This is a genomic window from Tsuneonella suprasediminis (genome assembly GCF_003605755.1).
In the GTDB taxonomy this organism is placed as follows: domain Bacteria; phylum Pseudomonadota; class Alphaproteobacteria; order Sphingomonadales; family Sphingomonadaceae; genus Tsuneonella; species Tsuneonella suprasediminis.
Window position 1 is genome coordinate 1 of sequence record NZ_RAHJ01000001.1, and the last position, 43,736, is coordinate 43,736.

General features: G+C 61.1%; 44 protein-coding genes, 2 tRNA genes, 1 other RNA gene and 1 pseudogene. 16 read left to right on the forward strand and 32 right to left on the reverse strand.

Annotated elements, in window-relative coordinates; all coding sequences use genetic code 11:
- On the forward strand, positions 1-925 hold a 925-nt coding region (locus D6858_RS00005), incomplete at its 5' end, for a hypothetical protein (protein ID WP_205664830.1).
- 51 nt (positions 926-976) lie between these two features.
- On the opposite strand, the gene D6858_RS00010 is transcribed toward D6858_RS00005, so the two are convergent.
- Together D6858_RS00010 and D6858_RS00015 are read right to left on the reverse strand one after the other, a co-directional pair.
- A complete protein-coding gene (locus tag D6858_RS00010) occupies positions 977-2,164 on the reverse strand; it encodes a tyrosine-type recombinase/integrase (RefSeq protein WP_120105808.1) in 1,188 nt (395 codons plus the stop codon).
- A gap of 196 nt (positions 2,165-2,360) precedes the next feature.
- Positions 2,361-2,446: transfer RNA gene (locus tag D6858_RS00015), tRNA-Tyr, on the reverse strand.
- Between the two features lie 156 nt (positions 2,447-2,602).
- Between D6858_RS00015 and rlmB the strand changes: the two genes are divergently transcribed.
- On the forward strand, positions 2,603-3,394 hold the full coding sequence (rlmB, locus tag D6858_RS00020; protein ID WP_120105810.1) for a 23S rRNA (guanosine(2251)-2'-O)-methyltransferase RlmB: 792 nt from the start codon (positions 2,603-2,605) through the stop codon (positions 3,392-3,394).
- Between the two features lie 95 nt (positions 3,395-3,489).
- Here the strand turns inward: rlmB and D6858_RS00025 are convergent, their stop codons facing one another.
- Together D6858_RS00025 and lon are read right to left on the reverse strand one after the other, a co-directional pair.
- Positions 3,490-3,762, reverse strand: a complete 273-nt coding sequence (locus tag D6858_RS00025; RefSeq protein WP_102154482.1) for an HU family DNA-binding protein — start codon at positions 3,760-3,762, stop codon at positions 3,490-3,492.
- Positions 3,763-3,996: 234 nt separating this feature from the next.
- A complete protein-coding gene (lon, locus tag D6858_RS00030) occupies positions 3,997-6,384 on the reverse strand; it encodes an endopeptidase La (RefSeq protein WP_120105873.1) in 2,388 nt (795 codons plus the stop codon).
- Between the two features lie 192 nt (positions 6,385-6,576).
- Here lon and D6858_RS00035 point away from each other — a divergent pair, with 192 nt between their 5' ends.
- Entirely contained in the window at positions 6,577-7,395 is an 819-nt protein-coding gene (locus D6858_RS00035) for a hypothetical protein (protein WP_133305200.1), read from the forward strand.
- Between the two features lie 105 nt (positions 7,396-7,500).
- Here the strand turns inward: D6858_RS00035 and D6858_RS00040 are convergent, their stop codons facing one another.
- Positions 7,501-7,842 carry a YbaB/EbfC family nucleoid-associated protein gene (locus D6858_RS00040; protein WP_120105814.1) on the reverse strand — a complete coding sequence of 114 codons (342 nt, stop codon included), beginning with the start codon at positions 7,840-7,842 and terminating at the stop codon, positions 7,501-7,503.
- The gene (locus tag D6858_RS00045; protein WP_120105816.1) at positions 7,839-9,665 is read right to left on the reverse strand and encodes a DNA polymerase III subunit gamma/tau; all 1,827 of its coding nucleotides are present in this window, start codon (positions 9,663-9,665) and stop codon (positions 7,839-7,841) included. Before D6858_RS00045 ends, D6858_RS00040 begins: the two co-directional genes overlap by 4 nt.
- Positions 9,666-9,772: 107 nt before the next feature.
- On the opposite strand from D6858_RS00045, the gene D6858_RS00050 reads away from it, so the two are divergent.
- On the forward strand, positions 9,773-10,258 hold the full coding sequence (locus D6858_RS00050; RefSeq protein ID WP_120105818.1) for a DUF4188 domain-containing protein: 486 nt from the start codon (positions 9,773-9,775) through the stop codon (positions 10,256-10,258).
- An 11-nt stretch (positions 10,259-10,269) separates the two neighbouring features.
- On the opposite strand, the gene ffs is transcribed toward D6858_RS00050, so the two are convergent.
- The 9 genes from ffs to D6858_RS00095 form a co-directional block, all read right to left on the reverse strand.
- An RNA gene (ffs, locus tag D6858_RS00055) (signal recognition particle sRNA small type) lies at positions 10,270-10,364 on the reverse strand.
- A 122-nt stretch (positions 10,365-10,486) separates the two neighbouring features.
- Positions 10,487-10,765, reverse strand: a complete 279-nt coding sequence (locus D6858_RS00060) for an ETC complex I subunit (RefSeq protein ID WP_120105820.1) — start codon at positions 10,763-10,765, stop codon at positions 10,487-10,489.
- 101 nt (positions 10,766-10,866) lie between these two features.
- Positions 10,867-13,347 carry an ATP-dependent helicase HrpB gene (gene hrpB, locus D6858_RS00065; protein ID WP_120105822.1) on the reverse strand — a complete coding sequence of 827 codons (2,481 nt, stop codon included), beginning with the start codon at positions 13,345-13,347 and terminating at the stop codon, positions 10,867-10,869.
- 5 nt (positions 13,348-13,352) lie between these two features.
- On the reverse strand, positions 13,353-13,571 hold the full coding sequence (locus tag D6858_RS00070; RefSeq protein ID WP_120105824.1) for a helix-turn-helix transcriptional regulator: 219 nt from the start codon (positions 13,569-13,571) through the stop codon (positions 13,353-13,355).
- 1 nt (position 13,572) lies between these two features.
- On the reverse strand, positions 13,573-13,986 hold the full coding sequence (locus D6858_RS00075; RefSeq protein WP_205664832.1) for a hypothetical protein: 414 nt from the start codon (positions 13,984-13,986) through the stop codon (positions 13,573-13,575).
- A gap of 377 nt (positions 13,987-14,363) precedes the next feature.
- The gene (locus D6858_RS00080; protein ID WP_120105825.1) at positions 14,364-14,930 is read right to left on the reverse strand and encodes a hypothetical protein; all 567 of its coding nucleotides are present in this window, start codon (positions 14,928-14,930) and stop codon (positions 14,364-14,366) included.
- A 174-nt stretch (positions 14,931-15,104) separates the two neighbouring features.
- Entirely contained in the window at positions 15,105-15,371 is a 267-nt protein-coding gene (locus D6858_RS00085; RefSeq protein ID WP_120105827.1) for a Txe/YoeB family addiction module toxin, read from the reverse strand.
- Positions 15,368-15,622 (reverse strand): type II toxin-antitoxin system Phd/YefM family antitoxin, encoded by a 255-nt coding sequence (locus tag D6858_RS00090; protein ID WP_120105829.1) that lies wholly within the window; start codon positions 15,620-15,622, stop codon positions 15,368-15,370. Before D6858_RS00090 ends, D6858_RS00085 begins: the two co-directional genes overlap by 4 nt.
- Before the next feature lie 78 nt (positions 15,623-15,700).
- Complete coding sequence (locus D6858_RS00095) at positions 15,701-16,711, reverse strand: polyprenyl synthetase family protein (protein WP_120105831.1); 1,011 nt, start codon at positions 16,709-16,711, stop codon at positions 15,701-15,703.
- A 67-nt stretch (positions 16,712-16,778) separates the two neighbouring features.
- On the opposite strand from D6858_RS00095, the gene D6858_RS00100 reads away from it, so the two are divergent.
- The gene (locus D6858_RS00100; RefSeq protein WP_120105833.1) at positions 16,779-17,102 is read left to right on the forward strand and encodes a chorismate mutase; all 324 of its coding nucleotides are present in this window, start codon (positions 16,779-16,781) and stop codon (positions 17,100-17,102) included.
- Positions 17,103-17,188: 86 nt separating this feature from the next.
- Here D6858_RS00100 and D6858_RS00105 read toward each other — a convergent pair whose 3' ends face one another.
- Complete coding sequence (locus D6858_RS00105) at positions 17,189-18,010, reverse strand: SEL1-like repeat protein (RefSeq protein WP_133305201.1); 822 nt, start codon at positions 18,008-18,010, stop codon at positions 17,189-17,191.
- Positions 18,011-18,141: 131 nt separating this feature from the next.
- On the opposite strand from D6858_RS00105, the gene D6858_RS00110 reads away from it, so the two are divergent.
- On the forward strand, positions 18,142-18,891 hold the full coding sequence (locus D6858_RS00110) for a hypothetical protein (protein WP_120105837.1): 750 nt from the start codon (positions 18,142-18,144) through the stop codon (positions 18,889-18,891).
- Positions 18,892-19,119: 228 nt separating this feature from the next.
- Here the strand turns inward: D6858_RS00110 and D6858_RS00115 are convergent, their stop codons facing one another.
- The 4 genes from D6858_RS00115 to D6858_RS00130 all read right to left on the reverse strand — a co-directional run bounded on the left by D6858_RS00115 (position 19,120) and on the right by D6858_RS00130 (position 22,476).
- A complete protein-coding gene (locus D6858_RS00115) occupies positions 19,120-20,604 on the reverse strand; it encodes a sensor histidine kinase (protein WP_120105839.1) in 1,485 nt (494 codons plus the stop codon).
- Complete coding sequence (locus D6858_RS00120; RefSeq protein ID WP_102154498.1) at positions 20,537-21,214, reverse strand: response regulator transcription factor; 678 nt, start codon at positions 21,212-21,214, stop codon at positions 20,537-20,539. Before D6858_RS00120 ends, D6858_RS00115 begins: the two co-directional genes overlap by 68 nt.
- A gap of 94 nt (positions 21,215-21,308) precedes the next feature.
- On the reverse strand, positions 21,309-21,614 hold the full coding sequence (locus D6858_RS00125; protein WP_120105841.1) for a PepSY domain-containing protein: 306 nt from the start codon (positions 21,612-21,614) through the stop codon (positions 21,309-21,311).
- 136 nt (positions 21,615-21,750) lie between these two features.
- The gene (locus D6858_RS00130) at positions 21,751-22,476 is read right to left on the reverse strand and encodes an SIMPL domain-containing protein (RefSeq protein WP_120105843.1); all 726 of its coding nucleotides are present in this window, start codon (positions 22,474-22,476) and stop codon (positions 21,751-21,753) included.
- Between the two features lie 99 nt (positions 22,477-22,575).
- Between D6858_RS00130 and D6858_RS00135 the strand changes: the two genes are divergently transcribed.
- A complete protein-coding gene (locus D6858_RS00135) occupies positions 22,576-24,384 on the forward strand; it encodes an ABC-F family ATP-binding cassette domain-containing protein (protein WP_120105845.1) in 1,809 nt (602 codons plus the stop codon).
- A gap of 41 nt (positions 24,385-24,425) precedes the next feature.
- Here the strand turns inward: D6858_RS00135 and D6858_RS00140 are convergent, their stop codons facing one another.
- The gene (locus D6858_RS00140; protein ID WP_120105847.1) at positions 24,426-24,728 is read right to left on the reverse strand and encodes a TM2 domain-containing protein; all 303 of its coding nucleotides are present in this window, start codon (positions 24,726-24,728) and stop codon (positions 24,426-24,428) included.
- Between the two features lie 78 nt (positions 24,729-24,806).
- The gene (locus D6858_RS00145; RefSeq protein WP_120105877.1) at positions 24,807-25,283 is read right to left on the reverse strand and encodes a DUF6456 domain-containing protein; all 477 of its coding nucleotides are present in this window, start codon (positions 25,281-25,283) and stop codon (positions 24,807-24,809) included.
- Between the two features lie 86 nt (positions 25,284-25,369).
- Between D6858_RS00145 and D6858_RS00150 the strand changes: the two genes are divergently transcribed.
- Both D6858_RS00150 and D6858_RS00155 read left to right on the forward strand, forming a co-directional pair.
- Positions 25,370-25,942, forward strand: coding sequence for a helix-turn-helix domain-containing protein (locus tag D6858_RS00150; RefSeq protein ID WP_120105849.1), 573 nt, complete (start codon positions 25,370-25,372; stop codon positions 25,940-25,942).
- A complete protein-coding gene (locus D6858_RS00155; protein ID WP_240623616.1) occupies positions 25,939-27,141 on the forward strand; it encodes a glycosyltransferase in 1,203 nt (400 codons plus the stop codon). Before D6858_RS00150 ends, D6858_RS00155 begins: the two co-directional genes overlap by 4 nt.
- A 303-nt stretch (positions 27,142-27,444) precedes the next feature.
- Here the strand turns inward: D6858_RS00155 and secF are convergent, their stop codons facing one another.
- Genes secF through yajC form a run of 3 tightly spaced genes read right to left on the reverse strand, consistent with a single transcriptional unit; the run spans position 27,445 to position 30,370 of the window.
- A complete protein-coding gene (gene secF / locus D6858_RS00160) occupies positions 27,445-28,428 on the reverse strand; it encodes a protein translocase subunit SecF (RefSeq protein ID WP_120105853.1) in 984 nt (327 codons plus the stop codon).
- A 16-nt stretch (positions 28,429-28,444) separates the two neighbouring features.
- Positions 28,445-30,031, reverse strand: a complete 1,587-nt coding sequence (gene secD, locus D6858_RS00165; RefSeq protein WP_120105855.1) for a protein translocase subunit SecD — start codon at positions 30,029-30,031, stop codon at positions 28,445-28,447.
- An 18-nt stretch (positions 30,032-30,049) separates the two neighbouring features.
- Positions 30,050-30,370, reverse strand: coding sequence for a preprotein translocase subunit YajC (gene yajC, locus D6858_RS00170; RefSeq protein ID WP_102154508.1), 321 nt, complete (start codon positions 30,368-30,370; stop codon positions 30,050-30,052).
- A gap of 218 nt (positions 30,371-30,588) precedes the next feature.
- Between yajC and D6858_RS00175 the strand changes: the two genes are divergently transcribed.
- Positions 30,589-30,665, forward strand: a tRNA-Pro gene (locus D6858_RS00175).
- 187 nt (positions 30,666-30,852) lie between these two features.
- Here D6858_RS00175 and D6858_RS00180 read toward each other — a convergent pair.
- A complete protein-coding gene (locus D6858_RS00180; RefSeq protein ID WP_133305202.1) occupies positions 30,853-31,833 on the reverse strand; it encodes a hypothetical protein in 981 nt (326 codons plus the stop codon).
- Positions 31,834-31,929: 96 nt separating this feature from the next.
- On the opposite strand from D6858_RS00180, the gene D6858_RS16245 reads away from it, so the two are divergent.
- Complete coding sequence (locus D6858_RS16245; protein ID WP_338067253.1) at positions 31,930-32,202, forward strand: TnsA endonuclease N-terminal domain-containing protein; 273 nt, start codon at positions 31,930-31,932, stop codon at positions 32,200-32,202.
- 106 nt (positions 32,203-32,308) lie between these two features.
- On the opposite strand, the gene D6858_RS16275 is transcribed toward D6858_RS16245, so the two are convergent.
- Complete coding sequence (locus D6858_RS16275; protein ID WP_165859579.1) at positions 32,309-32,941, reverse strand: Nmad2 family putative nucleotide modification protein; 633 nt, start codon at positions 32,939-32,941, stop codon at positions 32,309-32,311.
- Positions 32,938-33,756, reverse strand: a pseudogene (locus D6858_RS16280) (Nmad3 family putative nucleotide modification protein). The gene D6858_RS16275 and the pseudogene D6858_RS16280 overlap by 4 nt, the downstream one beginning before the upstream one ends.
- A 149-nt stretch (positions 33,757-33,905) precedes the next feature.
- Here D6858_RS16280 and D6858_RS00195 point away from each other — a divergent pair.
- From D6858_RS00195 to D6858_RS00200, 3 genes are all read left to right on the forward strand, one after another.
- A complete protein-coding gene (locus tag D6858_RS00195; RefSeq protein WP_133305203.1) occupies positions 33,906-34,256 on the forward strand; it encodes a hypothetical protein in 351 nt (116 codons plus the stop codon).
- A gap of 69 nt (positions 34,257-34,325) precedes the next feature.
- The gene (locus D6858_RS16285) at positions 34,326-34,649 is read left to right on the forward strand and encodes a DUF6968 family protein (protein WP_420823813.1); all 324 of its coding nucleotides are present in this window, start codon (positions 34,326-34,328) and stop codon (positions 34,647-34,649) included.
- Between the two features lie 38 nt (positions 34,650-34,687).
- Positions 34,688-35,454 (forward strand): IS5 family transposase gene (locus D6858_RS00200; protein WP_120105863.1). Its coding sequence is split into 2 segments (ribosomal slippage): positions 34,688-35,000 and positions 35,000-35,454, totalling 768 coding nucleotides; the frame shifts between segments, so codons are not numbered across the junction.
- Positions 35,455-35,689: 235 nt separating this feature from the next.
- Here the strand turns inward: D6858_RS00200 and D6858_RS00205 are convergent.
- Genes D6858_RS00205 through D6858_RS00220 form a run of 4 tightly spaced genes read right to left on the reverse strand, consistent with a single transcriptional unit; the run spans position 35,690 to position 41,811 of the window.
- Positions 35,690-36,271, reverse strand: a complete 582-nt coding sequence (locus D6858_RS00205; protein WP_205664834.1) for a GNAT family N-acetyltransferase — start codon at positions 36,269-36,271, stop codon at positions 35,690-35,692.
- The gene (locus tag D6858_RS00210; RefSeq protein ID WP_120105865.1) at positions 36,268-37,641 is read right to left on the reverse strand and encodes an efflux transporter outer membrane subunit; all 1,374 of its coding nucleotides are present in this window, start codon (positions 37,639-37,641) and stop codon (positions 36,268-36,270) included. Before D6858_RS00210 ends, D6858_RS00205 begins: the two co-directional genes overlap by 4 nt.
- Complete coding sequence (locus D6858_RS00215) at positions 37,638-40,724, reverse strand: multidrug efflux RND transporter permease subunit (protein WP_120105867.1); 3,087 nt, start codon at positions 40,722-40,724, stop codon at positions 37,638-37,640. The genes D6858_RS00210 and D6858_RS00215 overlap by 4 nt, the downstream gene beginning before the upstream one ends.
- Before the next feature lie 13 nt (positions 40,725-40,737).
- Positions 40,738-41,811 (reverse strand): efflux RND transporter periplasmic adaptor subunit, encoded by a 1,074-nt coding sequence (locus D6858_RS00220; protein WP_240623617.1) that lies wholly within the window; start codon positions 41,809-41,811, stop codon positions 40,738-40,740.
- A gap of 142 nt (positions 41,812-41,953) precedes the next feature.
- Between D6858_RS00220 and D6858_RS00225 the strand changes: the two genes are divergently transcribed.
- Complete coding sequence (locus D6858_RS00225) at positions 41,954-42,631, forward strand: response regulator (protein ID WP_120105869.1); 678 nt, start codon at positions 41,954-41,956, stop codon at positions 42,629-42,631.
- Positions 42,628-43,683: an ATP-binding protein gene (locus tag D6858_RS00230; protein WP_120105871.1), complete on the forward strand. Its 1,056-nt coding sequence runs from the start codon at positions 42,628-42,630 to the stop codon at positions 43,681-43,683. Before D6858_RS00225 ends, D6858_RS00230 begins: the two co-directional genes overlap by 4 nt.
- Positions 43,684-43,736: the final 53 nt, after the last annotated feature.

Genomic DNA, 43,736 nt, shown 5'->3' on the forward strand with positions numbered 1-43,736 from the left:
CGTAGACCCTTCCTCTCAGGAGTTAGGGCCTCCGACAATCCCGGGGCGGTTCACGGCAGACGAGCGCGGTTTCTCCAGAGCTTTCACATTCAGCGATATGCTGACTGTCAATTTCAATGTGTTTGGCGCCAAACCACCGGTTCGGATTGGCGATCATATTAAGAGCGGTTCTCGTGTATTTACCCCATTGAGGGAAGCGCCTCTGATCCAAAAAGAAAAGCCCATAGGTGGAGCCCAGCCGCTTAAACATGGAAAAGGGCCGATCCCGGCTGCCTTCGCAAAACCGGAGGAATTGAAGCACACAGACCGGAGCGTCCTTTCTCCCATCGAATTGGATTTATGGGACAAAGCTGGCTGGCACGGGACAGCATTTATGGGCTACGATGGAATGCCAGGGCCAATTTTGGCGCTGCACTTTCGAGATGCTGATGCTTCCCGACGTATCTTTGAAGATTGGATATCTCGATGGGGACGCGAAGGCAGCGACGAGAATTTGCGAATCTCGATCGTAACGGGAGTCTCGGTCAAGCACCCCTTTGCATATTCGATGCACATTGGACCGGTCTATCGAACAAGAGATGAGCGAAGCGGAATTACGTTCACAACGTTGTCACGCTATATGCGACTGGACGCTTCTACGCCGGATAATTTGAATGGCTTCCTAGGCGCATATCAGAAGGCAGGAACGTTTGCCTTCGCGCCTGCGGTAGCGGTTCCCGGGAAGCCATTCCCTGTTCCAATGCTTGATTTGATCCAACCAAGGCGTCGATTGGAAGTTCGCCCTGCGTGGACGATAGATGAGAACGATCCCGATATGTCAGTCATACAGGACGATGATGATCCGTTCATCCCCGACGGTCAGACGGACCCGCCGGTGCGGCGAGCAATAGCTAAGATGAGGGAGTTTCGATCCGGCAAGGCCTGACCGGATAGGCCAAAGAGATTAGGCAGCACCCTTCCGTTGGTAACCTATCTTCTATGGGGCCTCAAGCCCGGAGCAGTAGCCTCCCCAAGCCTCCATCAGCTTCACCCGTGCGCCGGGATTTTCCGGCGTGCCGAGATAGGTTGTACGACGATATGCAGCCTGCACCGCATCCGGCGTCTTATGCGCGAGCGCCGCTTCGACAACCGCATTGGGAAAACCTTCGTTCGCCGCCCAGTCGGTAAAGCTGGAGCGGAAACCGTGCACGTGGAAAGGCTCCTGCATATCGCGCATGACTTTGAGCAGGGTCATGTTGGACATCGCCTTGCCGGTCATACCGGGGAAAACCACTTCGGCTCCCTCCATTTGCATTGCCTCCGCCTTCACAAGCACCGCCAAGGCCGCCTCTGACAGCGGCACGATGTGCGCCCTGCTGCGCTTCATGTGTTCGGCTGGGATTGTCCAAAGGCGCTGGTCCAGATCGAATTCGTCCCATTTAGCAAGCCGCACTTCCTGCGAGCGAACGCCAGTCAAGATGAGAAGGTCCAGCGCCAGACGCGAATAGGATGGCTTGCGACGCAGCGCGGTCAGGAATGGTGGAACGGCCACGTATGGCATCGCCTTGCGGTTCGCCGGTTTCTTGATCTGCCTAGGCAGCCCTCGCCCCGCTTTCAGGCTGCTGTTGCCCGATGGAGCCTCCGTAGAGCGCCAGCCTTTGGCGTGGGAGTAATCCAGCACAGCGCAAATCCGATTCCGAACCTGGCGAGCTGTTTCAGGAATTTCCTGCCAGATCGGCGTGAGGATGGAGATGATGTCGGCGGCGGTGATTCCGCCAGTCGTCATGTCGCCCAGTTTCGGGAAGGCGTAGTTCTCCAGACTGGCCAGCCACTGGCGACCATAGACATCGCTTTTCCAGCCTGCCTCATTCTCCGAATGATATTGGGTGGCGGCTTCGCGGAAGGTGACCTTGGCAGCTTCCTCATCCTTGCGCTCGGTCAGCACATCCCGCTTCCCGACCTTTACAGCCTTGCGGAGTTCCGCCGCTTTAGCGCGCGCTTCCGCCAACGTGACCAGCTTCGGACTGCCCAGTCCGATATCCTGACGTTTGCCATCGCGCTGGATTCGCAGGAGCCAATAAGCTCCCCCTCTTTTGTCGACTCTGAGGACCAATCCGTCGCCATCCTGATAGGTGCCCGGATTCGCCAAAGCGGCCTTGACCGCAACCGCCGTGAGTTTGCCCATCGGTTACTCCCACATCTTTGCCGCCATTGTGGGAGAACCCAAGTGTGGGAGGAAGCCACTTTACTCCCACACCTCTCCCACACTACGCTCCGGCTGCAAGCAAACAGAAGCGGTCGAGTGCGGACGATGTAGAGCAGAATACCCTTGGTTTTCCGCGATTTCTAGGGCTTTTCGGGGATATTCTGAGAAAGGGCGGTGGTGGACAGGGCTGGATTCGAACCAGCGTACGCTTGCGCGGGCAGATTTACAGTCTGCTGCCTTTAACCACTCGGCCACCTGTCCACACAGGGCATCGTTTCTGGCGATGAAAAAAGCCCCCGCATCGGGGGCTGCCAGCCGAGAGGCGCCCCAATGGCGAACCCTTGCTTGCCTGTCAATGGGGCGGGTGGCAGGAGGCGCGATAAGTTTCCACATCACGGCATCGTACAAGGAGAAAAAATGGCCAAGGGTGATCGCAAGCGCGCCATGCGTGGACGCGCGGGGCGGATGCAGGGAGGACGTGGATCGGGGCGCGCCGGTGCAGGGCAAGTTCGCCTATGGGGCCGCCACGCTGTTGAAGCTGCGCTGATGAATCCAGAAAGGCAGCATCGCAAGCTGTGGGCCACGAGAGAAGGCATCGAATCTCTCGACGGGGAACTGCCGGCAGACTTCCCGGTTGAATATGCCGATGCCCATGACCTGGCCCGTCTGGTAGCCCGGGATGCACCCCATCAGGGACTGGTGCTTGAATGTGCACCTTTAGAAGACGTGTTTCTGGCCGACGCTATTGCTGAATCCGAAGGCCCTGTGCTGGTTCTCGATCAGGTGACCGATCCACACAATGTCGGCGCGATACTGCGATCGGCGGCTGCTTTCGGTGCAGCGGCAATTGTGACTCAGGATCGTCATGCACCGGGCGAGTCTGGCGTGTTGGCCAAATCGGCCTCGGGTGCATTGGAAGTCGTGCCATGGGTCCGTGTGGTCAATCTTGCGCGGACGCTCGACGAACTGGCAGAAGCAGGCTTCTGGCGGATTGGGCTGGCAGGTGAAGCAGATGCGACCTTAGCAGAGGCTCTGCCAACCGGACGAGTCGCACTGGTGCTGGGTGCAGAAGGCGAAGGGATGCGTCAGAATATCGCCGCCCATTGTGACGCGCTCGCCAGACTGCCAATTTCCGATGCGATGGAAAGCCTGAACGTGTCCAATGCCGCCGCTATCGCCCTTTATGCGGTGGCTGCGCGTTCTATTTAAGCCCCCGCACCAACGGCAAGTCGGCCCGATAAAATAAAAGGCGCAGCACCTCCACCGGAAGTTGCTGCGCCCCTATTCGCAATGGAGACGAACAGTTAGTTGACCGAATCCTTCAAACCCTTACCTGCCTTGAACTTAGGCTGATTGGAGGCCTTGATCGTCATAGGCTCCCCAGTGCGCGGATTGCGCCCGGTCGATGCCTTACGGCGCGCCACAGTGAAAGTGCCAAATCCGACCAGACGAACCTCGTCACCGTTCTTCAGAGCCTTGGTAATGGAATCGAATACCGCTTCGACTGCACTGGCCGCATCGCCTTTCGAAAGACCGGCAGTTTCCGCAACTGTGCCGATCAGATCATTCTTGTTCATCCGCTAAACCCCCAATGAATTTCCTGTCGCAGTACCGTCGACAGATCGACAGCAAAGGAATCGCTCACGCGAAGCCGCGAAGTTGAGAGATTTTTTGTCCGTGAGTCAAAGACAAATGGGCCTTTGATCTATTGTTCGTCTCACTTTACGCCCATCCAGACGATACAGGAATGGAGCAACCTCTGTCCCTCCCACGGATCGCCGGGAGCACATGCTGCGCTCCCCGGTGGGCGTTCAATGGGGGCGGGCAACTTCTCCGGATGATGGCACTGGCTGGCTGGCGAGATCATCCGCCTCACTCCAGTCAATCGATTCGAGTGGAGAAACCAATGCCAGCTCCAGCACCCGATCGACATGAGAAACCGGAATTATCTCCAGCCCGTCTGTGATGGCCTGCGGAATTTCCACCAGATCTTTCACATTCTCCTCGGGGATCAATACAGTTTTGATTCCACCACGAAGCGCCGCGAGAAGCTTTTCCTTCAGCCCACCGATTGCCAGCACCCGTCCACGCAATGTGACCTCCCCAGTCATGGCTACATCTGGCCGCACCGCAACTCCGCTCAGCGTCGAAACGATTGAGGTGACCATGCCGACGCCCGCGCTCGGCCCGTCTTTGGGGACGGCGCCTTCAGGCAAGTGGATGTGGATATTGCGTCGCTGGAATATCGACGGCTTAATGCCATAGGCAGGCGCGCGCGCCTTCACGAAGCTGAACGCAGCGGCGACGCTCTCGTTCATCACTTCGCCCAGTTTGCCGGTGGTTTTGATCTCACCCTTGCCCGGCGTGGTAACGCTCTCAATGGTCAGCAGTTCGCCGCCCACTTCGGTCCACGCCAGACCGGTGACTGCCCCGACCTGCGCCTCTTCTTCGCTCACACCGTGTTTGAACTTACGAACCCCGGCAAATTCACCAAGGTTGTCAGGCGTAACGATGACGCTTTCCGCCTTCTTTTCAAGAATTTTACGGAGGCTTTTACGGGCCAGTCGCGCAATTTCGCGTTCCAGCGTACGCACGCCCGCCTCGCGGGTATAATAACGGATCAGGTCGCGCATTGCGGCTTCCGTCACTGCGAACTCACCCTCTTTCAGGCCGTGTGCGTCGATTTGCTTGGGCAGCAAGTGGCGGGTGGCGATTTCCACCTTCTCATCTTCGGTGTACCCTTCGAGCCGAATGATCTCCATCCGATCGAGCAACGGCTGAGGCAGGTTAAGGCTGTTGGCCGTCGTCACAAACATGATGTCCGACAGGTCCAGATCGAGTTCCAGATAGTGGTCCTGGAATTTGCTGTTCTGTTCCGGGTCGAGCACTTCGAGCAGCGCTGATGCCGGATCACCGCGGAAGTCCTGCCCAAGCTTATCGATTTCGTCGAGCAGGAACAACGGGTTGCTGGCTCCTGCCTTCTTGAGATTGGACACGATCTTGCCCGGCAGCGAGCCGATATAGGTGCGCCTGTGGCCGCGGATTTCGGCTTCGTCGCGCACACCGCCCAGCGACTGTCGGACAAATTCGCGCCCGGTCGCCTTGGCAATCGATTTGCCAAGCGAAGTCTTGCCGACACCCGGCGGGCCGACGAGGCACAGGATCGGCCCCTTCAGCTTATTGGTGCGCGCCTGAACCGCGAGGTATTCGATGATCCGGTCTTTCACCTTTTCCAAGGCATAGTGATCGGCATCGAGCACGGCCTGCGCCTTGCCGATATCCTTGTTGATCCGGCTTTTCTTACCCCACGGCAGACCGAGCAACACGTCGAGATAGTTGCGGATTACGGTCGCTTCCGCGCTCATAGGCTGCATGGTCTTGAGCTTTTTCAGCTCACTGTCTGCTTTCGCGCGGGCTTCCTTGCTCAACTTGGTTTTAGCGATCTTCTCGGTCAGCTCAGCGATTTCGTCACCATCTTCACCGTCGCCGCCACCCAGCTCGCTCTGAATCGCCTTCAGCTGTTCGTTGAGGTAATATTCGCGCTGAGTCTTTTCCATTTGCCGCTTCACACGACCGCGAATTTTGCGCTCCACCTGAAGGACAGACAGTTCGCCTTCCATGAAGGACATCACCATTTCGAGCCGTTTGAGCGGATCGCGTTCGGTCAACACCGCTTGTTTATCCGATACCTTGGCACCGACCGCAGCAGCAATTGTGTCCGCCAGTTCCCCGGCGTCGTCAATCTCCGCCAGTTCCGCACCGGCACCATCGCCGATTTTCTTGTTCAGTTTCGCGTATTCGCCAAATTGTTCGACAACCTGACGCATCATCGCGACGACTTCGCTGCCCGCCGCAGTTTCCGGCTCGGTTATGGCGACGTCTGCCAGATAGTAGCCGCCTTCGCGCTTGATCGATACCAATTCCGCCCGCGCGCCACCTTCGACAAGCACACGAACGGTGCCGTCGGGCATCTTAAGCAATTGCAGAACCTGCGCCACCACCCCGACATCATACAGATCATCCTGAACGGGGTCGTCGCAACTTGGCTCCAGTTGCGGGATAAGGACGATATCCTTGTCACCTTCCATCGCCGCTTCCAGCGCCGCCACCGATTTATCGCGGCCAACGAACAGCGAAACCACTTGTCCGGGAAAGACAACGATGTCGCGAAGAGGAAGAAGTGGGAAAGAATGAGTCATAAAAACAATCCATTTGCGATGTGGATACAGATCGGAACACATCGGTTTCGCAGAATATGGGTGCACCACCGCCCACTCGCAATGCCGTAGCGAACCTTAGCTGTGGACGTCACAGTGTGGCTGCCGACTGCTGCTTGCCATCACACTATTAGGCTATAGTCAAATATAGCATAAATATCGTATGGGAATGATATGGGGCAAAGGCACATCGACATTTCGAGCTTCGTTATCAGGGCGACTGAACTGTCTGCTCTCAACTACTTACCGGCCAGTCATCCACGACCGGACCGGCTCGAATGGGTAAATCAGGGGACGGGACAGCCGCTCAGGCATACGACAATCGATATGCTGCTGCGAACATTGTTCCGCAACGATCCGTCACCCAGCGTCGCCAAACTGCGTGAATCTTCAGTCCTTTGCGTTCATTTCCAATCCGAACGGCTGCGTGACAAATTTGCCCGCCAGTTTGAAAATGCCCGCGAAATAGATCGGGTAAAAAACGAAAAGCTCGTGATCGCGCTGTTCGCTCGCCCCGAACTGGCACGTGACGCGGTTAGCGACCTTGAGGCGCATGGGGTGCCCAACTCCGCAATATCGGTTCTGTGGCGGGCAGACGACTTTATGGGAACCGGTGGGGCAAGATACGAGGGGCATTCGGCACGCAGCGTCGCCGCAGCGACTGTGGCGGGCGGATTGTTCGGTTCAATTCTTGGTGTTACAACTTTGGCCATTCCCGGCGTCGGGCCTGTTGTTATGGCGGGCCCTCTCGCCGTTGCGCTGGTTTCGCAAGTCAGCGCGCTGAGCGGGATTATCGGGGCGACCGGCGGGGCCATCGCGCGTATGCTGTCGGATCAGGATGTCGAAGGGCGAGAGCCTTCGTTCTTCGAAACCGGGATCAATCAGGGCCGCATTTTCGTCGCAGTCGATCCCGATGTGATCGAACTGGATCGCGGTCAGTTGACGGAAATCCTTCAGTCACGTGGCGGGCAAGTCGCCACGAAATCGCATTAAAGCGATCAATGTAGGCAACATCGGACCGGCGCATTGCCGTTGCGTGCCCTCCCGCCTCTCGAAGCAGAGTCCGGACGGCAGGAGGCGCAATTGCTGAGAAAGGGGTTAGCCCATGCCGGGCAGGTTAAAGCCCGGCGGCAGCCCCATACCTGACTGAATTTTCTGCATTTCTTCGTTGGCGACGCGATCCGCCTTGCCGCGCGCATCGTTGAATGCGGCGGTTACCAGATCTTCGAGCATCCCTTTCTCTTCCGGCTTCATCAGGCTGTCGTCGATCGCGACCCCCATGATGCGCCCTTTGGCAGAGCAGCGGATTTTCACCAGCCCGCCACCGGCGGAACCTTCCACTTCGATTGCGTCGAGCTTTGCCTGAGCATCGCCCATTTGCTGCTGGATCGTTTCAGCCGCCTTCTGCGCGGCCTGGATCATTTCTTCCATCGATTTCATGCGGATTTGCTCCAGTTTCTGGTGCCTTGCTCGTCATCATCGAGCATTTCGGCATCGGGAAATGCGGCCAGTGTGGCCTGGACCAGCGGGTGCGCGCGCAGGCGTTCGGCGGCGTCAGCGCGGGCCGCCTCATCACGTTCGACCAATGTCGGCTGCGCGCCAGCGGCCGCTTCGCCATCCACACGCTCGACCTCCCACCGGCTGCCCGTGACATCGAGCAAGGCCTGCCGCAGTTCTGGCGAGAGATCGTCTGTGAATCCCGCGGCCTGAGTGTAGGTCAGCTTGCCCTGCTCTATCGCAATCGGGCGCACCTGCATCCGCACACGCGTACCGAGATGCAAATGGCGCGCTTCGATCTGATCGACCAGCCGCGCCCAATCGTATTGAGCAACCGGCGCGGCGGCTCCTGCATCCTCGGCAGAAACCGATGGTGCAGAGGCACTTAGGCCGTTCGCGGCCAGTTCCTCCAGCTTCTTCACCAGCGAGCCGGGATCGGGCATTTCGCCAGCGTGAAGTGTGCGAAGCAGTGCCATTTGCGCCGCTACCAGCGGATCGGGCGCCGACCGTACCTCTTCGTATCCCTTGAGCAGCAATTGCCACAGGCGGTGGAGCTGGCCCGCAGCCAGCCGCCCTGCCCAGCCCTCGATCGCCGCGCGCTCTTCCGCCGTGGGCGCATCGGCACCGCTGCCGCCAACTTGTTCCACGGTGATGCGGTTGGTCAGATCCATCAGCCCGCGCATCAGCGCAAGTGGTTCAACTCCCAGCGCATATTGCTCGGCCAACGCCGCCATCAGGCCCTTGGCGTCGCCTTCCAGCATACACGCGAACAGGCGTCGCTGCGCGCCTTTGTCGGCCAGACCGAGCATGTCGCGCACGCGCGCTGCGGTGACTTTGCCATCGGTATCGAGATCGGCATGGGCAATCGCCTGATCGAGGATCGACAGCCCGTCGCGCACCGATCCCTCGGCAGCGGAGGCAATCATGTGCAGCGCCTCCGGCTCTGCCTCGACACCTTCCTGGCGGCAGACGCTGGCGAAATGATCCTGTAACAGCTCCGCCGGAATGCGCCGCAAGTCGAACCGCTGGGTGCGGCTGAGGACAGTGACGGGCAGCTTCTCGACTTCGGTTGTCGCGAACAGGAACTTCACATGCGGCGGCGGCTCCTCAAGCGTTTTCAGCAACGCATTGAAGGCATTACGCGACAGCATATGCACTTCGTCGATGATGTAGATCTTGTAGCGCGCCGACACCGCGGCATAGCGCACGGCCTCGATAATTTCTCGCACATCGTCGACGCCGGTGTTGCTGGCAGCGTCCATTTCGATCACGTCGATATGGCGCCCCTCGGCAATGGCCCTGCACGGTTCGCATACGCCGCATGGGTCGATAGTGGGGCCACCAAGTCCATCGGGACCGATACAATTCAATGCCTTGGCAATCAGACGCGCGGTGGAAGTCTTGCCCACCCCGCGCACCCCGGTCATCAGAAAGGCATGTGCCAGCCGGTCGCGTTTGATCGCGTTGGCCAGCGTACGAACCATCGGCTCCTGACCGATTAACTCACTGAAAGTTTGAGGCCGATACTTCCGCGCCAGCACGCGATAGGGCTGCGCGGCGTCGGCCGACGGAGCGGTGGCAGGCGCGGTGGCAGACGCAGGGACTACCGCATCAGCAGGAGCGGGGTCCGCAGCAGGCGGGGGCGCAGAAGTGTCTGCGAACAAGGCATTTTGCCCCGCCGCCTCCAGCTCAGCGGCAGACGGATTCGCCGCTTCGTCGTCGGTCTGCCACGGGAGGCCTTCGGTATCGTCCGGTGAATCACCCATATCCAACTAGGTAGGCGTTCGGGCATCGCTTGTCATGCATGTGCGGTGCATTTGTGTGTTATGATGTGCTGTGCCAGAAAACTGGCCGTCGAAGGGGGGAAAAGGCGATGAAAATCAATGCGGAGCGGCTGACTGCCAGCCATGATGAGGCGGTGACGGTATTCATCATCGGAATGCGGATCAACAGATTGTTTGCATTGAACAAATGGCTGCCCGTCGCGCGTTCGATGGGGCCGATGGTGGCCGAGCTGGCCGCCGATCCCGACAGCGGATTTCTGGGTGCGGAGACGATGCGGCAGGGGTTTCGCACGATATTGCTGGTGCAATACTGGCGCGATTTCAACAGTTTGGAGAGCTACGCCCGCGACCGTGATCGCAACCACTGGCCCGCATGGACCGCGTTCAACAAGGCGGTCGGGTCCGATGGCACGGTCGGCATTTTCCATGAAACATACGCTGTTTCAAAGGGATGCTACGAATCGATTTACAACAATATGCCGACATGGGGCCTCGGCGCGGCAAGCGGGCTGACCCCGGCAACCGGATCGCGCAACGAAGCGCGCAGCCGTATGAAGGCGGCCACAAACAACTGAAACCAATAAGGAAATAAGGAGCCGAGCGACCCGCTGCAATCTACCTGGGCTGCTTCCTTCCGGACCTGACCCGGTGAGCAAACGCGAACGTCCACCCGACTCCCGGCGCGGCATATGGCGGGGATGGGCGCGGTTTTCAAGCCATTCGTGGTGCGCAAAAACAGGTGAAAAAGCGATAACCCGCCAAACCACCCAAAACGCCAATGGTTACTTTAAGTAACGACCAGGTTACTTAAAGTTATCAGCATAAGCCTGAATTTTCAGAGTCTTAGACGGGGTCGCATGGACGCGGGCGGCGATGCCGTATTTTGTGGCGTAGGCCACCGCCTCTTCCTTGCTGGAGAAGCACAATTGCACTTGTGCCTGTGTATCGCCGCTGCCGGTCCAGCCCATCAGCGGGTCGGCCTTGCGCGCTTCGGACTGCTCGAATTCGAGAATCCATTGATCGGTCAATGCCTTGCCAGATTGCATGGCGTTCTTCGGGCGTTGGTAGATGCGTGCAGACATAGGCGATCCTTAGGCCACCTTTTCGCTCTGGAAAAGAGATTCACCACGAAAACACACACAGCCGCATCGATTTTACACTGAACGCGCGCAAAACGACGGATTCACTGCCGATTGAACGCATTTTTGGTTTTGAGGCTCGGCTTTTCGGTCCACGGCTGATCGGGCCAGCGATGTTTGGGATAGCGGCCCTTCATATCTTTCGCGACATCGGCCCAGCTACCGCGCCAGAATCCGGGCAGGTCGCGGGTGGACTGAATCGGGCGGCCCGCCGGGCTGGTCAGCTTGAGCAGCAGCGGGGTGTCGCCCACCATCGGATGAGCCTCCAGCCCGAACAACGCCTGCACCCGCACTTCCACCGCCGGGGCGTCGTCGCCGGTATAATCGATGGCATGGGTGGTGCCGGCGGGCGAGGTGAATTCGCGCGGGGCCACCCGGTCGAGCCGCTGGCGCGCATCCCAGTCGAGCATCCCCAGCAGAGCATCGGCCACCCGCCCTTTCGCCAGATCGAGATCGCGCCGCCCGTCGAGCAGCGGGGCCAGCCACAGCGGCGCGGTTTCGCGCAACGCATCATCGGACAGCGCAGCGACCCCGGCATAGCGGGCGCGGGCGCGCAGCGCGGGCGGGACGATTGCCGACAGGTTTTCCACCGCCCGTTCCACAAGCATATCCACAACCGCCGCCGGATCGGGTTGCGGGTCTGGCCCACTGGCCAGCACGATCGCGCCCAGCCGCCGTTCCAGCCGCGCCTCCACCCGCCCCTCGCCCGCATTCCAGTTGAGCACAGAGCGGCGTTCGATCCGCCGGGCCAGCGCCGTTTCCACCTCTGCCGTGTCGAGCGCGATGGCCGCGGTGATCCGCGCGCCCTTCGCCTGCCCCTGCGCGTCACCGATGGCGAGCCATTCGGCGCGCGCCAGCGGGCTGGCGGGATCGAGCACGAAGCCGCGCCCGCCCGCCGACAGCCAGTGTTCGCCCGATGCATCGCGCCGCCGGGCGACGAAATCGGGCCGCGCCCGCGCCAGATAGATGCCGGGGTTGTCCGCCGCCGCATCGCGCCGATCCGCACCCCCGCCACCACCGGCACCAGCACCAGCACCGGCACCACCGGCACCAACAATCCCCGCCGCCTTGCGCGCCCAGCCCTGCGCCAGTTTGCGCGAGGCATCGGCGCGGCCGCTGCGGTCGGCGTTCCAGCGCGAGAGGCGCGCCAGCAGGTCTTCCCCCCGGCCGCCCAGCCCGCGTTCCTGCAACAGCAGCGCGATTTTCGCCGCGTCGCCGCCGTGGCCATCCTGCGCGCCCATCAGCACCATCGCTGCCTCCACCGGGGCCATTGGCATCGCAGACAGTTGTTGCCCGAATGCGGTCAGCCGCCCGCCATCGTCAATCGCGCCCAGCCCCGCCAGCGCCCCGCGCGCCGCCGCCAGCGAAGCATCGGGCGGAGTATCGAGCCACGGCAACGAAGCCGGATCGGCGGTGCCCCATCTGGCCAGCGCCAGCACCAGCGGCGCCAGATCGGCAGTGAGCATTTCGGGCGGATCGAACGCGGGCCTGCCGGGATGCGCCGCCTCTTCCCACAGACGGTAGGCAACGCCCGGCCCCTGCCGCGCGGCGCGGCCCGCGCGCTGCGCCGCGGCGGCCTGACTGGCGCGGTGCGTAACAAGGTGTGTCGTCCCCGCCGCCCGGTCGAATTCGGCGCGGCGGGAAAGCCCACAATCGACCACCACCGAAACCCCGTCCAGCGTCAGCGAGGTTTCGGCAATCGCCGTCGCCAGCACGATCCGCCGACGCCCGTCGGGATCGCGCCGGATCGCCGCGCGCTGCTGCGCCGGGTGTACCTGCCCGTGCAGCGGCAGGATCAGCGCATCAGGCAAGCGGGCATCCAGCCGTTCGCGCACCCGCTCTATCTCCCCCACACCGGGCAGGAAGGCCAGCACATCGCCGGTTTCGGCGCGCCATGCCGCCACCACCGCATCGGCCATCGCATCGTCCACCCGCACATCGGGGCGCGAGCCGAGCCATTCGATCCGCAAGGGGTGCGCCTTGCCCGCGCTTTCCACCACCGGCGCATCGGCACCGAGCAACCCGGCAAACCGTGCCCCATCGATCGTGGCAGACATCACCAGCACCCGCAGATCTTCGCGCAGCACCGCCTGACTTTCCAGCGCCAGCGCCAGCCCCAGATCGCCATCCAGATGCCGTTCGTGCGCTTCATCGAACAGCACCGCGGACACGCCGTTCAGCTCCGGGTCTTCGACCAGCCGGTTGACGAGGATCGCCTCCGTCACCACCAGAACGCGGGTGCGGGCCGATGTCTTGCTGTCCAGCCGGGTGAGGTAGCCGACGGTTTCGCCCGCCTGTTCGCCCAGCAATTCGGCCATCCGTTCCGCCGCCGCGCGCGCGGCCACCCGGCGCGGGCTGGTCAGGATAATCTGCCCGCTGCACCATTCCTCGCCCAGCAAAGCCGGGGCGACCGCCGTGGTCTTGCCCGCACCCGGCGGCGCGATCAGCACCGCCCCGCTGTGCCCGCGCAAGGCGGACAACACATCGGGCAATACATCGTGGATCGGCAGGCGCGGGGCAGCCATCGCGATCAGTCCCCTTCCCAGCCGAACACGTCTTCCAGCCCGACGCCGAAGTGGCGCGCGATGCGAAAACTGGTTTCGAGGCTGGGCGAATAGCGGCTCTGTTCGATGGCGATGATCGTCTGGCGGGTAACGCCGACAATGTCCCCCAGCGCGGCCTGGCTCAGCCCGCCGTGCTCTTCGCGCAACTGGCGCACGCGGTTGGTGATCGGGGGGCGTTTCGACATATCAGACCGTGCGGCGCAGCAGGTAGACTTGCCCCGCGTAATCGGCAAGCTGCGCCGCGATCAGCGCGAACATGGCATGATGGAACAACATATTGCCGTTGGGCATCCACAGGTAAGCCCCGCCCGCCAGCACCACGCCCACGGCCAGCACAGTGCCCGACCAGCGCCCCGCCCGATCCGCCACCAGCCGCTCCCGCTCATCCGCAGCCGAATTCGCTTCGCGCGGGGCGGCCATCGCCAGCATCACCTGCACCACCACGGATGCGACCACCACCACCAGCACATAAGGCACCAGCGCCACCGCAACCGGCGCCCCCGGATCGGCCGAGACCGTGTTGAAATAAAGCAGCCCCGACAACAGCATAACCGCCATCATGGCCCACGCAGACTTTTCCCGGAACGACATCGACGCCATCGCGAATCTCCTGAACGATGTAAGATATTTTTTACACTGATGGCGAGGAGATGGGGTGATGTCAAATATTTTGGACATTATCCCCTTGGGACAGGTAATCGCGAGACTGCGACAGGACTGCGGAGCGAATGTGAAACTCATTTCCTAATTGGTCGCCCCGGCTCGGAGGCCGGGTTACGAGAAGCAATGCTGTTCCATCACCTGATTATGCCAACGAAAGAAATGTCCGTGTCGGGGGCGGCACGAGGAATTTCGCTTTTGGCATAGCGAAGCTGAAGTTTTCCGACCGGTTTTGACGGTGGTGAACGCTACCGGCAGGGGACGAACTGGGGTGGGAAGTGGACATTCTTTTCCGCACCCCGTCTAGAGCAAGCCCCCTAATTCCGGAGGCCGGAGAGCAAGCCTTCGAACTCAGGATCGTATTTGAGAGCTAGCTGGCGAAACGCCGCAGCTAATTGACGCAACTCCGTCTTGCCTGCGCAACTATGTTGTGCAGCCTTAGACTTCCGCCCCGCCATGCCGATCGCCAGCTCGAGGCTTGCCCCGTCGGTGCAGATCACGTTCTCAGAACCGTAAAAAGATAACTGGCCAAGGTGGCGCAGATCCGCTTCGGTGAGGCGCCTGACGAGATCTTCGGCATCGTCATCCGACAGGGCTATTTCACGACGCCTCGTCACAACTTCGCCACCAGACTTCCATCGATATCGATAGCCCGCTATCCGCATCATCCACACACCGCCCGTGCGATAGACCATCACCTGCTGCGAGGCAGGAGGTGGGGACATGCTCGCTCGGACTGTAGCCGAATAGGCGGGGCCCCCCTCTGAGAGCTCACCGCACACGTCTTCCAAATGATAGTCCCGGCCAGGATCAACTGCAGGGCAGGCGATATCCGCAGAGTTCGCACTCGTAATCAATAACCCTGCCACCATCGTAATGAGCACGGATTAGTCTCCCTAGGTGGTCGCTACGTGAGGATATTTGAACACGATAACTCAACGTCCGCAATAGGGTCGCTTGCAGCCAGGCCGCTTTCCGGGCCGGAATGCCGGTGAACAGACATTCATCGAAACCGGCGACTGTGTCCACACGACCTGACCACTTAAAGGCCCACCGCCTCAATAATGATACCGGCACTGTACGATTTCGAGCGATTGGGCCACGCCCTCGCCCACCACGCGGTACACCAGCCGGTCTTCCTGTGTGATCCGGCGTGACCACCAGCCGTTCAGCGGGCCTTTCAGGGGTTCGGGCTTGCCCGTCCCCGTGAACGGGGTCCGTTTGCATTCCTTGATGAGCGCGTTCACCCGTTTGAGGGTCTTGCGGTCGGTGCCCTGCCAATACAGGTAATCGTCCCACGCATTATCGGACCAGACGAGCTTCACGGTTCGAGAATATCGCGCTCCGCACCGCCGGCATTGTCCATCTGGTCAATCGATTCCCGCAACCGTTGCGCGTTGGCGCGGCTGGACAGGAGGTGCATGGTTTCTTCCATCGCGTTCCAGTCGTCCAGCGATACCATCACCACCGATGCCGCCTTGCGGCGCGTCACGATCACTTGCGTGCGATCGTTGACGACCTCGTCCATCACATCCTTGAGGTTGGCGCGGGCTTCCGAATAAGTAATCACGTCCATCGCCGCCTCCTGATGACTGGATCAACTTGTACAGCTTTCTGTACATAAGCGGTTATGAACGATCTGTGAAGCCCCCGCTCAATACCCCCGCGCGACGGCGAATTGCGCGGCTTCGGACATGGCGGCGCGGGCGCGGTTTTCGGGGAAGATCGACAGCGCATCGATGGCGCGCTGCGCGAAATGGCGGGCGCGCTGGCGGGTGTCGGCCACGGCATCGTATTTCGCGATGAGGGCCACCGCTTCTTCCAATGCGTCGTCACCGTCGCGATGACCGCTGATCGCCGCTTTCCAGAACTTGCGTTCGGCATCGGTGCCGCGGGCATAGGCGAGGATCACCGGCAGCGTCATCTTGCCTTCGCGGAAATCGTCGCCGCGATCCTTGCCCATCGTCGCGGCATCGGAATCGTAATCGATGGCGTCGTCCACCAGTTGGAATGCGATGCCCAGATTGCGCCCGTAATCGTCGAGCGCCTGTTCCTTCACATCGTCACATTCGGCCACCACCGCGGCGATGCGGCTGGCGGCGGCGAACAGCGCGGCGGTCTTCGCGCCGATAATCGCCAGATAGCGTTCCTCGCTCGTTTCGATCTGCCGCTGCGCGGTGAGCTGGTCCACCTCGCCTTCGGCAATGATCGCGCTGGCGCCGGAGAGGATTTTCAGCACTTTCAGGCTGCCGTCTTCCACCATCAGTTCGAACGAGCGGCTGAACAGGAAATCGCCCACCAGCACAGTGGCCGGATTGCCGAAGATGATGTTGGCCGCCGCCTTCCCCCGCCGCAGATCGCTGCCGTCGACGACATCGTCGTGCAGCAGAGTGGCGGTGTGGATGAATTCGACCGACGCAGCCAGCTTGTGATGGCGATTGCCCTGATATCCGACCAGCTCCGCCCCGGCGAGGGTCAGCATCGGGCGCAGACGCTTGCCCCCGCCCGAAATCAGATGCCCGGCCAATGCGGGGATCAGCGGAATCTTGCTCTGCATCCGGTCGAGGATGACGGCATTGACCGCGTTCATGCCCGGCGCGGTCAAAGCCAGCATAGGGTCCAGAGTGGCGTCGTGACGCGGTAGTGGAACGATCTCGGCGCTCATGCCGCCCCCATGCGGTGCACAGGCCCGCTTGGCAAGCGCGGAATCGCCGCTATCGTGCGCGACGACTATGACCGATGTAACTTCACAACCGACGCCCGCCGCCCCTGCCGCCCCCGATGCGACTCTGGCCGCGTACCGCAAATCGATCGACAATTTCGATGCCGCGCTGATTCATATTCTGGCAGAACGGTTTCGCATCACGCAGGCGGTGGGCGCTTACAAGGCGCAACACGCCCTGCCCCCCGCCGATCCGGGCCGGGAAGAGGCACAGATCGCCCGTCTGCGCGCCCTGGCCGAAGATGCCCAGCTCGACCCCGAATTCAGCGAAAAATTCCTCCGCTTCATCATCGACGAAGTGATTCGCCACCACGAACGCGCGCGCGAGGGGTGATAGATGGGTTTGGCCAGTGGCGGCCGACTGCCCGCCTCTCTGGCAGCAAAAATAACTAGCCGCCGTTCAACCCGGCAGCTTCCCGGTTATTCGACATAGTCCGCTGCGAGACGGAACATACGCACGACACTCAGGCGAAACGACTGGCGCGCATCATATTCTTTGACAGAAGCAAGGCGGGGCATGTCTTCGCACCTTGCCCGGAATTGCACCGTTTTTGCATCCTCGGCGCAGCGTTCCAGCCAGTTTGCCGATTGCTTCACCGCCCGCTGATGTATCGCCTGCGCCCGATTGCACTGCGCTGGCATATTATCGCTGCACCCCATCGCAAAGGCGAGATAGGCGATATAGTCAGGGCGCCAGTCCTCCTCGGGCACCCCCGCTGCATCCGCATCGGGAACATTGTTGCCGAGCAGTTCGCATCCGTTCCCATCGATAAACGGCTCGCCGCGCGGAAAGCATGCTTTCGCGAAATAGCTGAATGCCCGATCGGGCCGGGGAGCCACCGAAAGGCCATTCTGATAGATGATGCCAAGATATTTACAGGCATATGGGGCAATGCCGACATCTGTCGATTCACACACCCGCTCCATCTTCTGCTTCGATTTGCCGTAATCGCGCAGCTTCGCATTCAGAAAATAGATTTTGCCCGCTTCATAGCAGCCGCCTACCTGAAAGCCCGCGGCGCAAGACGCATCATATGCAGCAAGGGCGGCCTCAGCATTTTCACCTTTTTCCGCCTTCACACCAGCTCGCCAGCAGCTGTCGACATTCGCGTCCTTCGTGCAGGGAGAGAGAGGCGGCACGGCCTTCAGCGCTTTCCCGCTTTTCGCCGGTTGAGCAACAGCGGGCCCCGAAACCACCGCCACACCCATCACCATAACCAAGGCCACCCAAATCGACCGCATGCCATTCTCCCAGTTGCGATGAGTGCACAGATATCCGCGCGCTTTCACAGGGCAACCCCGGCGGCCGGCGCCCACGCCAGGTTGCCCATATACGCGTTGAACGGCGCAAACACGCCCGTATACAAGACGCGATGCCGATTTCCATTTCAAGATGTATCGCCGGGGTATGCAAAGCGGCTGCGCTCTGTCTGATCCAGCCCGCTTGCGCCCAAAGTGCCGCTGAGCCTGCACCGGCCGTGACCGTCGATCCGGTCGTGGGGGAATATTCCTCTGTGCAAATGGAGCTGGTGGCGGGCATCCGCCTCAACCCTGACGGTACTTTCGAATATGGTCTGACTGTCGGATCGCTGGATGAACGGGCGCAGGGCCGCTGGAAGCGTGTCGGCAGCCGGATCGAACTGGTCAGCGATCCCCGGCCAGTGGCACCAACCATTAGCGCCAACAGAATCGATAATGCTCCCGGCCAGCCCTTTGCGCTTCGGCTTGTTGCGCCCAATGACATCGATATTCCTGGCATCGATCTGCGGATCGATTTTGACACCGGGGCGCCGTTGAAGTCCTATCTCGTAGGAGGCCCCTGGACACTGCCAGCAAACGAAAAACGGCGTCCACGATTTATCACTTTCAGCAAGAGAGCCTATCGGATCGCTTCGGGCCCATTGCCGCTGCGTGCAGAGGCCGGAACGGTCACGGTCTTTCTTCTGACGCCGAATGATCTCGGTGTTATCGACCTGACCGGCGCGTATCTTGAGCCCGATGGGAACAGTCTGGTGCTCACGCGACCGGACGGAACGATCATATTCGAACGCGCCAATCCGGCATCAGATACACGCACAACTCCCGATGGAGAGCAGGATCCCCAGAAGGAACCGTTGCGTTGACCGAGGAACCGCCTGCTCCCGGTTATTCATCTGGCGCGGGCAGCGACTGAGAGTTCTTCGCACGATTGTCGGCTCCGCGATCAAACCCGATCAACGGCATTGAAAACCGCATGGTTCCGATGGTGAAAATCAAACGGCTCTATCACTGGGCCGACTGTATTTCAGGCGATACAAGCCTGAAATGAAAAAGCGGCTTTCAGGAGCTGGCCCACAACCGGGAACTGCCCCTCACGCCGCGCGGGGCAGCGACAGTTGCACCAGCAGACCGCCCAGATCGGCGCTTTCGCCCAGTGTGACTTTACCGCCGTAAATCGCCACTACGTCGCGCACAATGGCAAGGCCCAACCCGGTGCCCGGTTTATCGGTGTCGAGCCGCGCGCCGCGGTCGAATATGCGCGAGCGGTCGGCTTCGGGAATACCCGCGCCATCGTCTTCCACCCAGATGGTGCACAGCTTCTTGTCGGCCGGTTCGGCATCGACTGTCACGAACACGCTGCCGCCGCCGTATTTCGCGGCATTTTCCACCAGATTGCCCAGCAGTTCGTCCAGATCCTGCCGCTCGATCGCCACTGTCGCCGCGCGGTTGCCCGCCAGATCGAAGCGGACATCGGGATATAGCCGCTCCACCGCGCGCTGCACCGCCGCCGCGCTTTCGCATACCGGGGTATGCGCGTGGCCCACCGCGCGCCGCCCCACCGCGCGCGCGCGGGCAAGGTGGTGATCGACATGGCGGCGCATCGTGCCGGATTCGCGGATCACGGTATCCGCCAGATCGGGCGCCTTGGCGGTGGCGGCATTGTTGATGACCGTGAGCGGAGTTTTCAGCGCATGAGCCAGATTGCCCGCATGGGTGCGCGCTTCCTCTGCCTGTTTTTCCGAATGGGCGAGCAGGGCGTTGAGTTCATCCACCAGCGGTTGCACTTCCAGCGGCAGCGGGTCTGTCACGCGGTTGGCGCCGGTGGTTCGCATATGCTGGATCGCCAGCCGCACCCGGCGCAGCGGGCTGAGGCCGTACCAGATCTGCATCGTCGCCATCATGAACAGGCCAAGGCCGAGGATCACGAAGCTCCAGATCAGGATAGATCGGATCTTGGCCAGTTGCGCGTCCACTTCGCCCCGGCTGGCGGCAACGGCAAACCACCACTTTGTCTTGCTGCCCGGCAGCACCACCGATCGTTCGGCAATCCGCAGCGGTTCATCCGCGAACTGGTCCGAATTGTAGATGTGAATATCGGTGTCGGTGTAACTGGTATCGACCTTCAGCGTGCGATCCCACAGGCTGCGGCTGGGATATGCTTCATGCCCCTCGCCGCTGATCTGCCAGTACAGGCCGCTGTTCGGTTCCATAAACCGCTGATCGCCCAGCGGGCGGCTGAAATAGACTTCGCCGGTATTGTCGATTTCAGTCGATGCCATCATCGCGGTCAGCAGATAATCGAGCTGATCGTCGAAATTTTTCTCGACCATGTCGGTCAGTGTGCGATCGAGCGCGAAGCCGCCGCCCAGCAGCAGGATCGTGATCCACCCTGCCGCGATCAGCATCATCCGGCGCGCCAGACTGCCGGTATGGCGTTTGTACACGCCAGTGGCCGCCGGTTCGCTGACCGCCGCGTCTGCCGTTACGCTGTCCGCCGGTGGCGGAGCGTCAGGCGCGCGGCTGGTCTGCGGGATCGTCGAGGCTGTAGCCGAGTCCACGGATTGTCGTGATGACATCTGCACCCAGTTTCTTGCGGATGCGGGTAACGAAAACCTCGATCGTATTCGAATCGCGGTCGAAATCCTGATCGTAGATATGTTCGATCAGTTCGGTGCGGCTCACCACCTTGCCCTTGTGATGCATGAGGTAGCTGAGCAGCTTGTATTCCTGCGCGGTCAGCTTGACCGGCTCTCCCGCCAGCGTGACCCGGCCAGAACGAGTATCGAGCCGGACCTGCCCGGCGGTCAGTTCCGAACTGGTGTTGCCGCTGGCCCGGCGGATCAGGGCGCGCAGGCGGGCGATCAGCTCTTCGGTCTGGAACGGCTTGGCCAGATAATCGTCGGCCCCGGCATCGAGCCCGGCGACCTTGTCCGACCATGAATCGCGCGCGGTCAGCACCAGCACCGGAAAATCGCGCCCTTCCTTGCGCCACATGCCCAGCACTGTCAGCCCGTCGATCTCCGGCAGGCCCAGGTCGAGCACGACCGCATCGTAATCCTCCGTCGAACCGAGGAAGTGGCCATCTTCCCCATCGGTCGACAAGTCCACGGCATAACCGTTTTGTTCGAGGGTCGATTTAAGCTGCTGGCCGAGTGTCGGTTCGTCCTCGACGATCAGGATACGCATATCTGGCTTGTCCCCGGTAAAATCATGCCACGGATGTGGGCTATCGATATCAACGCGTCAACTCGATGGGGTTTCCCACTGCCCACTATCCTATTCACCGCGAACGGTTCAGCACCCGCCCCGTGCGGGCATCGACATCGACGAACACCACATGGCCATCCCTGATGAACTTCAGGCGATAGGCCAGCGCTGTCGAATCGTAAGCAAACCCGAGATATTCGTATCCGCGCATCTGCGGCAGGATACGCGCCTCGATATCGCGCGAACGCATAATATTGCCGGCCCGCATTTCCTTGCGCGCGGCCCCCTGCTCGGTTCGCTGGGCAACGGCGGGCGCACTGGTTGCCACAAGGGCAAGCGAGGCGACCGCGGTGAGACAGGCAGATACGATCCGTTTCATGGTGCTTCACTGCCTGTCACAGAGCCATTGAACAAGGTGTGAATATCGCCGCACCGTACGGTTCAGGCTCAGGATTCACGCATTTGCATATATGTCGGGTCAGGCAAACCATCGCGCGCCTGACCCGATCATATTGTTAGCGTGTCATTTCAAAGCTGGCCGTCACCGTTACCGATGTGCCAACCAAACCCGGCTCTACCGGTGTGGGGGCCGCCGATGCATCCTGGGCAACCGCCATTTCTTTCATCATCGGCATCGGGCGGTTGTTCATCACCGCTTCGCCTACCTGCAACAGGCGCACGCCCGAATATCCGGCCCACTTGGCATATTCCTGCGCGCGTTCCTGCAATTCAGCGAATGCAGCCTTGCGCGCCTGCGCCTTGGCAGCGGCATCGTCTTCAATCGAGAAGTCAGGTCCGCTGATATCGTTGGCCCCGGCCGCGACCAGCGCATCGAGCACCGGCCCGGCGCGCTTCACATCGCGCAGCGTCACATTGACGCGGTTCGACGCACGATAGCCCTTGAACACCTGCTGGCGTTTGACCTGATCGTAATCGTAATCAGCATTCAGGCTGATCCCGGCAGTCTGGATATCCTTGGCATCGATCCCCAGCGACTTGATCCGTTTGACGACTGCATCCATCGCCGTGGCGTTCGCCTGCATCGCCGCGACTGCGGTCGGCGCGGTGCTGTTCACCCCGGCACCGATGGCGACAATATCGGGCGCCGACTTGACCGATTTGGTCACCGAAAGATCGACCACCGGCCCTTGTGCCTGCACCTGTACGTCGGCGGCGCTGGCCTGCGAAGCGACGGAAACGGCGCCCAATGCCATTACGGCGGGAAGCAACATGCGATTCATCGATAATTCTCCTTTTCCCTCTCTGTCCTGCACATTTGGCATTACGCGCCAGTGAACCGGCTTGTTCCGCTCCCTCTGCACAGCTAGTGCGCGCAGCTTATGGCATTACCTCCGATCTTGAGCTGGGAAGGGCTTGGCCTGCAGCAAGGCGGCCGCTGGTTGTTCGGCGGGCCCGATACCGGCGGGATCGACGTACATATCGGCCCGCGTGACCGGCTGGCGCTGATCGGGCGCAATGGTGCGGGCAAGACCACGCTGTTCCGCCTGATCGACAACCGGATCGAGGCCGACCGCGGCATCCGCAAGGTTAAACCCGGCACCCGCGTAGTGATGCTGGAGCAGGAACCGGACTTTACCGGCTGCGACACACTGATGGATTTCGCGCTGCGCGGCGAACACCCGCCAGCGCAGTATGAGGTGGAGGCAATCGCCGGGCAACTCGGCATCGATATGACCACTGCCGCAGCCGGGGCCAGCGGGGGCGAGAAACGCCGCGCTGCCATCGCCCGTGCACTGGCGCAGGAACCGGACGTTCTGCTGATGGACGAACCGACCAACCACCTCGACCTGGCGGCAATCGACTGGCTGGAAGACTGGCTGAGCCGGTACAAGGGCGCGTTCATGGTCATCAGCCACGACCGTACATTCCTGAAGCGCCTGACCACCGCGACTCTGTGGCTCGACCGCGGATCGATGCGGCGCAAGGATGTCGGCTTCGGTGGGTACGAGGCTTGGGAAGAACAGGTCTATGCCGAAGAGGCGCGCGCTGCCGAACGGCTCGACGCCCGGCTCAAGCTCGAGGCGCACTGGCTCGAACGTGGGGTGACTGCGCGGCGCAAGCGCAATCAGGGGCGGCTGGAAAAACTGTGGCAGATGCGCGCCGCCCGCGCGGCGATGATCAACCCGCAAGGCACAGCCAAACTACAACTGGCCGCCGGAACCGAATTCAAGAGCAAGTCGGTAATCGTGGCCGATAAGATCGGCAAATCATACGGTGATCGCAAAGTGATCCGCGATTTCTCGCTCCGCATCCAGCGCGGCGACCGGATCGGCGTGGTCGGGTCCAATGGCGCGGGCAAGACTACGCTGCTTAAGCTGCTGACCGGCGAAATCGCGCCCGACAGCGGCACGGTGGAGATTTCCCCCAAGCTGGCCGGGGTGATGATCGATCAGCAACGCAGCCTGATGGAGCCGGATCGGACTGTGCGGCAGGTTCTGGCCGAGGGCGGCGACTGGATCGACGTGGGCGACACGCGCAAACACGTGCAGGGCTATCTCAAGGAATTCCTGTTCGATCCGGCAATCGTAGATGCGAAAGTCGGCACGCTATCGGGTGGGGAACGCAGCCGGCTGTTGCTGGCCCGCGAATTCGCCCGCAAATCCAACCTGCTGGTGCTGGACGAGCCGACCAACGACCTCGATCTCGAAACGCTCGATCTGTTGCAGGAAGTGATCGCGGACTACGATGGCACCGTGCTGATTGTCAGCCACGACCGCGACTTTCTGGATCGCACCGTCACCATCACGCTGGGGCTGGATGGCACCGGTTATGTCGATGTCGTCGCCGGGGGATACGAAGACTGGGAAGCCAAGCGGACGCGCAAAATGTCCAAACCGGCGAAAGCATCGGGCGCCCAGCGAAGTGCGGATAGCACCGCGCCCGCGCCACAGAAGGAGAGCAAGAAGCTATCCTACAAGGATCAGCGCGACTACGAGCTACTGCCCGAACGGATCGAAGAGCTTGAGCGCGCTATCGCCCGCGGCGAAGAAATCCTCTCCGACCCGGAGCTGTACGCGAAAGACCCGCAGCGCTTCGCCAATATCTCGCAAGGGCTGGAAGACGCCCGCGCGGAAAAGGATGCAGCCGAAGAACGCTGGCTGATGCTGGCCGAACAGGTCGAGGGATAAGGGCCGGAAGCGGTTCCGGCCTTCCCCCTTAAGGCAGGCGATCAGTCGAACGAGAAGCTATCGGCAATCGCCATGTTCTTTTCGCGCACCATGCCGGGAATCAGGAAGAGATCGACCAGCACCCAAATTCCCAACGGGATCCACGCGAGAAACACCGTCACCCAACCCAGAAACCACAGCACCAGTTGGGCCACTGCGGTGCCAGTCTCGCCCAGATAGAACCGATGCGCGCCAAGCCCGCCAAATACGATGCACAAGAGATAGGCGACCCCCGCCGATTTCTTGTTCGCATCGTAAACCATATGGGCGCGTGCACTCGCCAGCGCAGCCCGTTCATCCGCCATAATCTGCTTCCCCCCTATTCAAAAGTCGCGATCAAGAATGCCAAGCATTTTGTTAAAATCAAGTATTCGCTGACACTTTCAGCCAATCCGATAATATTCGGCCACTCGGTCCAGCGCGATTTTCAGCACCAGTTTGCCGCTGCGCACGGGCCATTGCAGCGCCTTTTCTGCCGCCTGCACGGTTTCCCCGGCGCAAACCACTCGCCACAACACGTCCGCCAGATCGCTGCCAGCATGTGCCAACGCGCCATCGAAGCGTTGCTTTGCCGCCAGTTGTCGTTCGACCGGTGTCAGTTCGCTGCCGCCGCCGCTCTGTTTGATCCGCACCGGATCCCAGCGCATGGTTACGCGCGGGGCCAGTTGCGCGCGTTCGTAATCGGCGCGCAACCGTTCGCCGGCATCGAACAGGCGATCGTTCAGATATCCGTGGGTATAGAGCCAGCCAAGCGGGCTTTCCGCAAGGTTCATCGTCACAGTACGCCGCTTGCCCTTCACTCCGGGTCTGCGAGCGGGGCCCGCACTGGTCAGTTCACGTTCTGCGAGTTCGCGGCGCATGACATTCTCCTTTTGCACTGGGTGAGCCCCTTGCCAAAACGGATTGCTTGTAGGAAAGAGTGAACCGATTTGGTTAGGAGTGCGCAGTGATCAATCGTATCCGTACTATCCGCAGGCAGAAGGGTATGACTCTGGCCGACCTGGCAGAGGCGTGCGTGCCGCCCACCACTCCGCAAACCGTGGGGCGGCTCGAAACCGGCACCCGCAACCTGTCGCTCAAATGGATGGACCGGATCGCGGCTGCACTGGGTGTGGATCCCGAAACGCTTGTCCGTTCGGAAGCCAATGCCCGCCCGCAAGTCGTGGCCACGTTGGGTCGCGATGGAACCGAGGCTCTAGCTGCCCCACGCGACGCGCTGATGCCCACTGAGATCGGCGGGGATGCCATCCGCGTGGTGCTGACCATTGAAACAAGCGCGGGTGAATATCGCGCAGGCGACCAGCTCTGGCTGCGCCAGATACCCGTCGACGAAACCGCGCAGGCGATCAACCGCGACGTGCTTGTCCCGCGCAAAGGCGGACGATTCGCATTCGGCCGACTGATCGACCGGCGCGGATCGCTGGTGGGAATCCTGCCGGTCGGCATAGGGCAGAAGCAGATCGTCGTGGACGATCCCGCATGGATTGCTGTGGCGGAAATGCTGGTGCGCCCGTTGTGACCACGCCTCCGCCCCGTCGCGTGCTGTCGCTTTCCACGCTCTACCCCAATGCCGCCAATCGCCGTTTCGGCACGTTCGTCGCGCGCAGTCTGGAGGCGCTTGCCCGTCACCCTGAGTGGAGCGTGACCGTCATCAATCCCATCGGTGTACCGCCGATTGCCTTTGGTCGATACAAAGCCTTGCAGGCGGCGGCGGTCGATGCAGTGGAGAATGGCGTTGCGGTGCATCGCCCTACCTTCCCGCTGATCCCTCGACTGGGCGGACCGATCAACCCCCGCCTGATCGCCCGCGCGGCTCTGCCATTGGCGCGACGGCTTCATGCGGAGACTCCGTTCGATCTGGTCGATGCCCAGTTTTTCTATCCCGATGGTCCCGCCGCAGCGCGGATCGCCTCTGCGCTTGACCTGCCGCTGTCGATCAAGGCGCGCGGCGCGGACATCCATCACTGGGGCGCACGGTCCTCTGCCCGATGGCAAATGTTGGTGGCCGGGCGGCAAGCGGCGGGAATGCTGGCAGTATGCGGCCCGTTGGCAGACGATATGGCCGCCATTGGCCTGCCGCGTGACAAGATTACCCTGCACTACACCGGACTGGATCGGGATCGGTTTCGTCCTTTGCAACACACAGGGATGCGCGCGCAGGTGGCGCAGGAGCTTGGCAGCGCTATCCCGGCCAAAGCACCATTGCTCGTGTCCGTCGGCGCACTGATCCCGCGTAAGGGGCAGGCGCTGACGATAGAGGCACTGTCTGAATTGCCAGACGATACAGTGCTGTTGCTCATCGGCAAAGGGGAGGATGAGGCTGCGTTGCGCTCGCTCGCTGCCGAACGCGGTGTGACGGAACGGGTCCATTTCGTGGGCTTGCTCGACCACGATCTGCTGCCGCTAGTGCTATCCGCCGCCGATGCGATGGTGCTGCCTTCCGCCAGCGAAGGGCTGGCGAACGCATGGGTGGAGGCGCTGGCCTGCGGAACACCGCTGGTCATCACCGATACAGGCGGCGCGCGCGAAGTCGTTACCGGACCGGATGCGGGTGTTATCGTCGAACGAACCCCTGCCGCAATCGCCAGCGGAGTAAAGGCCCTGCTCGCTGCCCCGTCCCCACGATCCGCAACCGCCGCGATGGCAGACCGCTTCAGCTGGGAAACGAACGGCGCAGCGCTGGGCGAATACTATGAGCGACTGATCGGCGCGCGCTGACCTGCCGTCAGGGCAAATGGCGGCAGGTCCCGATAATCCGGGGCCGAGGTTCACTGCATCACCCGTGACCGCGGAATTGGATGCGGGATAACCAGGGCGATGTGTCGATACACCCGGCCACATCCCTCCCCTCGTCATTGCGAGGAGCGAAACGACGTGGCAATCCACGGACCGCGCTTTGTCTTCATCACAACCGCAGTAACGGGCGGGAGCGCCGCGCCATCGGTTGCCTCACTACCTTAAAAAGCCGGCGCCACCCCGGACGGATCAAGTCCGGGGCAGCGCATTTTGGCTTAGACTACCTTAAGGCATACTCGCTTCGCGAGCGAGCCGGTCCTGCTTGTCTGCGGCGGTCTCGGTTGGCACGAAGCTGTCCGATTTCACACCCAGCCAGATCAGGATCGGCGCTGCCATGTAGATCGAACTATACGTACCGATGAAGATACCCAGCGTAATCGCAGCGGCAAGTCCGAACAGGCTGGCCGGGCCAAAGATCAGCAACGGGATCAGCGCGATCAACAGCGTTAGCGATGTCATCACTGTACGCGCAAGCGTTTCGTTGACCGAAAGATCGAGCAGTTCAGGCAGCGGCATCTTGCGATACTTCTTCAGATTTTCGCGGATGCGGTCGTACACCACGATCGTATCGTTAAGCGAATACCCGATGATCGTCAGAATCGCCGCCACAATATTGAGATCGAACTCCATATGCGTGATCGCGAAGAAGCCCAGAGTCAGCGACACGTCGTGGAACAGCGCGAACAGCGCACCTACCCCGAATTGCCATTCGAACCGAATCCATATGTAGACCGAAATCGCCAGCATTGCGAAGCTGAGTGCCATCAGCCCCTTGCTGAATAGCTCGCTGGAGACTTTTCCCGATACCGAATCGATACCATCGATGCGGATATTAGGATGAGCCGCCTTCAGCGTTGCGACGATTTTCGCTGTCATCGTATTGGCGAGATCGGGCTTCTCATCCGCGCCTTCGGGCAGTTTTACCCGGATCGCCGCTTCGTTCGAGCCACCGTATCCCTGAATGATCGGATCGCCATAGCCGAGCGCGGAAATCTCGCTCCGCATCTTGGCAACCGGCACAGCCTGTTCGCCAACGAATGTGACGCGGATCATCTGGCCGCCGACGAAATCGACGCCCAGATTAAGCCCGTTGGTCAGCACGAGGCCCCAACTTGCCAGGATCAGCAAGACGCTGACGACGTAAAACGGCAAGCGCCAGCGCAGGAAATGAATGTTCGTGTTATCGGGGACGAGCTTGAGAAGTTTCATGGCGTTCGCTCCCCTATCAAATGTGAATGTCGCTGGGGCGGGTACGGCGCAACCAGCCGGCGGCCCACATGCGGGTAATGGTGACAGCGGTGAACATCGTGGTGATTACACCGATAACGAGGACGACCGCAAAACCTTTCACCGGCCCTTGTCCAAACAGGAACAGCAGGGTCGCGGCAATCACGTTGGTGATATTGGCGTCGTAAATAGCGCGGCTCGCTTCCTTGTATCCGGTTTCGACCGCCTGCATCACACGCCGACCACGTCTGCGCTCTTCACGAATACGCTCGTTAATCAGCACGTTGGCGTCGACCGCAGCGCCGATGGTCAACACAAAGCCAGCCAGGCCTGGCAATGTCAGCGTGGCGTTCATCACTGCCATGATCCCCAGGATCATCAACACGTTCAGTACCAGCGCGCAATTGGCATAGAAACCGAAGCGGCCATACGTCACGAGCATAAACAGCAGGACCAGTCCGGTGCCGACGCCCATCGCAATAAGCCCGCGTTCGATCGAATCCTTGCCCAGTTCCGGGTTGACGGTACGCTGTTCGATCACTTTCAGATCGACCGGCAGCGCGCCTGAACGCAGTGCAATCGCCAGTTGGTTGGCCGATTCAACAGTAAACCCACCGGAAATCGAAGCTGTGCCACCGCGGATCGGTTCATTGATGTTGGGTGCCGACAGCACCTTCCCATCGAGAATGATAGCGAACGGTTTGTTGACGTTCTGCGTCGTCAGGCGGGCAAACTTGTCCGCGCCTTGCTGATCGAACGTAATGTTGACCACTGGCTGATTGGTCTGCTGTTCGAAACCCTGCTGCGCGTTAACGAGGTTGTCGCCCTTGATCCCGCCGAGACGGCGTACGGCAATTTTCTGCCCGCCTTCAGCATAAGGCAGTATCTCGCTACCCGCAGGGGCGCGACCTGCCTGCACATCAGCGGGCAGCGCATCCAGATCGACCAGCTTGAATTCCAGCTTGGCGGTCTTGCCGATCAGCTCTTTCAGTGCTTCGGGGTTCTGCTGACCCGGCGCCTGCACCACGATGCGGTCGACATCCTGACGGATAATCGTCGGCTCCAGAGTACCGATGGCGTTGATGCGACGGTCGATCACATCCTTCGCGCTGTCCATCGCCTGATCGAGCGCGGTGTCGAGCCCTTCCTTGGTGGGCGTCAGAACGATGCGGGTTTCGTCGACAACCGACAGCGTCCATTCGCGAGTCATGCCAGTGCCGTTGATCATTGGCATCAGCAGTTCGCGGGCGCGATCGACGTCGCTCGCGTTCTCCACCATGAAGCTCAGCTTGTCGCCAGCGGTCGAAACATCGCCAATGCGAATCGCCGGGCTCGCCTTCCGCATTTCGGTGCGGACGGTTTCTTCCATCGATTCCAGTTTTTGCTGAGTGATCTGCCGCGGATCGGCTTCCAGCAGAATCTGGCTACCCCCGGCCAGATCGAGCCCAAGGTTCACCTTCGGGTCGGGCAAGCTGGCGGGCCATTGCTGGCCGGCGAGCGACACCACAGTGGGAAGCGATACAATGGCGACGGCCAGTACCAGCCCCCAGAGCCAGATCTTTTTCCAGCGCGGAAAATCGAGCATATGCAGGAATGCCTTCGCTTAGTCGTTCGCCGCCGAGCCACCCGGCGGAACGATATCGCCGATGGTGCTCTTCACCGCTTTCACCTTCACACCCTGCGCGATTTCGATATCGGCATAGTGTTCGTCCACCCGCACGACTTTACCGACCAGACCACCGGCTGTGACAACCTGATCGCCTTTCTTGATACCGGCGATTTTTTCGCGGTGTTCCTTCTGCTGGCGCATCTGCGGGCGGATCAGCAGGAACCAGAAAATCGCGATCATGCCGACAATCGGCAGCCAGCTCATCCAGACAGGCGGCGAACCGGCTGCAGAGGCGGCGGCAAGTAAATGAAGCATCGTGTTTTGGGCCTGTCGTAATTACGGTGGCGAGAGATATAGGTCCGGCACGGCGCCCCGCAAGCAGAACACCTTACCATTGCGCCGCGCGCCTAGCAGCATTGCCAGACAAGGGCAATCGACACCACCCCGATGCGCGCCGCCATTCAGCAAACAAATGATGCGAAGCCACCTTGCCACAACCGATACGCCCCCCTATAGGCGCGCCTCCACTGGTACGGGACGTAGCGCAGCCTGGTAGCGCACCATACTGGGGGTGTGGGGGTCGCTGGTTCGAATCCAGTCGTCCCGACCAGTGGTTTCAGATACTTAGCAGCCCTCGATATTGTCTCGAACTTGCTAAGTAATCACTGAGTAAGCACGCGCGTGACGGCGCTGATTGGCACTATGGTCTCAAGTTCGCATTCTCGGTTTGTGGACACGTGATGGCCATTCCCCTCGACCAGAAGACCCAGCGACTTCAGACTCCCTTAAAACTGGCGCTACGCAACGAAAAACTCCGCGTAATATTTCTGCCTTGTTTTCTTAATCCGCCTCCGAAATGCCGTGAGGTTGAAAATTCTCATCGCCGGGCGGCGGTACCTCCGAATCTTCTTGTTCCAATGCCGAATGCGGGTTTCGCAGCGGCGCTTCATTACCGCCCCGTCACCTACCCCTACTATGGGGTCGAACAACCCTAGGTGCGTCCGCAATTCGTAAATTCGCAGTGCGAATTCCGGCCGGTAGCCCTCTTCGCGAGAGACCGGCGCCAGCTTGTACTCGCACCAATCGTTCGGATGCTTCTTCGAAAGGGGCTTGCGCCGCTTCGCCTTGTGAGGGCACTTCATAATGTACGCCGCCCAGAATGCAGGGTTGCCGCGCTCCTTGGTTATCCTCGTAGCCGAGATGGGTCGCGCACCAAACGCTGACGACCAAGTTCGAGACGGGAGCGCATTAATTATACCCCCTTCTGTGTTGGTCAGCCCGCAAGGCATACGACGTGTGTCGAACCAAATTAGGGCATGGACGTGGATCAATAGCGTGCGCCCGCGAGCCTGTTGAGGCCAGTTGGTCAACACTTGGCATTCGATTACTGCCAACCCTTCCACACCCAGCTTTTTCTTGAACGAATTGTGCACCTTCTTTTTCAATGCACTGAGGGGGACGTAAGACTCTCGATCGTACAGTAGCCCTTCGTCGGCCAACATGGTCACGTGGTAGAATTCCAGAGAGGGGTTGGCGAGGTAAAGCTTGTCGACCTCGTCCACGAAATACCGACCCAACTCGAGCCAAGCTGTGAGATCAGACGCCAAGAGCGGTTCGGAAATAGGTCTATTTCCGCTCAATGCATCCAGATAAAGTCTCGCGCGCTTGCCCTGACCACGCGCGCGAACAGCCTTCCTGAGCATTCTACGAAATTCCGAATGGGAGTTTTCGAGATATTGATCCGCATCCTGACGTGTCTTCGGTTTAGCCTTGGCCATAGGTCTTACTCCCCATGAACACACTGCTCTCAGTTGTATGTGTAGCAACCCTGCGGAAGTGCTTCAGCTTGGAGAAGAACCGCTCGATTAAACTACATCCATCCGGAATCTCACACCGTGTGCAATTACTACCCCGATTTTCTTATTCTCCGCGAAGATGGCTCTACGCATCTTGTTGAGGTGAAGTCGGCATGGAAGTCGGGCGATCCCGTTGTAATCGCAAAAAAGGAAGCGGCGGAACATCTAGCTCACGATAACAGGTTCCATTATTCGCTCGTCACGAGGGACGATTTCGACGGTTTCCTCGCGGAAGGTACCGGATGGCAGCACTATTGCCGGCCAAAATCTCAGAACACGCTCACAATGTGAACAACACGGTGCTGGGCAGGGTGTCGCTGCCGTTTATAAGAAGCGATGAGCCCTGTTACCTGCTTTGCGGCATATTTGAGCCAATTCAAACAGACTGAATGCCATGTCAGTAGCATTTCTCCCTACTTCGCTTTGGGGCTAATGCAGGACTGCGGGGTATTCTCGACACATTGCAAAACGGGGTGCTCTTATTAGCAGCCACCGGTAAACCCACGTCACGTTCGCCCAGCCACTTCCGTAATGTGCACCACTCATCGCTGCCGATTTGCCGCAATGGCTCATTGCGCCGCCCATTCATCGACACGCGCAAATCGAAAACCTCCGGAAGATTGGGTTGCGTGTCTCCAAAATACCAAGCAGCGCCAAATACGAGCACGTTACGGCCCGACAAATCTGTGGCGACATTACTTTCGTCGTGTGTCGCATTTGGCTCTTGGTGCCACAGGCCGCCGTCGAGCCGGTAAATGTTGTCGGGCACGGGTGACCGATCTGGGCGCTTCCCACGAAACCGTCTATCGGCCCAATATTGTTCTAGCGGCAGCACTTCGGAAACCACACCAGCCCACCTAAGCGAGTGCGGGTTCTTTGACAGCCGTTTACCGTTGAACGCCAATACCAAATCACCCACTCGCGCGTTGCGGCGGATCCGCGGCTTGCAAACTGTTAATGTGACAGCCGGTGCCTCAAAATTAGGTGCCGAGCCTCGGTCGGTGGTGATGACATAGCTCCAAACTCTCATACGTGCGCGTCCAGTAGATCGGCCAACCAGTGCATCGCATCGGTCCTACCCGTAATATCCGCTACAAACTCTTGGCCCCTTGCGTCTGACTTTAGGCGACCTTGTCCTAACCAGCGATCCTGCGGGCGGTAAGTCCTCCCCACACCACCGGCTGTGGCATCTAGCCATGCTGGCACTGCCCAAGTGCTTGGCAAGCGACTGCCCGGCTCGGTGAGCTGAAATGCGCGCCTGAACTTGCCGCTCCCCGGGAGGTGGCGCCCTGCCAGCGTGAAGTTTTCAGAGGCTATATATATTGCATTGGCGTAGCTCCCCCAGCCTGGTCTGACATGTGGGTGATCGCGCAGCTATGCGTAGCGCTGCAATGCGCTAAGACCGTTATCGTTAAGGTCGCAAACAGCTTCGACATGCAGCCAGCCAAAAACTACGTGCCGCCTCGGCCCACGATAACGCCAAACTCCGTCGACAAACTCGGCTTGGCGGTAGAGCCCCCAGAACAGGAACAGATCACCGGTGGTCACGCGTTGATTGCGCAAGTGGCTAAGTGCCCTCGAAACTTGACCCAACGCGCCGCGCCAACCTGCGGGGCGACTATCAATTGCTGTAGGGTCGATATCGGGGTTCAAGTGGCATGGCCGCTTGCCGCTTGTGTTCAGGTCATGCGCCTGAGCACGGAGATCGGCGTTGAGCTGCCCGTACCTGGTTGGTGACGGTTTACGAGTCGGGATGGGCAGGCTTACGGGGCGCTCGCCGATCAGCGGGCTGGCACACCGGCCAGTTGCACTGTCCACGCCTTTCCTGCTGAATATGACCCGCATTAATAACTCCTGTGTTGGTTGTGCAGGATCGTCTATTACCTCCGAAGATCAAGGTAATCTTCAGCGGCATTCATGACACTTTGTCACTTTTGCAACATCGGTAGAACGGGGTTACGTTCGAAACTTCAAGGATGCAAAAGGTCGGGAATATGAGCGACACAAGCAATTCAAGCATCAACGCCCGTTTTTGGGGGCAGGACCCACGCTTCGTTGTAATCGGTGACGATCATTATCCTGTCCTTCTCACTGAGTATCTCGAGAATGGCGCTTACTGCGAAGATCTCACCGAGTTTCATGGCTATCGAGAGCAATTTTTTGCACTTGCCGAACGCCGAGCAAAAGCGGTGCTCGTGCGGAATGGGCAGGATTTTGAAGGTGAGGACGATCCAGAATGGGAAATGATTGGTCTTTACGAACTCGCGAACGTCGCGCTGAAAGGAAACAAACTTCGATGTGTAGTTGGACGGTTGATCGATAAGGTCGAAGAAGAAGATGTCTAGGCCGTGAACCCATAAAAGTTGCGGCCTTCTCAGGCCTATGCCAGACCTTCCCGCGATGAAGGAGAGCAGATGACTGAAACGTCATTCGTGGAGCGCAGGTTCGAGCTTGATGGCGGTGAATTGGCCGTCTGCTTTTTTACGCCATCAAAGGCACCTGGAGGCGAGTTCCAATGCCGTTATGTTATAGGATGGCCGGAACGAGAGGTTCGCCGGTTTGCGTGCGGGGAAGATGGTCTCCAAGCACTCATGCTGGCCATGCGGACGGTCCATTCCGATCTTGTCGAGAGCGAAGCTTACAAGGCTGGACGTCTTACTTTGTTTAAACAGGCCGATCTTGACCTTCCGCCCGCGTGGAGCGTTGGGCCGCTATACGACCCGCCACCACAGCCATGAGCCTTTTCAGGCCGCTATAATTCTGATTCAGGGTCGGGATGAGCCGATATGACCTTACCGACTTTGAGTGGCGCGTGATCGAGCCCCTGTTGCCCAATAAGCCGAGGGGCGTGCCGCGTGTCGATGACCGGCGCGTTTTGAACGGAATATTCTGGGTGCTGCGATCTGGCGCTCCATGGCACGATCTGCCGGAGCGCTATGGAGCGCGCACCACCTGCTACAACCGCTTTGCGCGATGGCGGAAGGCTGGCGTCTGGGATCGAATGATGGACGCCATCACCGCCGCGCACGATGGCGACATCCAGATGATCAATAGCACTTCCGTTCGCGCCCACCAGCAGGCAGCGACGGCAAAAAGGGGGATCGAGATCATTGTCTCGGTCGCTCCCGAGGCGGGCTTACGACCAAAATCCATGCGGTCGTCGACGGGCAAGGCCTCCCGATCCGGCTGAGCTTGACCGCAGGGCAAAGCCATGACGGCCAAGTCGCTGATGACCTGCTCGATCATGTTGGAGCCGGAACAATCGTTCTGGCGGACAAGGCCTACGATGCCGATCGCATTCGGGCGTCTCTCCGCGAGAAAGGGGCATTCGCCAACATCCCGCCAAAGTCCAACCGCCGATCAAAACCGTACTTCAGCACTTGGCTCTACCGAGAGCGGAACCTGATCGAGCGCTTCTTCTCCAAGCTGAAGCACTTCCGCCGCGTCGCCACACGCTACGATAAGCTGGCCGAAAACTTCCTCGCTATGGTCCAACTGGCGTCAATGCGCCTGTGGCTGCGTGCTTATGAGTCTACGCTCTAGTTAAGCCTTCCAATGGCATTCAGATCGTATCGCCTGAGCCGCGATTATTACTGGCTCCGATCACATTTAGACGCGTCCGCTTTGCGCCCTCATTTCGGTCGTTCGAGGGGTAGCCGGAGAGGCCCGAAAGCTGCCGTGTGTTCATCATAAATTGGATCACAGCTCGCTGCCGCCGAGATCATTCGGCGGCTTGCTAGTGTCGTGAGAAGCACAGCAGCAAGTCGATCGTGGACGCTCATTTACTCTGCTTGCTGCTACCGCTGGCACTGCGCCGCATTTTCTTGACGAAGCGAAACATGTCGCTGTTGTCTGGCAGTCCGCTCGGACTGGGCGTATGGGGATCGGGGTTTCGTTCGTGATAATATTCGACGATGTGGAAGCCACAGACGTTGACGTAGAAATGGATGTTCCGCTTCTCGAAATAGGGCGTGACCGTCTCCCAGCTGCAAGTCTCTGGGAACATCGCCTCTATCGCAGACCAGGCTGCCTTTCCGAGACCCTGTCCGTGCTTCCCGACAGTGATGAACAGAAGGTCGAGGAAGTTGGCCTGCGTATCGCGGTTGATCGTCACGACCGCGCCACCGACCCGCCGGTCATCTTGCATTATGTGCAGGACAACCGCGTTCGGGCTGGCCAGAGCTTTGTCCAGATCCGCATCGGACGGAATCGGCTCGTCCGGCAGTTCGCCCATTTCCTCGACCACTGCGATCGCGAAGGCTGCCTGCAGGTCGCGCTTGAAGGCGGGAAAGTCAGCCGGGTCCGTCAGGCTGAGCGTGATATCGTTTTGCGTCATTCCGGTTTCCATCTGAGAGTTCATACTCCACCGCCCAGCGCGCGATAGAGCGCGGTTGCGCTCGTGAGCTCGGCATGGCGCGCGCTGAGCAGCGCCTGCCGTGCGGCATAGACGGTGCGCTGCGCGTCGAGCAGTTCGAGGCGGCTGGTCGCGCCTGCTTGGTAGGACAGGCCCGAGAGTGCCAACCGGCGTTCGGCCTGCTCCATCGCCGCCTGCTGGGCGGTCAGCTGATCCGTGAAGGTGGCCCGCGCGGCGAGGCCGTCTGCGACTTCGCGAAAGGCGGTCTGGATCGTCTTCTCGTAAGTCGCGACCGCGATCGAGCTGCGGATGCGCGACAGGTCGAGCGAGGCCTGAAGTTCTCCACCGCGGAAGATCGGGACCGACAGCGCAGGCGCGAAGGACCAGCTCTGATTGCCTGCGCCCCCAAGCGTCTGGAGCGCCTGGCTGGCAAAGCCGAATGCCCCGGTGAGCGACAACCGAGGGAAGAAGGCCGCCCGCGCCGCACCAATATCGGCGTTGGCTGCGCGCAGCTCATGCTCGGCCTGCATGATGTCGGGGCGGCGGGTCAGCAGGTCCGACGGCGTATCGGCTGCCAGCGCGGTCTGGATCGGCTGCGCCATCAGATCGACCGGCGACGGCAGGTCGGCCGGGATCGGCGCACCGACCGCGAGGGTCAGTGCATTGGTCGCCTGCTGCCATTCGCGCTGGCGCTGCGCCATATCCGCCTCGGCCTGGCGGACCTGCCCTTCGGCCTGCGCGAGATCGAGGCCGCTCGACTGGCCTGCATCATGCAGCCGGCGGGCCAGCGCCAGCGAGGCCTGCCAGTCGGCCAGCGTCGCGTCGGTCAGGCGGACCTGCTCTTCGGCAAGTCGCTCTGCCAGATAGGCGTCGGCGACCGCGCTGATCACGGTCAGCCGCATGGCACGCTGGCCCTCGCGCGAGGCGAGGTAGCGCTCAGTCGCCGCGGCATTCTGGGCGCGCAGGCGACCGAACAGATCGATCTCGAAACTGGTCAGCGCCACCTGCAAGGTGAACTGGCCGGAAGAGGTACTGGTCTGGCCAGCGGCAACCTCACCGCCAGCCCGCTGGCGCGTATAGCCCGTGTCGAGATTGACATTGGGCAGGCTCTGCGCGCGCTGCATGTGGATTTGCGCGCGGGCCGCCTCGGCATTGAGCGCTGCGATCCTGAGATCGCGGTTCTCGTCCAGCGCCAGCGCAATCAGCGCCTGCAGCCGGGCATCGCCGAACATGCCCCGCCATTCTGGGACGGCCTCGCCGCCCATCTCAAGCGGAAAAGTCGCGGCCACCGGCGGCGTGGGCAGGGTCAGCTTCGGGGTCATCGAGCATGCGCTCGTCGCCAGCAGCAGCCCGATCGTGAGCACGCGCACTCTCATGCCCTCGCTCCCCGCATCCGCTCGACAAGGCCCAACACCACCACGAAGAAGACGGGCACGAACAGGATGGCCAGCACCGTGCCGGTGATCATGCCGCCGAAGACCCCGGTGCCGAGCGCCGCCTGCGTTTCCGCGCTGGCACCGCGCGCCAGCATCAGCGGCATCACCCCCAGCGTGAAGGCCAGGCTGGTCATCACGATCGGGCGCAGGCGAACTTTCGCGGCGGCCAGAGCCGCATCGCGCAAACTCATGCCTTCTTCGCGATAGCTCTTGGCGAATTCGACGATCAGGATCGCGTTTTTCGCGCTCAGGCCGATGATCGTGATCAGGCCGACGCGGAAGAAGATGTCGTTGTCCATCCCGCGCAGCAACACTGCAGCCACCGCGCCGATCAGCCCCAGCGGTACCACCAGCATGACCGAGGCCGGGATCGCCCAGCTTTCGTAAAGGGCGGCAAGCACGAGGAAGACGACCAGCATCGACAGCGCGAGCAGCAACGGTCCCTGCGCGCCAGCATGGCGTTCTTGCAGCGATGCGCCGGTCCAATCGATTCCGAAGCCGTCAGGCAGCTTGGCCGCGACCGCTTCCATCGCCTTCATCGCATCGCCGCTCGATACGCCGGACGCAGGCGAGCCGGTGATGCTGATCGCGGGATAGCCGTTGTAATTGGACAGTTGCAGCGGTCCGTTCTGCCATTTCGGCGTCACGAAAGCGCCCAGCGCCACGGTCCCTCCGGCAGAGTTGGCGACCCGCAGGGCCAGCAGATCGTCGAGGTTCATACGCGAGGGCGCGTCGGCCTGGACGATCACCTGTTGCAGCCGCCCCTGATTGGGGAAGTCGTTGACATAAGCGCTGCCCAGTGCCGTCCCGATCATGTCGGTGATCGCGGTGAAGGATACGCCCATCGCGCGCGCCTTCGCCCGGTCGATGTCGAGGCGGACATTGGTGCCGCCCGGCAGTCCGTCGGCGTAAACATCCTTCAGCTTCGGATTGCCAGCGGCGAGTTCGAGCAACTGGTTCTTCGCTGCATCGAGCGCTTCGCGCCCCTTGCCCGCGCGGTCTTCGAGTTGGAGCGTGAAGCCCGAGGATGTGCCCAGTTCATCGATCGCTGGCGGCATCATGTTCATGACCGTCCCTTCGTGGACAGCCTTGGCCATCGCGGCATCGGCTGCCGCGATTTCCTTGCGCACGTCGGTGCCCGGTTTGAGCATGGTGTAGATCATCGCCGCATTGGCGCCCGAGCCGGAAAAGCCGAAGCCGAGCACCGCCTGCGTCGTCTGGACGCCGGGGCGCGTGTTCGCGAACCGCTCGAACGCCGTCACCGCTTCCAGCGTGCGGTTGGCGGTCGCGTCGGCAGGCAGCTGGAAGGTCGTCATGTAATAGCCCTGGTCTTCTTCGGGCAGGAAGGACGACGGCAGGTTGACGAAAGCGATGCCGAGCAGCCCGATCAGCAGCGCGAAAATCGCCATCATTCGCCCGGTGCGCTTGACGAGCTTGCCGACCCAGTCCTCGTACCGCGCGGTCACGCGCTCGAACCAGTGATCGAACGCCTGGAAGACACGGTTCTTGGGTCGCTCCCGCTCCACCGGCTTGAGCAAGGTGGCGCAAAGCGCTGGCGTGAGGGTGAGCGCGAGGAAGGCGGAAAACAGGATCGAAACCGCCATCGCCATCGTGAACTGGCGATAGATCGTGCCGACCGATCCCGAGGCGAAGGCCATGGGGATGAACACCGCCGACAGGACGAGCGTGATCCCGATGATCGCGGGCGTGATTTCCGCCATCGCACGGATCGTGGCCTCGCGCGGTGGCAGATTTTCCTTGTGCATCAGGCGCTCGACATTCTCGACCACGACGATTGCATCGTCGACGATGATGCCGATCGCCAGCACCATGCCGAACATGGTCAGCACGTTGATCGAAAAACCGGCGAGCAGCATCACCGCAATCGTGCCAAGCAGCGCGATTGGCGCGACGATGGCAGGGATCAGCGTGTAGCGGACTTTCTGCAGGAACAGGTACATCACCAGAAAGACGAGGATCATCGCCTCCACCAGCGTGTGCAGCACCTTCTCGATCGAAATCTTGACGTAGGGTGCCGTGTCGAACGGAGCCGACCAGCTGACCCCCTGGGGGAAGGAGCCTGAAAGCTCTGCCATGCGCGCCTTGACCGCCTTCGATACGGCCACCGCGTTCGCGCCCGGCGACAGCTGGATCGCGGCGGAGGCGGCTTCCTTGCCGTTTTCGCGGGTGGCGGTGCCGAAGCTCTGACGGCCAAGCTCGATGCGCGCGACCTTGTCCAGCGTGACCGACGAGCCGTCGGCCTTCGCCTTCAGAATGATCGCGCCGAAATCCTCCGGCGTCTTGAGCTGGCCGTCGGCAGTCACCGGGACAGTGACGCGCTGCTCCTGCGTCGTCGGCTCGGTGCCGAGCGAGCCCGGTGCGATCTGGATATTCTGGTCGCCAATCGCGGCGGTCACGTCGCTGGCGGTCAGTCCGTATCCGGTCAGCTTCGCAGGATCGAGCCAGATCCGCATCGCGCGTTCGGCCGAGAAATTCTGCACTCGCCCCACGCCGGGGATGCGCTTCAATTCATCTATGACGCTGCGGTTCATATAGTCCGCCAGCGCAACCTCGTCGCGGCGACCATCCTCAGACATCAGGCTGACGATCATGAGGAAGCCCGATGTAGCAGATTCCACCGTAACCCCTCCCTGACGCACCGCCTGCGGCAGCCGGGCCTCGATCGCTTTCAGCCGGTTCTGCACGTCGACCTGCGCCAGTTCGACATTGGTGCCGGGGCGGAAGGTGGCCGTCACATTCGCACCGCCTGAAGTGTCGGCGCTGCTGGTGAAATAGAGCAGGTTCTTCACCCCCGACAGCTCGCGCTCGATCAGGGAGACGACGCTGTCGTTCACGGTCTGCGGGGTGGCACCGGGATAGGTGGCGAAGATGCTGACGCTGGGCGGTGCGACGCTGGGAAAGCGGGCGACAGGCATCTTGGGCAAGGCGATGATGCCGCCCAGCACGATGGCGATCGCAATGACCCAGGCGAAGACCGGGCGGTCGATGAAGAAACGGGGCATGGGGACGGCCTTCTCAGCTCTTGCGCCAGGGGAGCGGCTTGACGGGCGTGTTGGGCTGGACGCGGTCCTGCCCCTCGACGATCACGCGGTCGCCGCGCCTGAGGCCGGACTGGATCACATAGCGTCCGTCCACGATGGCTCCCGGGATGACGCGGCGCACCCGCACCCGGTCGTTCTGTCCCACCACGCTGACCTGCGCGTTCCCTTCGGAATCGCGGGTGACCGCCTGTTGCGGTACAGTCAGCGCAGCCGGCATGGAGGCGCGGGGCAGGCGGGCGCGGACATACATGCCCGGCAGCAGCAGCTCGCCCGGATTGTCGACCGATACGCGGACCAGCACGTCGCCAGTGCCCGGATCGACGGTGATGCCCGAAAACAGCACCCGCCCTTTGACCGGGTGGACCTGGCCAGTCGCGGTGACGATCTCCACAGGGCCGTCCGCGCTTTTCGAGGCGCGCAGGGCGGCATAACGTTCGGCGGGCTGGCGGATATCGACATAGACACGGTCGATCTGTTGGATGGTCGCCAGCGGAGTGGTGTCTCCCGCCGTCACCAGAGCGCCCTGGGTAACGTTGGCCTCGCCGATCCGCCCGGAAATGGGCGCAGTCACGCGTGAGAAGCCGACGTCCAGCTGCCTGCGCCGCAGGGCCGCACGGGCTTCTTCAACGGCCGCCGCCGCCTGGTTGCGGGCGGCGAGAGCATCGTCATAGCTCTGCTGGCTGATCGCATCGGCGGTGGCGAGCGGCTTCAGCCGATCGGCCTGGGTTTTCGCCTGGGCGTATGCGGCGGATGCCCGTGCCAGCGTCGCGCGGGCGCTGTCCGCATCCGCGCGATAAGGGGCGGGGTTGATCTGGAACAGCGGCTGACCGGCGCGGACCAGCGCGCCCTGCTCGAACAGTTGGCTCTGCACGATGCCAGAAACCTGCGGGCGGATCTCGGCGACCTGCCACGCGACCACGCGTCCAGGAAGCTCTTCCGTAATGGTGACGGGCGAAGGGACTACGGTCGTCGTCAGCACCTCAACAGCAGCCGGCTGGGCGGCAGGTTCCTCGGCAGCACATGCCGTCAGCAGAGGGAACACCAGCACCGGAAGGAGGGCGCGGCGGAGTGGGGGGATAGCTATCATGCTGGGCCATCTCGTCCCGAACGGTTGCTCCATCGTCGAGACTGTATGGAGATTGTGTGGAGCCATCTGGCGCAGTGCGCCCCGGCGCTGCTAAGTGCCGGTCATGAACGCGCTTGCCCTGATCGCCGAGGATGACAAGGATATCGCCGATATCCTGCGCGCCTATCTGGAGCGCGAGGGTTTTCGCACGGTGCAGGCCAGCGACGGACACGTTGCTCTCGATGTCCATCTCGCGCTCAAGCCCGACATCGTCCTTCTCGACATCACCATGCCCAGGGCCGACGGGTGGGAGGTTCTGTCCGAAATCCGGCGGCGTGGCGGCACGCCGGTGATCGTCATCACTGCGCTCGATCAGGATCTTGACAAGCTTCAGGCGTTACGCGTCGGCGCGGACGACTACGTCATCAAGCCGTTCAACCCGGTCGAGGTGGTTGCTCGCGTCAAAGCGGTGCTGCGGCGATCGAGTGGTGCGGGTGCTAGCGGTGTCCTGCGGATCGGCCCGGTCGAGATCGACACCACCGCGCATATCGTGCGCGTGGGTGAACTGGACGTGGCGCTGACGCTCACCGAATTTCGCCTGCTGGCGCATATGGCGCGCAGCCCGACGCGGGTGTTCTCGCGCAGCGAACTGGTCGATGCCTGCATGCCGGGATCGGACGCGCTCGACCGCACCGTGGACAGCCACATCAGCAAGTTACGGCGCAAACTCCAGCAGACTGGGGCTCCGGACATGCCCGAAGGCGTGCGTGGCGTGGGCTATCGGCTAGCAACTCGCGCATGAGCAAGGGCATTAGCCTGACTCGGCAGTTGTCAGTCGCGATGGCCGCACTGTCAGTGCTGATGATCGCCGTCAGCACGGCGGCTTTCTACGTTGCTTATGCCTTGCTGGAGCGTTGGCGCATCGTTGCGCCGATCCCTTCCGAGACAGAGGATACTGTCGAAGTCGACATTGCGATAACATTGGGGATTGCCATCGTCGGGCTGGCCATCGCTATCGCTCTGGCTGTGTGGCTGGCGCGTCGGATCGTCGGCCCGATGGGGGCAGTCGGTGAGGCCGCCCGCCAGATTGCTCAGGGTGATCTGGCGGCACGTGTGGAGCCCTTGCCCGAAGCCCAAGGCGAAACCGCGACGCTGATCGCGGATTTCAACGCGATGGCGGATCGGTTGGAGCGGATGGCCAAGGATGTCAGCACATGGAACGCCCAGATCGCGCACGAACTACGTACCCCGCTCACCATTCTGCAAGGGCGATTGCAGGGCGCGAAGGACGGGGTCTTTCCGCTCGACGCAATGCTGATCGACGGCTTGCTGATACAGGTCGCCGGGTTGACGCGCCTGGTCGAGGACCTGCGCAGCGTCAGCCTGGCGGACAGCGGACGGCTAGAACTGGTCCTGACCGAAGTCGATCTGGCTGCGGAGATCGAAGGCCTGGCACCCACGCTGCGCTCAATGCTGGAACCGGCTGGCTTCGCGCTCGCGCTCGATCTTGCACGCGGTACGATCCGTGCCGACGCGGCGCGTATCCGTCAGGCCGTGCTGGCTTTGGTCGACAACGCCTACCGTCATGCCGATCCGTGTGAGATCGTCATTCGAGTATCATATCTCCCCGGCGGCATGTCGATTGCAGTAGACGATGATGGCCCCGGCCTAGCGCCTGGCTTCGAGGAAGATGCGTTTCGACTCTTCGTCCGTGGCGGGACCTCTGGCAGCGGCACCGGCCTGGGACTCTCAGTAGTTCGCGGGATCGCGCGCGCACATGGTGGCCAAATTGCCTTTCGGCGCGATGGGATGCGATCTACTTTTGAAATCAGGCTATCGGAGGAATTGATATAGTGAACCGCCCCGGGATTGTCGGAGGCCCTAACTCCTGAGAGGAAGGGTCTACG

Bases quoted from the DNA above. Each gene is read 5' to 3' on its own strand.
- D6858_RS00025 (WP_102154482.1), bottom strand. From the start codon at position 3,762: ATGAACAAGAATGATCTGATCGGCACAGTTGCGGAAACTGCCGGTCTT.
- lon (WP_120105873.1), bottom strand. From the start codon at position 6,384: ATGACTCATTCTTTCCCACTTCTTCCTCTTCGCGACATCGTTGTCTTT.
- D6858_RS00215 (WP_120105867.1), bottom strand. From the start codon at position 40,724: ATGCCCCGTTTCTTCATCGACCGCCCGGTCTTCGCCTGGGTCATTGCG.
- D6858_RS00070 (WP_120105824.1), bottom strand. From the start codon at position 13,571: ATGTCGAAACGCCCCCCGATCACCAACCGCGTGCGCCAGTTGCGCGAA.
- rlmB (WP_120105810.1), top strand. From the start codon at position 2,603: ATGGCCAAGGGTGATCGCAAGCGCGCCATGCGTGGACGCGCGGGGCGG.
- D6858_RS00195 (WP_133305203.1), top strand. From the start codon at position 33,906: ATGAGCGACACAAGCAATTCAAGCATCAACGCCCGTTTTTGGGGGCAG.
- secF (WP_120105853.1), bottom strand. From the start codon at position 28,428: ATGAAACTTCTCAAGCTCGTCCCCGATAACACGAACATTCATTTCCTG.
- D6858_RS00100 (WP_120105833.1), top strand. From the start codon at position 16,779: ATGACCGATGTAACTTCACAACCGACGCCCGCCGCCCCTGCCGCCCCC.
- D6858_RS00040 (WP_120105814.1), bottom strand. From the start codon at position 7,842: ATGAAATCGATGGAAGAAATGATCCAGGCCGCGCAGAAGGCGGCTGAA.
- D6858_RS00225 (WP_120105869.1), top strand. From the start codon at position 41,954: ATGAACGCGCTTGCCCTGATCGCCGAGGATGACAAGGATATCGCCGAT.
- D6858_RS00110 (WP_120105837.1), top strand. From the start codon at position 18,142: ATGCCGATTTCCATTTCAAGATGTATCGCCGGGGTATGCAAAGCGGCT.
- D6858_RS00090 (WP_120105829.1), bottom strand. From the start codon at position 15,622: ATGGACGTGATTACTTATTCGGAAGCCCGCGCCAACCTCAAGGATGTG.
- D6858_RS00205 (WP_205664834.1), bottom strand. From the start codon at position 36,271: ATGAACTCTCAGATGGAAACCGGAATGACGCAAAACGATATCACGCTC.
- D6858_RS00120 (WP_102154498.1), bottom strand. From the start codon at position 21,214: ATGCGTATCCTGATCGTCGAGGACGAACCGACACTCGGCCAGCAGCTT.
- D6858_RS00210 (WP_120105865.1), bottom strand. From the start codon at position 37,641: ATGAGAGTGCGCGTGCTCACGATCGGGCTGCTGCTGGCGACGAGCGCA.
- D6858_RS00180 (WP_133305202.1), bottom strand. From the start codon at position 31,833: ATGGCCAAGGCTAAACCGAAGACACGTCAGGATGCGGATCAATATCTC.
- D6858_RS00230 (WP_120105871.1), top strand. From the start codon at position 42,628: ATGAGCAAGGGCATTAGCCTGACTCGGCAGTTGTCAGTCGCGATGGCC.
- secD (WP_120105855.1), bottom strand. From the start codon at position 30,031: ATGCTCGATTTTCCGCGCTGGAAAAAGATCTGGCTCTGGGGGCTGGTA.
- D6858_RS00115 (WP_120105839.1), bottom strand. From the start codon at position 20,604: ATGTCATCACGACAATCCGTGGACTCGGCTACAGCCTCGACGATCCCG.
- D6858_RS00045 (WP_120105816.1), bottom strand. From the start codon at position 9,665: ATGGGTGATTCACCGGACGATACCGAAGGCCTCCCGTGGCAGACCGAC.
- D6858_RS00125 (WP_120105841.1), bottom strand. From the start codon at position 21,614: ATGAAACGGATCGTATCTGCCTGTCTCACCGCGGTCGCCTCGCTTGCC.
- D6858_RS00105 (WP_133305201.1), bottom strand. From the start codon at position 18,010: ATGCGGTCGATTTGGGTGGCCTTGGTTATGGTGATGGGTGTGGCGGTG.
- D6858_RS00095 (WP_120105831.1), bottom strand. From the start codon at position 16,711: ATGAGCGCCGAGATCGTTCCACTACCGCGTCACGACGCCACTCTGGAC.
- D6858_RS00145 (WP_120105877.1), bottom strand. From the start codon at position 25,283: ATGCGCCGCGAACTCGCAGAACGTGAACTGACCAGTGCGGGCCCCGCT.
- D6858_RS00075 (WP_205664832.1), bottom strand. From the start codon at position 13,986: ATGGCGTCGATGTCGTTCCGGGAAAAGTCTGCGTGGGCCATGATGGCG.
- D6858_RS00010 (WP_120105808.1), bottom strand. From the start codon at position 2,164: ATGGGCAAACTCACGGCGGTTGCGGTCAAGGCCGCTTTGGCGAATCCG.
- D6858_RS00140 (WP_120105847.1), bottom strand. From the start codon at position 24,728: ATGGCGGATGAACGGGCTGCGCTGGCGAGTGCACGCGCCCATATGGTT.
- D6858_RS00130 (WP_120105843.1), bottom strand. From the start codon at position 22,476: ATGAATCGCATGTTGCTTCCCGCCGTAATGGCATTGGGCGCCGTTTCC.
- D6858_RS00050 (WP_120105818.1), top strand. From the start codon at position 9,773: ATGAAAATCAATGCGGAGCGGCTGACTGCCAGCCATGATGAGGCGGTG.
- D6858_RS16285 (WP_420823813.1), top strand. From the start codon at position 34,326: ATGACTGAAACGTCATTCGTGGAGCGCAGGTTCGAGCTTGATGGCGGT.
- D6858_RS00060 (WP_120105820.1), bottom strand. From the start codon at position 10,765: ATGTCTGCACGCATCTACCAACGCCCGAAGAACGCCATGCAATCTGGC.
- hrpB (WP_120105822.1), bottom strand. From the start codon at position 13,347: ATGGCTGCCCCGCGCCTGCCGATCCACGATGTATTGCCCGATGTGTTG.
- yajC (WP_102154508.1), bottom strand. From the start codon at position 30,370: ATGCTTCATTTACTTGCCGCCGCCTCTGCAGCCGGTTCGCCGCCTGTC.
- D6858_RS00135 (WP_120105845.1), top strand. From the start codon at position 22,576: ATGGCATTACCTCCGATCTTGAGCTGGGAAGGGCTTGGCCTGCAGCAA.
- D6858_RS00035 (WP_133305200.1), top strand. From the start codon at position 6,577: ATGGGGCAAAGGCACATCGACATTTCGAGCTTCGTTATCAGGGCGACT.
- D6858_RS16275 (WP_165859579.1), bottom strand. From the start codon at position 32,941: ATGAGAGTTTGGAGCTATGTCATCACCACCGACCGAGGCTCGGCACCT.